Annotated in this window: 46 protein-coding genes, 2 tRNA genes and 2 pseudogenes (2 of these 50 cut by a window edge); 23 read left to right on the forward strand and 27 right to left on the reverse strand. The window is 69.4% G+C overall.

Going from position 1 to position 56,523, the window contains the following annotated elements:
* From putA to D9R14_RS11625, 9 genes and pseudogenes are all read left to right on the forward strand, one after another.
* Nucleotides 1–1,575 carry the end of a trifunctional transcriptional regulator/proline dehydrogenase/L-glutamate gamma-semialdehyde dehydrogenase gene (gene putA / locus D9R14_RS11590; RefSeq protein WP_121623495.1) on the forward strand. Its footprint begins 2,133 nt before the window's first position, so only the last 1,575 of its 3,708 coding nucleotides appear in the window; its start codon lies off the left edge, out of view; its stop codon occupies nt 1,573–1,575.
* A gap of 228 nt (nt 1,576–1,803) precedes the next feature.
* Nucleotides 1,804–2,577: an ABC transporter ATP-binding protein gene (locus D9R14_RS11595; RefSeq protein ID WP_121623496.1), complete on the forward strand. Its 774-nt coding sequence runs from the start codon at nt 1,804–1,806 to the stop codon at nt 2,575–2,577.
* On the forward strand, nt 2,570–3,271 hold the full coding sequence (locus tag D9R14_RS11600; RefSeq protein ID WP_121623497.1) for an ABC transporter ATP-binding protein: 702 nt from the start codon (nt 2,570–2,572) through the stop codon (nt 3,269–3,271). The genes D9R14_RS11595 and D9R14_RS11600 overlap by 8 nt, the downstream gene beginning before the upstream one ends.
* Nucleotides 3,272–3,289: 18 nt before the next feature.
* Nucleotides 3,290–4,165: pseudogene (locus D9R14_RS23545) on the forward strand (branched-chain amino acid ABC transporter permease); the annotation flags it as partial.
* 147 nt (nt 4,166–4,312) lie between these two features.
* Nucleotides 4,313–5,185, forward strand: a pseudogene (locus tag D9R14_RS23550) (branched-chain amino acid ABC transporter permease); the annotation flags it as partial.
* A gap of 93 nt (nt 5,186–5,278) precedes the next feature.
* A complete protein-coding gene (locus D9R14_RS11610; RefSeq protein ID WP_121623499.1) occupies nt 5,279–6,508 on the forward strand; it encodes an ABC transporter substrate-binding protein in 1,230 nt (409 codons plus the stop codon).
* A gap of 52 nt (nt 6,509–6,560) precedes the next feature.
* Nucleotides 6,561–7,235 (forward strand): helix-turn-helix domain-containing protein, encoded by a 675-nt coding sequence (locus D9R14_RS11615; protein WP_245420755.1) that lies wholly within the window; start codon nt 6,561–6,563, stop codon nt 7,233–7,235.
* Between the two features lie 22 nt (nt 7,236–7,257).
* On the forward strand, nt 7,258–8,256 hold the full coding sequence (gene lhpI, locus D9R14_RS11620; protein WP_342634784.1) for a bifunctional Delta(1)-pyrroline-2-carboxylate/Delta(1)-piperideine-2-carboxylate reductase: 999 nt from the start codon (nt 7,258–7,260) through the stop codon (nt 8,254–8,256).
* Between the two features lie 89 nt (nt 8,257–8,345).
* Nucleotides 8,346–11,798: a molybdopterin-dependent oxidoreductase gene (locus D9R14_RS11625; protein WP_121623501.1), complete on the forward strand. Its 3,453-nt coding sequence runs from the start codon at nt 8,346–8,348 to the stop codon at nt 11,796–11,798.
* A 164-nt stretch (nt 11,799–11,962) separates the two neighbouring features.
* On the opposite strand, the gene D9R14_RS11630 is transcribed toward D9R14_RS11625, so the two are convergent.
* Nucleotides 11,963–12,047: transfer RNA gene (locus D9R14_RS11630), tRNA-Leu, on the reverse strand.
* A gap of 232 nt (nt 12,048–12,279) precedes the next feature.
* A complete protein-coding gene (locus D9R14_RS11635; protein ID WP_121623502.1) occupies nt 12,280–12,687 on the reverse strand; it encodes a HesB/IscA family protein in 408 nt (135 codons plus the stop codon).
* Nucleotides 12,688–12,961: 274 nt separating this feature from the next.
* Between D9R14_RS11635 and D9R14_RS11640 the strand changes: the two genes are divergently transcribed.
* Both D9R14_RS11640 and D9R14_RS11645 read left to right on the forward strand, forming a co-directional pair.
* Nucleotides 12,962–16,618, forward strand: coding sequence for a sensor domain-containing protein (locus tag D9R14_RS11640; RefSeq protein WP_121623503.1), 3,657 nt, complete (start codon nt 12,962–12,964; stop codon nt 16,616–16,618).
* Nucleotides 16,619–16,714: 96 nt separating this feature from the next.
* Nucleotides 16,715–17,662, forward strand: coding sequence for a formate/nitrite transporter family protein (locus D9R14_RS11645; RefSeq protein ID WP_170168587.1), 948 nt, complete (start codon nt 16,715–16,717; stop codon nt 17,660–17,662).
* Here the strand turns inward: D9R14_RS11645 and D9R14_RS11650 are convergent.
* From D9R14_RS11650 to D9R14_RS11680, 7 genes are all read right to left on the reverse strand, one after another.
* Nucleotides 17,656–18,090 carry a VOC family protein gene (locus D9R14_RS11650; protein WP_121623505.1) on the reverse strand — a complete coding sequence of 145 codons (435 nt, stop codon included), beginning with the start codon at nt 18,088–18,090 and terminating at the stop codon, nt 17,656–17,658. The genes D9R14_RS11645 and D9R14_RS11650 overlap by 7 nt on opposite strands.
* Nucleotides 18,091–18,097: 7 nt before the next feature.
* The gene (locus D9R14_RS11655) at nt 18,098–18,469 is read right to left on the reverse strand and encodes an SUF system Fe-S cluster assembly protein (protein ID WP_121623506.1); all 372 of its coding nucleotides are present in this window, start codon (nt 18,467–18,469) and stop codon (nt 18,098–18,100) included.
* Nucleotides 18,466–19,719, reverse strand: coding sequence for a cysteine desulfurase (locus D9R14_RS11660; RefSeq protein ID WP_121623507.1), 1,254 nt, complete (start codon nt 19,717–19,719; stop codon nt 18,466–18,468). Before D9R14_RS11660 ends, D9R14_RS11655 begins: the two co-directional genes overlap by 4 nt.
* A gap of 182 nt (nt 19,720–19,901) precedes the next feature.
* Nucleotides 19,902–21,227 (reverse strand): Fe-S cluster assembly protein SufD, encoded by a 1,326-nt coding sequence (gene sufD / locus D9R14_RS11665; RefSeq protein WP_121623588.1) that lies wholly within the window; start codon nt 21,225–21,227, stop codon nt 19,902–19,904.
* 11 nt (nt 21,228–21,238) lie between these two features.
* Entirely contained in the window at nt 21,239–21,985 is a 747-nt protein-coding gene (gene sufC, locus D9R14_RS11670; RefSeq protein ID WP_394096733.1) for a Fe-S cluster assembly ATPase SufC, read from the reverse strand.
* A gap of 212 nt (nt 21,986–22,197) precedes the next feature.
* Complete coding sequence (gene sufB, locus D9R14_RS11675; RefSeq protein ID WP_121623508.1) at nt 22,198–23,676, reverse strand: Fe-S cluster assembly protein SufB; 1,479 nt, start codon at nt 23,674–23,676, stop codon at nt 22,198–22,200.
* Nucleotides 23,677–23,791: 115 nt separating this feature from the next.
* Nucleotides 23,792–24,988 carry a cysteine desulfurase family protein gene (locus D9R14_RS11680; protein ID WP_121623509.1) on the reverse strand — a complete coding sequence of 399 codons (1,197 nt, stop codon included), beginning with the start codon at nt 24,986–24,988 and terminating at the stop codon, nt 23,792–23,794.
* A gap of 423 nt (nt 24,989–25,411) precedes the next feature.
* Between D9R14_RS11680 and D9R14_RS11685 the strand changes: the two genes are divergently transcribed.
* Nucleotides 25,412–26,074, forward strand: a complete 663-nt coding sequence (locus D9R14_RS11685) for an alpha/beta hydrolase (protein ID WP_121623510.1) — start codon at nt 25,412–25,414, stop codon at nt 26,072–26,074.
* Between the two features lie 908 nt (nt 26,075–26,982).
* Here the strand turns inward: D9R14_RS11685 and D9R14_RS11690 are convergent.
* Nucleotides 26,983–28,203 (reverse strand): class I SAM-dependent RNA methyltransferase, encoded by a 1,221-nt coding sequence (locus D9R14_RS11690; RefSeq protein WP_121623511.1) that lies wholly within the window; start codon nt 28,201–28,203, stop codon nt 26,983–26,985.
* Nucleotides 28,203–28,952: a TlyA family RNA methyltransferase gene (locus tag D9R14_RS11695; RefSeq protein ID WP_121623512.1), complete on the reverse strand. Its 750-nt coding sequence runs from the start codon at nt 28,950–28,952 to the stop codon at nt 28,203–28,205. The genes D9R14_RS11690 and D9R14_RS11695 overlap by 1 nt, the downstream gene beginning before the upstream one ends.
* 441 nt (nt 28,953–29,393) lie before the next feature.
* Here D9R14_RS11695 and D9R14_RS11700 point away from each other — a divergent pair, with 441 nt between their 5' ends.
* The gene (locus D9R14_RS11700) at nt 29,394–29,897 is read left to right on the forward strand and encodes a hypothetical protein (protein ID WP_121623513.1); all 504 of its coding nucleotides are present in this window, start codon (nt 29,394–29,396) and stop codon (nt 29,895–29,897) included.
* A gap of 139 nt (nt 29,898–30,036) precedes the next feature.
* Complete coding sequence (locus D9R14_RS11705; RefSeq protein WP_121623514.1) at nt 30,037–30,501, forward strand: hypothetical protein; 465 nt, start codon at nt 30,037–30,039, stop codon at nt 30,499–30,501.
* Between the two features lie 132 nt (nt 30,502–30,633).
* Here D9R14_RS11705 and D9R14_RS11710 read toward each other — a convergent pair whose 3' ends face one another.
* From D9R14_RS11710 to urtA, 6 genes are all read right to left on the reverse strand, one after another.
* The gene (locus tag D9R14_RS11710; protein ID WP_121623515.1) at nt 30,634–31,368 is read right to left on the reverse strand and encodes an urease accessory protein UreE; all 735 of its coding nucleotides are present in this window, start codon (nt 31,366–31,368) and stop codon (nt 30,634–30,636) included.
* A 114-nt stretch (nt 31,369–31,482) separates the two neighbouring features.
* Complete coding sequence (gene urtE / locus D9R14_RS11715) at nt 31,483–32,178, reverse strand: urea ABC transporter ATP-binding subunit UrtE (RefSeq protein WP_121623516.1); 696 nt, start codon at nt 32,176–32,178, stop codon at nt 31,483–31,485.
* 218 nt (nt 32,179–32,396) lie between these two features.
* A complete protein-coding gene (urtD, locus tag D9R14_RS11720) occupies nt 32,397–33,266 on the reverse strand; it encodes an urea ABC transporter ATP-binding protein UrtD (protein WP_121623517.1) in 870 nt (289 codons plus the stop codon).
* A 5-nt stretch (nt 33,267–33,271) separates the two neighbouring features.
* The gene (gene urtC / locus D9R14_RS11725; protein WP_121623518.1) at nt 33,272–34,399 is read right to left on the reverse strand and encodes an urea ABC transporter permease subunit UrtC; all 1,128 of its coding nucleotides are present in this window, start codon (nt 34,397–34,399) and stop codon (nt 33,272–33,274) included.
* A 415-nt stretch (nt 34,400–34,814) separates the two neighbouring features.
* Entirely contained in the window at nt 34,815–36,446 is a 1,632-nt protein-coding gene (urtB, locus tag D9R14_RS11730) for an urea ABC transporter permease subunit UrtB (RefSeq protein WP_170168588.1), read from the reverse strand.
* Between the two features lie 333 nt (nt 36,447–36,779).
* Nucleotides 36,780–38,021, reverse strand: coding sequence for an urea ABC transporter substrate-binding protein (gene urtA / locus D9R14_RS11735; protein ID WP_245420773.1), 1,242 nt, complete (start codon nt 38,019–38,021; stop codon nt 36,780–36,782).
* Nucleotides 38,022–38,882: 861 nt separating this feature from the next.
* Between urtA and D9R14_RS11745 the strand changes: the two genes are divergently transcribed.
* Together D9R14_RS11745 and mgtE are read left to right on the forward strand one after the other, a co-directional pair.
* Nucleotides 38,883–39,494 (forward strand): carbonic anhydrase, encoded by a 612-nt coding sequence (locus D9R14_RS11745; protein WP_121623521.1) that lies wholly within the window; start codon nt 38,883–38,885, stop codon nt 39,492–39,494.
* Between the two features lie 263 nt (nt 39,495–39,757).
* Entirely contained in the window at nt 39,758–41,125 is a 1,368-nt protein-coding gene (mgtE, locus tag D9R14_RS11750) for a magnesium transporter (RefSeq protein WP_121623522.1), read from the forward strand.
* Between the two features lie 29 nt (nt 41,126–41,154).
* On the opposite strand, the gene D9R14_RS11755 is transcribed toward mgtE, so the two are convergent.
* From D9R14_RS11755 to aroC, 4 genes are all read right to left on the reverse strand, one after another.
* Nucleotides 41,155–41,397: a hypothetical protein gene (locus tag D9R14_RS11755; RefSeq protein WP_121623523.1), complete on the reverse strand. Its 243-nt coding sequence runs from the start codon at nt 41,395–41,397 to the stop codon at nt 41,155–41,157.
* A 208-nt stretch (nt 41,398–41,605) separates the two neighbouring features.
* Nucleotides 41,606–42,919, reverse strand: coding sequence for a 3,4-dihydroxy-2-butanone-4-phosphate synthase (gene ribB, locus D9R14_RS11760; RefSeq protein WP_121623524.1), 1,314 nt, complete (start codon nt 42,917–42,919; stop codon nt 41,606–41,608).
* 165 nt (nt 42,920–43,084) lie between these two features.
* A complete protein-coding gene (locus D9R14_RS11765) occupies nt 43,085–43,474 on the reverse strand; it encodes a PRC-barrel domain-containing protein (RefSeq protein ID WP_121623525.1) in 390 nt (129 codons plus the stop codon).
* Between the two features lie 266 nt (nt 43,475–43,740).
* Nucleotides 43,741–44,853 carry a chorismate synthase gene (gene aroC, locus D9R14_RS11770; RefSeq protein ID WP_121623526.1) on the reverse strand — a complete coding sequence of 371 codons (1,113 nt, stop codon included), beginning with the start codon at nt 44,851–44,853 and terminating at the stop codon, nt 43,741–43,743.
* Between the two features lie 196 nt (nt 44,854–45,049).
* Here aroC and D9R14_RS11775 point away from each other — a divergent pair, with 196 nt between their 5' ends.
* Nucleotides 45,050–46,363, forward strand: coding sequence for a hemolysin family protein (locus tag D9R14_RS11775; protein WP_121623527.1), 1,314 nt, complete (start codon nt 45,050–45,052; stop codon nt 46,361–46,363).
* A 34-nt stretch (nt 46,364–46,397) separates the two neighbouring features.
* Here the strand turns inward: D9R14_RS11775 and D9R14_RS11780 are convergent, their stop codons facing one another.
* The 4 genes from D9R14_RS11780 to fabI all read right to left on the reverse strand — a co-directional run bounded on the left by D9R14_RS11780 (nt 46,398) and on the right by fabI (nt 49,397).
* Nucleotides 46,398–47,150, reverse strand: a complete 753-nt coding sequence (locus D9R14_RS11780) for a hypothetical protein (protein WP_121623528.1) — start codon at nt 47,148–47,150, stop codon at nt 46,398–46,400.
* A gap of 181 nt (nt 47,151–47,331) precedes the next feature.
* Nucleotides 47,332–47,961, reverse strand: coding sequence for a histidine phosphatase family protein (locus D9R14_RS11785; protein ID WP_121623529.1), 630 nt, complete (start codon nt 47,959–47,961; stop codon nt 47,332–47,334).
* A 37-nt stretch (nt 47,962–47,998) separates the two neighbouring features.
* Nucleotides 47,999–48,496 (reverse strand): hypothetical protein, encoded by a 498-nt coding sequence (locus D9R14_RS11790; protein WP_121623530.1) that lies wholly within the window; start codon nt 48,494–48,496, stop codon nt 47,999–48,001.
* Nucleotides 48,497–48,569: 73 nt separating this feature from the next.
* On the reverse strand, nt 48,570–49,397 hold the full coding sequence (gene fabI / locus D9R14_RS11795; RefSeq protein ID WP_121623531.1) for an enoyl-ACP reductase FabI: 828 nt from the start codon (nt 49,395–49,397) through the stop codon (nt 48,570–48,572).
* Between the two features lie 152 nt (nt 49,398–49,549).
* Between fabI and D9R14_RS11800 the strand changes: the two genes are divergently transcribed.
* Both D9R14_RS11800 and D9R14_RS11805 read left to right on the forward strand, forming a co-directional pair.
* Nucleotides 49,550–49,626, forward strand: a tRNA-Pro gene (locus D9R14_RS11800).
* A 508-nt stretch (nt 49,627–50,134) separates the two neighbouring features.
* Entirely contained in the window at nt 50,135–50,965 is an 831-nt protein-coding gene (locus D9R14_RS11805; protein WP_245420757.1) for a DUF1194 domain-containing protein, read from the forward strand.
* A 19-nt stretch (nt 50,966–50,984) separates the two neighbouring features.
* Here the strand turns inward: D9R14_RS11805 and fni are convergent, their stop codons facing one another.
* Entirely contained in the window at nt 50,985–52,034 is a 1,050-nt protein-coding gene (gene fni / locus D9R14_RS11810) for a type 2 isopentenyl-diphosphate Delta-isomerase (protein ID WP_121623533.1), read from the reverse strand.
* Nucleotides 52,035–52,269: 235 nt separating this feature from the next.
* Here fni and D9R14_RS11815 point away from each other — a divergent pair, with 235 nt between their 5' ends.
* The 4 genes from D9R14_RS11815 (at nt 52,270) to D9R14_RS11830 (ending at nt 56,028) form a co-directional block, all read left to right on the forward strand.
* Entirely contained in the window at nt 52,270–53,247 is a 978-nt protein-coding gene (locus D9R14_RS11815; RefSeq protein WP_121623534.1) for a polyprenyl synthetase family protein, read from the forward strand.
* On the forward strand, nt 53,244–54,212 hold the full coding sequence (locus D9R14_RS11820) for an ABC transporter ATP-binding protein (protein ID WP_121623535.1): 969 nt from the start codon (nt 53,244–53,246) through the stop codon (nt 54,210–54,212). Before D9R14_RS11815 ends, D9R14_RS11820 begins: the two co-directional genes overlap by 4 nt.
* A gap of 4 nt (nt 54,213–54,216) precedes the next feature.
* On the forward strand, nt 54,217–55,407 hold the full coding sequence (locus tag D9R14_RS11825; RefSeq protein ID WP_121623536.1) for an ABC transporter permease: 1,191 nt from the start codon (nt 54,217–54,219) through the stop codon (nt 55,405–55,407).
* Between the two features lie 111 nt (nt 55,408–55,518).
* Nucleotides 55,519–56,028, forward strand: a complete 510-nt coding sequence (locus tag D9R14_RS11830; protein ID WP_121623537.1) for a sterol desaturase family protein — start codon at nt 55,519–55,521, stop codon at nt 56,026–56,028.
* A 3-nt stretch (nt 56,029–56,031) separates the two neighbouring features.
* Here the strand turns inward: D9R14_RS11830 and D9R14_RS11835 are convergent, their stop codons facing one another.
* Nucleotides 56,032–56,523 carry the 3' portion of a glycosyltransferase gene (locus D9R14_RS11835; RefSeq protein WP_147453011.1) on the reverse strand. It continues 759 nt past the right edge of the window, so 492 of the gene's 1,251 nt are visible here — the last part of the coding sequence; its start codon lies off the right edge, out of view; its stop codon occupies nt 56,032–56,034.

Consider the following 56,523-nt stretch of genomic DNA (forward strand, 5'->3'; position numbering starts at 1 on the left):
CTGGCGATCTTCACCGGCCAGGTGGCGGCCGCGCTGGCCGCGGGCAACAGCGTGATGGCCAAGCCCGCCGGCGTGACGCCGATCATCGCCTTCGAGAGCGTGAAGATCCTGCATGAAGCCGGAATTCCACGCAGCGCGCTCCAGTTCACCCCGGGCGGCGGGGCTCTCGGAGCGGCGATCGTGGGCGCTCCGGAAACGGCGGGCGTCATGTTCACCGGCTCCACCGCCGTCGCCCGCGGCATCCAGACGACGCTTGCCGACCGTCTTTCGGCCCACGGCAGGCCGATCCCGCTGATTGCCGAAACCGGCGGGCAGAACGCCATGATCGTCGATTCTTCGGCGCTGCCTGAGCAGGTCGTGGCCGACGTTCTCGCATCGGCATTCGACAGCGCCGGCCAGCGCTGCTCCGCGCTGCGGGTGCTGTGCCTCCAGGAGGACGTGGCCGAGCGAATGCTCCACATGCTCAAGGGAGCGCTCAGGGAACTGCACATCGGCCGGACCGACCGGCTGAGCGCCGATGTCGGCCCGGTGATCACCGCGGACGCGAAGCGCGAGATCGAGGCGCATATCGCCCGCATGGGCAGCCTCGGCTGCAGGATCACACAGCTGGAGCTGCCCGCACACGCGTCGGGCGGCACGTTCGTGGCCCCCACCCTCATCGAGCTGGACCACCTCTCCCAGCTGGAGCGTGAGGTGTTCGGCCCGGTGCTGCACGTGCTCCGCTATCGGCGCGAAGGCCTTGACCGGCTGATCGACGAGATCAACCGCACCGGCTACGGCCTGACCTTCGGTTTGCACACGCGCCTGGACGAGACCATGGCGCACGTCCTGTCGCGGGTGAAGGCGGGCAACCGCTACGTCAACCGCAATATCATCGGTGCCGTGGTGGGGGTGCAGCCGTTCGGCGGGCGGGGGCTGTCCGGCACCGGGCCGAAGGCCGGCGGCCCGCTTTATATCCGGCGCCTTGTCCAAAGGGCGCCGGAGCATGGCCGCGCGCCCTCACCGTCCGATCCGGCGCTTGGCCATCTCATCGGTTGGCTTGAGGCCCAGGGGCTGCAATCCGACGCCGCCGCCGCCAGGAGGTGCGCCGACCGCTCGGAGCTGGGGCTGGAGCGCACGCTTCAGGGACCTGTCGGCGAACGCAATCTCTACGCGCTGCGTCCGCGCGGCCGGATTCTGGCCGTGCCGCTCACCGCTTCAGGCCTGTACCGCCAGCTTGCGGCGATCCTCGCCACCGGGAACGAGGCGGTGATCGATGCCTCCGTCGACAGCTTGCGCGCGGTCATGAGCACCATTCCGGCGCTGCTCGCCAGCCGCATCTCCTGGAGCACTGACTGGGAGGCGGACGGTCCCTATTCAGGCGCACTCATCGAGGGGGACACCGAGCGTGTGCGCGCAGCCAATCTGCGCATCTCGCAGATGAGCGGGCCGTTGATACCGGTCCAAGCCGCATCGACCTCGGATCTCTTGGCTGATCCTGACACCTACGGCCTGAATTGGCTGCTCGAAGAGGTCTCCACCTCGATCAACACGACCGCCTCGGGCGGCAATGCGAGCCTGATGGCCATCAGCTAGCAGGCGGAGCCACTCGGCCGCCAAGCGCCCCCGAACGGCACGGCGTAGCAATCGACGCGCCGTTCGGGATCGGCCCGCTGCATCCCGAAGAGGGATTTTCGCTCACCGGCGGTGCGCACATTTTCTAGTCATGACCCGTCAGTTTTTTCAGCGATGTTGATCCGAAATTTTGTTGACGATCGGAAACTTTATTCTCACGATGGAGAGGAACAGCAACGGGCATCGGCGATGAACAATGCGGACTACGCGCTGGAAGCAAAGGGCCTGAGCCGCGAGTTCGGTGGATTCTTCGCCGTCAGGAGCGTGGATTTCCGTCTGGCCCGCGGCAGCATCCACGCCGTCATCGGTCCGAACGGGGCCGGCAAGACCACGCTGTTCAATCTTCTGACGAAGTATCTGGCGCCCTCCGCGGGGGCCATCCTCCACGACGGGGAGGACGTAACGCCGCTCGCCATGGCGCAGATGGCGCAGCGCGGCGTCGTGCGCTCGTTCCAGATCTCCGCCGTCTTCTCCGGATTGAGCGTGCGCCAGAACCTGGAGCTTGCCCTGCTGCGCCCCGCCGGCATCGCGTGGAATCTTCTTGGCCTGGTGTCGCGCCGTCCGGAAGTCGCCGAGCGCGCCAATGCGCTGATGCACCAGTTCGGCCTCGTGGAATATGCCGACGCCCTTGCCGGCAACCTGCCCTACGGCCGCAAGCGCGTGCTGGAACTCGCCACCACGCTCTCGCTCGAACCCAAGGTTCTGCTGCTCGACGAGCCGATGGCCGGCCTCGGGCGCGAGGACATCGGCCGCATCACAGATCTGATCCGCGCGGCGGGAAAGGGACGCACCCTGCTTCTGGTCGAGCACAACATGAAGGTGGTGGCGGAACTGGCGGAGCGGATCACGGTCATGGTCCGCGGCGAGATCCTGGCCGAAGGAAGCTACCAGGAGGTCTCTTCAAGGTCCGACGTGATGGCGGCCTATACGGGTCAGACCGGCGCGGGAGCCGCCCATGGCTGAGACGCTCACGGTCGACCGGCTTGAGGCGTGGTACGGCGATTCCAAGGTGCTCCACGGCATGGACTTCAACATCCGCGCCGGAGAGGTTGTCACGCTGCTCGGGCGCAATGGCGCCGGCAAGACCACGACGCTGAAGGCCATCATGGGCCTGATGGAGCGCCGCGCCGGGTCGATCCGGGTCGATGGCGCCGAGATCATCGCCGCCGCCCCCTATGATATCGCCCGCAAGGGCCTCGCACTGTGCCCGGAGGAGCGCGGCATCTTCTCCAGCCTGAGCGTGCGCGAAAACCTCCTGCTGCCGCCCGCGCTGGCCAAGGGCGGGATGACGATCGCCCAGGTTCTCGACCTGTTTCCGAACCTGAAGGAGCGCCTCGACAGCCAGGGCACCAAGCTCTCCGGCGGCGAACAGCAGATGCTGGCGCTCGGCCGCATCCTGCACACCGGCGCACGCATCCTCCTGCTCGACGAGCCGACCGAGGGCCTGGCCCCGGTCATCATCCAGCAGATCGGCCGCACCATCGAGAAGCTCAAGGCGCTCGGCTTCACCATCCTCCTGGTCGAGCAGAACGTGGCGTTCGCCTCCGGCCTCGCGGACCGGCACTACGTCGTCGAGCTTGGCCGGGTCGTCGACGAAATCCCCGGGCCGGAGCTCGATGCCCGGCTCGATACGCTCAAGACCTACCTCGGACTGTGACGGGAAGGCCCGCTCGCGATGACCATGATCTTCGGCGTTCCCGCTGCCGTCCTGTATGGCCAGCTGCTTCTCGGCCTGATCAACGGCTCGTTCTACGCCATGCTCAGCCTCGGGCTGGCGGTGATCTTCGGCATGATGAACATCGTCAACTTCGCCCATGGCGCGCAATACATGCTCGGCGCCATGACCGCGTGGCTGCTTCTTAATTTTCTTGGCATCGGCTACTGGTGGTCCCTGCTGCTGGCCCCGCTGATCGTCGGCGCAAGCGGCCTCGTAATCGAGCGCTTCCTGCTGCGGCGGCTCTACAAGCTCGACCACCTCTACGGCATGCTGCTGACCTTCGGCCTGGCGCTGATGTTCCAGGGCATCTTCACCAATGCCTTCGGCTCGTCCGGCCAGCCGTACAAGATCCCGCCGCTGCTCTCGGGCGGGAGCAATCTCGGCTTCATGTTCCTGCCGAACTATCGTGCCTGGGTCATCGTCGCCTCGCTCACCGTGTGCCTCACGACCTGGTATGTCATCGAGCGCACGAAACTCGGCGCCTATCTGCGCGCGGCCACCGAAAACCCGATGCTGGTCCAGACCTTCGGCATCCGCGTGCCGCGCATGATCATGCTGACATACGGCGCGGGCGTGGCGCTCGCCGCCCTGGCCGGGGTGCTCGCCGCGCCGATCTACCAGGTCGGTCCAACCATGGGCGTCGACCTCATCATCGTCGTCTTCGCGGTGGTGGTGATCGGCGGCATGGGTTCGATCATGGGCTCGATCGTCACCGGCTTCATGGTCGGCCTGATCGAGGGGTTGACCAAGGCATTCTATCCGGAGCTGTCGAGCACGATCGTGTTCGTGCTGATGGCCGTGGTGCTGCTGCTGCGCCCGGCGGGGCTGTTCGGCTCCAAGCCGGAGCCTGCGGGCGCGGCGCATCAGGAGAAGCTGGAGATCGCCGGCCCGAACCCGCGCAGGCAGATGATCGCTTTCGCCGCCATGGCGGCGCTGTTCGCCCTCGCGCCCCTGGTGGTCTATCCCGGCTTCATGATGAAGGCGATGCTGTTCGCCCTGTTCGCCTGCGCGTTCAACCTGCTCGCCGGCTACGGCAAGCTGGTCTCGTTCGGCCACTCGATGTTCCTCGGCACGGCGGGCTATGTTTGCGGCCACGCCGCCAAGGTCTGGGGCTTCACGCCCGAGCTCGCGGTCCTGGCGGGCACCGCGGCGGCGGCCCTGCTCGGCGTCGCGTCCGGGTGGCTCGCCATCCGGCGCAGCGGCATCTATTTCGCGATGGTCACGCTGGCGTTCGCGCAGATGATCTACTTCGTCGCGCTGCAGGCGCCGTTCACCGGCGGCGAGGACGGCCTGCAGGGCGTGCCGCGCGGCCACCTCTTCGGGGTGATCGATCTGGCCGATCCGGTCAATCTCTACGGCTTCGTGCTGGCGATCTTCCTCGGCGGCTTCTTCCTCATCATGCGCCTCGTCGGCTCGCCCTTCGGCCTCGTGCTCAAGGGCCTCAGCGACCACGAGCCGCGCGCCCAGTCGCTCGGCCTCGACACCGCGCGCTACAAGCTCGTCGCCTTCACGCTCTCGGCGGCGCTGGCAGGACTTGCCGGCTCCACCAAGGCGATCACCAGCCAGATCGTGACGCTCTCCGACGTGCACTGGTCCATGTCCGGCGAGGTTCTGCTGATGACCTTCCTCGGCGGGGTCGGAACGCTCTTCGGCCCGGTCGTCGGCGCGTTCGTCGTGGTGGCGATGCAGAACTATCTCGCATCGCTCGGTCAGTGGGTGATCGTCATCCACGGCGCGATCTTCGTCCTGTGCGTGCTCGCCTTCCGGCGCGGCATCGTCGGTGAACTCATCGCCTTCGCCGGCCGGCGCACCAACAGGGGCGGAGCGCCGGCGCACTCCGGGCCGGGGCACTGACCGCGGGCCTCCAGCGCCGCGCGGCTCGGCCGACCGGCCAGCCGTTCTTTTTCAGTCCGGGCCGATGCGCGGCCTCAACACAAGGGGAACACGATGCGTAAGGCAGTTTCCACCCTGAAATACGGGCTCGCGGCAGCGCTCTGCCTCGGCTCGGTCGCCGCCGCCGTGCCGGCGCTGGCCCAGGTCAGCGACGACAAGGTGAAGATCGGCGTGTTGACCGACATGTCGGGTCAGTGGGCCGACATGAACGGGCCGGGCTCGCTCCTCGCCGCGCAGATGGCGGCGGCCGATTTCGGCGGCAAGGTGCTGGGCAAGCCGATCGAGATCATCGGCGCCGACCATCTCCATAAGGCCGATGTGGGCGTCGGCATCGCGCGTCGCTGGATCGAGAACGAGCAGGTCGACGCCATCTCGGACGTCACCAACAGCGCCATCGCGCTCGCGGTGCAGCAGCTGACGCGCGAGAAGGACCGCGTGGCGCTGTTCTCCTCGCCCGGCACGACCGACCTGACCGGCAAGCAGTGCTCGCCGACCGGCGTGCAGTGGGTCTACGACAACTATTCCAACGCGATCGGCCCCATCAAGGCGCTGATCGACAAGGGGAACGATACCTTCTTCATCGTCACCGCCGACTTCGCGTTCGGGCATTCGCTGGAGAAGATCGCTTCCGAGGCCATCAAGGCCAATGGCGGCAAGGTGGTCGGCTCGATCCGCCATCCCTTCGGCGCCAACGATCTTTCCGCCTTCCTCCTGCCGGCCCAGGCCTCCAAGGCCAAGGTGATCGTGCTGGCGACGGCCGGCAAGGACATGACGACCGCGATCAAGCAGGCCAGCGAGTTCGGCATCACGGCCGGTGGCCAGATCCTCACCGCGCCGGTGATGTTCATCTCGGACGTTCACGCGCTCGGGCTCGATACCGCCCAGGGCATTTCCTTCATCGAGGGCTTCTACTGGGACCAGAACGACGAGACCCGCGCCTTCGCCAAGCGCTTCTACGAACAGCGCAAGGCCATGCCGACCGCGCTGCAGGCGGGCGTCTATTCCTCGATCACGCACTACCTCAAGGCGATCGAAGCCGCCGGGACCGACGAGGCCAAGGCGGTCTCGGCCAAGATGCGCGAACTGCCGGTGAACGACTTCTTCGCCAAGAACGGCAAGGTGCGCGAAGATGGCCGCATGGTGCATGACATGCTTCTGGTTCAGGTTAAGAAGCCGAGCGAATCCAAGGGGCCGTGGGACTATTACACCATCGTCGCGACGGTTCCCGGCGATCAGGCTTTCCTTCCGCTCGACAAGAGCGAATGTTCGCTGGTCAAGAAATGAGATTTCGGCGGGCGGCGCGCTGCCGCCGCCCGATCCGGATGGGAGGCCATTGGTGGCGAAGAAGACCCTTTCGCGAACGGAGATGGGTGAGGCAGTCCCCACCCGGACGAGTCTCCTGCCCGCCCATTTCTCCAAGCCGGAACCGCCTGCGCCGGACAGTTCCCTCGATCTGGGGCAGCGGCTGAAGCGCATGCGCCTGGAAAGCGGCTGGACCCTCGAAGATGTCAGCCAGCGCACCGGAGTGGCGCGCTCGACGCTGTCCAAGATCGAGAACGGCCAGATGTCGCCGACCTACGACGTGCTGCAGCGGATCATGCGCGGCGCCGACCTCGACATCGTCGAGCTGTTCGAGGGGCGCCGCCAGAGCGCGCCGTTCGGACGCCGCAGCGTGACGCGCCGCGGCGAAGGCAAGATCCATCCGACGCAGACGTACCGGTACGAGGTCCTCGCGACCGATCTCTCACAGAAGGAGATCCTGCCCTTCAAGGCCCGGGTGGCGGCGCGAAGCCTCGATGATTTTGCGGGCTGGGTGCGTCATCAGGGCGAGGAATTCATTTGCGTCTTGTCCGGCCGCATCAAAGTCTTCACAGAATTCTACGAGCCCGTCGAGCTTTCCGAAGGCGACAGCACCTATTTCGACAGCAACATGGGACATGCCATCATCTCGGTGAGCAAAGAGGACGCGGAAATCCTCTGGGTGTGCACCGGCATCACCATTTTGAAATGACGGGAGCCATGAGATCGTGAGCATGTTGCGCCATTTTACGGCAGAGGAAGTCGAGGGCGGGCTGGACTATCCGCGGCTGATCGATGCGCTCGACGCCGCCTTCCGGTCCAGCGGAGAGGCCATGCCCGTCCGCCAGACCTACGATGTGGGCACCGCCGACACCCCCGGGCACCTTCTGACCATGCCGGCCTGGGACCGCGGCAGAACGCTCGGCGTCAAGCTGGTCACGGTGTTTCCGCGCAACGCCGCGCGCGGCATCGGTGCGGTGTCCTCGCTCTATGTCCTGCTCGACGGCCGCACCGGCCAGCCCACCGCTTTGGTCGACGGCGAGGCACTGACCAACCGCCGCACCGCCGCCGCATCGGCGCTCGCCTCGCGCTATCTGTCCCGGCGCGACAGCCGCACCCTGCTGGTGGTCGGCACCGGGCATGTGGCGAGCCACCTGCCCGAGGCGCACCGCGCCGTCCGTCCGATCGAGACGGTGCTGGTCTGGGGCCGCACCGCGCAACGCGCCGCGGCGCTTGCTGCCCGTCTGCGGGAGAAGGGCTTTTCCGCCACGCCGGTCTCTGACCTGCCGGCGGCGGTTGCCGAGGCCGACATCGTCAGCTGTGCCACCACGTCCGATGCGCCGCTGGTCCACGGCCGCGATCTTCGCCCCGGGACCCATCTCGATCTGGTCGGCGCCTTCACCCCTGCGATGCGCGAGTGCGACGACGCGGCGGTGCTGCGCGCGCGCGTTTTCGTCGATACCCGCGCGGGCGCGCTGGCGGAAGCCGGCGACCTGCTCCAGCCGATCGCGGCGGGCACGTGGAGCGCGGATCAAGTCTGCGGCGAGCTTCACGATCTGGCCGGAGGACAATGCAAAGGGCGTCGCGACGACGACGAGATCACCCTGTTCAAATCGGTCGGCGCGGCGCTGGAAGATCTCACAGCCGCCGCGCTTCTGGCCGGGCAGGCCGCGGCCGCCGGACGGCCCCAGCGCGAGGCCGCCGCGCTCGCGGACCGGTCAGAGGCGGTATAGCCGCCTTCGGCGCGGCCGTTCGCAAGGCGCCGCGCCGGCGCGGCGAAACACCGGGCGTGGCGCACGCCGGACAGGCAGGGAGGACGCTGATGGGCGTGAACATTCCGGGGTACTGCACCCTGTGCCGCTCCCGCTGTGGCACGCTCAATGAAGTCGACGGCGCGCGCTTTATCGCGGTCCGTCCCAACCCGGCGCATCCGACCGGCACGGCGATGTGCATGAAGGGGCGCGCGGCACCCGAGATCGTCCACAGCCCGCACCGCATTCTCTATCCGATGCGCAGGACGGCGCCGAAAGGCGCCGCCGATCCCGGCTGGCGCCGCATTTCCTGGGACGAAGCCCTCTCCGAGGTTGCGGCGAAGCTGGGAGCCATCCGGGATGAGCATGGGCCCGAGGCGGTCGCCTTCCCGGTGACCACGCCGAGCGGAACGGCGCTGTCCGACAGCATCGACTGGATCGAGCGGTTCGTTCGGACCTTCGGCAGCCCGAACATCTGCTACGCCACCGAGATCTGCAACTGGCACAAGGATGTCGCGCATGCGTTCACCTTCGGCTGCGGAATGCCCCCGGCCGACTATGAACATGCGGACACCATCATGCTGTGGGGTCACAACCCCGCAAATACCTGGCTTGCCCAGGCCAATGCCGTGGCGCGCGGCCGGGAAAGGGGCGCGCGCCTTCTCGTCATCGACCCGCGGCCGACCGCCCTTGCGCGCCAGGCCGACGTGTGGCTGCCGGTCCGCCCCGGCGCCGACGCGGCCCTCGCGCTCGGCCTTATGCGCCTGATGCTGGACCAGGGGCGCTTCGACGACCACTTCGTCCGCGCATGGACCAACGCCCCCTTCCTCGTGCGCAGCGATACCGGGCATTTCCTGCGCGAACGCGACCTGTGGCCCGACGCCCCGCAGAACCGCCATGTGGTGTGGAGCACCGGCGCGGGCGCGCCGCGCCCCTATGATGCCGAGACGGCGATGACGGCGGCCGAGGCCGCAGATCTCAAGCTGCAAGGCGCGATCGAGGTCACCGTCACCCACGCGGACGGCGCCCGCCCCCTCCCCTGCACTCCGGCCTTCCAGCTGCTGGCGGACACCTGCGCGCCCTTTGATGGCCCGCGCGTTCAACGCATGACCGGCGTCGCGCCCGATCGCCTGCAGGCGGCGGTCGAGCTCCTTCAGGCCGATCGTCGGATCGCCTATCATGCCTGGACCGGCATCGGCCAGCATGCGAACGCCACCCAGACCGAACGGGCCGTGGCGACGCTCTATGCGCTCACCGGCAGCTTCGACCGCGTCGGCGCAAACAGGGTGCGGCGCGGCCCTTTCCTTCGCGCGGTCAACGCGCTGGACAAGGTGCCGGAAATCCGGTCGAAGGCGCTCGGATTCCCGGAGCGGCCGATCGGGCCGCCGGCCATGGGATGGGTGACGGCGCGCGATACCTATCGCGCGATCCTCGAGGGCGAGCCCTACAAGGTCCGCGCCATGATGGCGTTCGGCTCGAACATGCTGGTCAGCCAGGGAGATTCCGGCATGGCGGCCGAGGCGCTCACGGCGCTCGACTTCCATGTCCACTGCGACCTCTTCGAAACACCCACGGCGCGCTATGCGGACATCTTCCTGCCGGTGAACAGCCCGTGGGAGCACGAGGGACTGCGCTGCGGCTTCGAGATCAATGACGACGCGGCGTCCCTGGTCCAGCTGCGGCAGCGGATCGTGCCGCCCCGCGGCGAAAGCCGCTCCGACTGCGATATCGTCTTCGATCTGGCCGGCCGGCTCGGCATGCAGGATGTCTTCTTCGGCGGCAGCCTGGAGGCCGGCTGGAACCACATGCTGGAGCCGCTCGGCCTGTCCGTGGAGCGGTTGCGGCGGGAGCCCGACGGCGTGCGGTGCGAGATCGACAGCCGCGAGCAAAAATATGCCCGACCGCATCATGACGCGCCCGATCGCATACGCGGCTTCGATACCCCGACCCGGCGCGTCGAGCTCTATTCCGAGCTTCTCGCGCGCCACGGCCAGCCCGCCATCGCCAGTCCCGACCAGCCGCTGGACGAGGCGGCGTTCAGTCAGAGGGGATCGAGGGACTACCCGCTGGTCCTCACCTCGGCCAAGAATGGCTACTACTGCCACAGTCAGCACCGGGCGCTGGTGTCGCTGCGAAAGCGCGCGCCCGACCCGGTGGTCGAAATCGGTCCGGGGCTGGCCGCGGCAAGGAGCATCCTCGACGGCGACTGGGTTCGGGTGACGACCTATGTTGGCGACGCGCGCTTCATCGCCAGGATCACCCCCGAGCTGTCGGACGACGTGGTGGTGGCGGAGTTCGGCTGGTGGCAGGCATGCCCCGAGCTGGACCGTCCCGAAACCGCCGTCCTGAACGGGTCCGGAAGCAGCTTCAACAGCCTGATCTCGGCGGAGGTGGCCGACCCCGTGAGCGGATCCACGCCGATGCGCAGCTTCCGTTGCGACATCATGCTCGATCCGCTCACGCAGGCGCGGCAGCGCAGCTGGAAAGGCTGGCGTTCGTTCCGCATCCTGGAGACGCGCGACGAAGCCGAAGGCTCCAGGAGCTTCGTCTTCACCCCCGAAGACGGCAAGCCTCTGCCCGACTTCCGGCCCGGACAACATGTCGAGGTCCGTGCCGACATCGACGGCACCCCGGTTTCACGCGCCTATTCGCTCACCGGCCCGGCGCGGCTCGACGGCAGGGATCGCTACAGCATCTGCGTGCGCCACCATCAGCTGCGCCCTGTGGAAAGTGCGCCTTCGGATGGGGTGATGTCGGGCCATCTGCACCGGCGCATGAAGCCCGGCGACCGCATCGAATTGCGCGCGCCATCGGGCAGCTTCGTGGTTCCGAGGGCGTCGCCGCAGCCGCTGATCCTTTTGGCGGGCGGGATCGGCATCACGCCCTTCATCGCCCTTCTGGACAGCCTTGCCGATGACGATCCGCTCGACGTCACCCTCTTCTACGCGAACCGAAACGGCAGGACGCACGCCTTCAAGGACCGCATCGCCGCGCACCGCCGACGCCTGCCGAGCCTGAAAGTCGTCAACCATTACCGGCGCCCGCTGCCCGACGACGTGCCGGGGCGCGACTATGACAGCACGGCGGACATAACGGCCGATCTCATCAGCCCCGCTCTGCTGGCCCGACAGCCGCGCGTCTATATGTGCGGCTCCGAGGCGATGATGGACGCCTTCGCCGGCGGTCTCGGCGAACGGGGCGTGCCGGCGTTCGACATCTTTCAGGAGGTGTTCCGCTCCCCTCCAATCGTCCGCCACGGCGCGAAGAGAACCTATGCCGTCACTTTCGCGGCCAGCCAGCGCAGGCCGGAACTGTGGACCACGGCGGAGGGGACGCTGCTGGACTTCGGGGAGCGACTCGGCATCGCGCTGCCCAGCGGGTGCCGGGTTGGCCAGTGCGAGAGCTGCGCGGTCAAGATCGTCTCCGGCAAGGTCGCCCATCTGCACGGGCGGGAGCCAGACGATCCGTCGATGTGCCATACCTGCCAGGCCATCCCGCTCGAAGATCTGGTGCTGGAGGCCTGAGCGCTCCGGCCGGCCGGCGTTCGCGGGGGCCGGTCCGCGACGCGGCCTCCTTCGTCAGGCCACCCCGCCCCTCGCAGCCGCGGCGCAACTTTTGGCGCCAAAGCGGGGCGAGCGATGAGCCGAAGCGGCCTGTGGCCGAAAGGGCTTCGGGCGCGACATTGTATTGGTGCGGACGGCGGGGGTCGAACCCGCATGCCTTGCGGCGCAAGATTTTAAGTCTCGTGCGTCTACCGGTTTCGCCACGTCCGCCCCGCTCCAGCGATGCCTGAGACGGGAGCTCGAATCCGATGAACCATACCGGAGCAGCGCCTGGGATCAATGCGGAACAGTAATAAATTACCGTGCGCCGCAACCAGGACGTGACGCATCGCATTGCGCTGCAATACGTTGCCCACGCCCGCTGTGGCGCGGGAGGGCGCGGGGCGCGCGTAGCCAGGGGCCGAAGCGGTATCGGAAGACGGCAATGAGGATGAGCCGAAGCTCAGATTGTCGCGCCCTCGCCGTCGCGCATGGCTGCCGGCGTGATGGCGACGGATTCCCCGCAGCCGCAGGCGGAGGTCTGGTTCGGATTGTTGAACACGAACTGGGCGGACATCTTGTCCGCCTTGAAGTCCATTTCCGTGCCGAGCAGGAACAGCACCGCCTTCGGATCGACAATGACCTTCACGCCCTTGTCCTCCACCACCTCGTCGCCCGGCGCGATCTCGGCGGCATAGTCCATGGTGTAGGACATGCCTGCGCAGCCGCCGTTCTTCACGCCGACCCGGACGGCGGCGATGGGCTCGCGTGCGCGGGACATGATCTGGCGGATGCGCTCGGCCGCGGCGTCGGTGATGCACATCACCGGGGGGCGGGCTCTCGCCGGCCTGACGCTCGAAACAGCGCTCATATCTGAAAGCCTCCGACGGTTCCGGCCGACGCCGTATGATCCTATCATCCCTTAGATGGATGACGACACGCCCTTCCACAAGGCGTTCCATGTGGCCACTGCGACGCTGTGCCATGCCGAACCGCCGCGGCGACCGGACGATATGGCCATCATTCGTTTACCACCGCCGGCATCATGATGTTACGAACATACTGATTCGAAAGGAAGACTGCGCAACAGCCCACTGCCTCGCCTGCTGATCTCCTGCCAACGCCGCCCACCGAGGGATGCGCCCGTGACCCCCCAGGCCTTCATCATCCGCGCCACGCTCGCTTATGCGACGGGTGCGCTCGCCTGGGTCTATCTTTCCGACTGGCTGATCGCGCATCTGGGCGGCCCGAGCGAACTCGCGGCCTTCTCCACCTTCAAGGGCATCGGCTTCGTCGCCATCACCGCGGCGCTCTTCGCCATGGCCTTGGCGCGCGTCGCAGCGCTGGCGCGGGCCGAGCGGGCGCATGTCCGGCCGATCGGCATTCTGCCCACCGCGGGGATCATCCTCGCCGTGGTCGTGCCCACGCTGGTCATCGGCGCGCTGGTGTTCAACTCCGCATCGCAGGCCCTGATCCGCGAGCGCGAGTCGGACCTCAAGGCCACCATGGACCTGCAGATCGAGGCTCTGACCCGGCACCGGCGGGACAGCCTCGCTTCAGCGCGCACCCTCGCGGGCAGCGCCTTCATCCGCGACATCGTCGGCGAACTTCTCGCACCACAGGACGCGAGCCAAGACGCGCACCTGCGCTCGGCCCTCGGCGATTCCGCCCATGCCCTCGGCTTCAGCGCCGTCGAGCTGTGGACCGGGGCCGGGGTCCGCCTGCTGCGCGTGGGGGACGACTGGCCGCCGCGCAATGCGGTGCGCGCACTGATAACCACGGAGCAGGCCGCGGGGATGGTCAAGGTCGTCGTGCGCGACCGGGACCGCGACCGCTACGGCTATATCGTGGCGGTCGATCCCGCCGGGGCGGATGCCGGCGCGGCGCCCGCCTTCCTCTATTTGGAGATGAACCCGGCCAATTTCCTCTACCCCTATCTGGCGCGCCCGGTGATGATCGGCAGCGCGACCCAATCCTTCCTTGTGCGCAAGGAGGCAGACGGCATCTGGCACTACGGCTCGCCGGTCGCGGGCGCCACCGAACCCGTCATGACGCGGCCGCTGCCACCCGACCTCGCCGCCCTCGCGGAGGCCGCAGACCGCGCGCCCCGGATGGCGGTGGCGACCGGCGCGTCCGGCCAGGACGTGCTGGCGGTGGCCCGGACGATCCCCCTCTGGCACAGCGTCTTCATCACCACGATGAAGTACCGGGAGGTCCTCAGCGGCGCGCGCGGACTGATGCTGTTCGCCGGCCTGACCACGGCCGCCGTCATGGTGGTGGCGATGGCCATCGGCCTGCTGTTCGCGGAGCGCCAGAAGCTCAAGGCCGCGCTGCGCGAGGTGGATCAGGCGCACGCGCTCGCCGCGGCGGAAGAGCGCTTCCGCGCCACCTTCGAGCAGGCTGCGGTGGGCATCGTCCATTTCGGGCTCGACGGCCGCATCACGCGCGTGAACCTCACCTTCTGCACGCTGGTGGGCTACGGCCGCGAGGACCTGCTCGGCCAGCACTATTCCATCCTGACCTATCCCGAGGACCAGGCGAAAGACGAAGCGGACATTGCGGATCTGCGCGCGGGCCTGAGCGTGGACATCAAGGACCAGGAAAAGCGCATCCGCCGCAAGGAAGGGTCCGACATCTGGCTCGACGTCACCGTCTCCCTCGCCCGCACCGACGACGGCGCGCCGAGCTACATCATCGCGGTGTGCCTGGACGCCACGGAGCGCCGCGCCGCCTTGCGCGCCCTCAAGGAGAGCGAGGAGCGCTTCGAGCTCGCCGTCCGCGCCACCGAGCAGGGCGTCTGGGACATCGACCTCGTCACCGGCCGGAGCTACGTGTCGCCGCGCTGGCGCGACATGCTCGGGCTCGCGGCGGACGTGCCGGTGGACCTTGAGGCCATCTGGCGGGAGCGGACCCACCCGGCCGAAGCAAGCCGCGTGCAGGCTCTCTGGGAGGGCGCGCGGGCCGGCAGCGGCGACGCCTTCGACATCGAGTGCCGCCTACGCCACGAGGACGGCTCCTATCACGACTTCATCTCCCAGGGCTTCGCCATCCGTGGGCCCTCCGGGCAGGCCGTCCGCATCGTCGGCCTCACCGAGGACATCACCGAGCGGCGCCAGACGGAGCGCCGCATCCGGCTTGCCGGCGCCGTGTTCTCGGGCACCGACGAGGGCATCGTCGTCACCGACGAGGCGGGCTTCATCTCCGCCATCAATCCCGCCTTCACCGCCATCACCGGCTATGAGGAGGCGGAGGTGCTCGGCAAGAGCATGCGCCTGCTCCATTCGGGCCGCCATGATCGCGCCTTCTTCCACCAGATGTGGGAGGAGCTGCGCGCCTCCGGCTCCTGGCGCGGCGAAATCTGGAATCGCCGCAAGGACGGGGAGGTGTACCTCCAGCACCTCATCATCAGCACCGTGCCGAGCGTCAACGGCGACGCGCCCCGCTATGTGGGCGTGTTCCACGACATCACCCAGGCGCGGCGCTCGCAGTCGGAGCTGGACCGGCTGACCCACTATGACGTCCTCACCAACCTGCCGAACCGCTCGCTGCTCTTCTCCCTCATCGATCACGCGGTGAGCCGCGCGAAGGCGCGCTGCGCCGTCCTGTTCGTGGACCTCGACCACTTCAAGACCGTCAACGAGAGCCTCGGCCTGATCGCCGGCGATACGATGCTGCAGGCGGTCGGGCAGCGCCTGCGCTCGCGGCTCTCCGCGGACGCCACCATCGGGCGCTTCGGCGGCGACGAATTCGTGGTCCTGCTCGAGGCCATCAACGGCGCGGACGATGCCGCCGCCGAGGCGCTGCGCATCATCGAGGCGTTCGCCGATCCGTTCGCGGAGCCGGGCGGCGAGGAAATCTATCTCGGCGCCAGCGTCGGCATCAGCCTCTATCCGGACGACGACCCGAGCGGGCGGCTGCTGCTCCAGCACGCCGGCTCCGCGCTGTTCCAGGCCAAGGCCAACGGCCGCGGCGTCTACAGCTTCTATACCGGCGCCATGACGGCGGCGGCGAAGGCCAGGGTGGGACTGGAGGCGGAGCTGCGCCGCGCCTTGGCGCGCGAGGAGCTGACGGTCTTCTTCCAGCCCATCGTCGCGCTCACCACCGGCCGCCTGATCGGTGCCGAGGCCCTGGTGCGCTGGATGAGCCCGCGCGGCCTCATCACGCCCGACCAGTTCATCCCGCTCGCCGAGGAGACGGGGCTCATCGTCCCGCTCGGCGAGTATGTCGCCCAGCGCGCCTGCCGCCAACTGGTGCAATGGGACGCCGAGGGGGTCACCTGCGGCATGATCTCGGTCAATCTCTCGCCGCGCCAGTTCAGCCAGGCGGACCTCTGCGCGCGCTATGCGCAGATCCTCAAGGACAGCGGACTTTCGCCGGAACGCCTGGAGGTGGAGATCACCGAGAGCCTCCTCATCAGCGAAGGAGTCGCGGCGCGGAGCAAGCTCAACGAGCTTTCCGCCATGGGCGTGAAGGTGGCGGTGGACGATTTCGGCACGGGCTATTCCTCGCTCTCCTACCTGAAACGGTTCCCGATCGGAAAGCTGAAGATCGACAAGAGCTTCGTGCGCGACCTGCCGGGCTCGGCGGTGGACGGGGAGATCGTGCGGGCCGTCATCGCCATCGGCCGTGCGCTCAACCTCGCCATCCTCGCCGAGGGCGTCGAGACCGAGGCGCAGCGCGATTTCCTCAAGGAAAATGGCTGCGCATTCGGCCAGGGCTTCCTCTGGAGCCGCCCGGTGCCGGCGGACGACTTCGCCGCGCTGGTGCGCGCCTGGCCGCGCGGGGACGAAGCCGCACACTGACGCGGCCCGGCCGGGCGAAGGCCGCGCCGCATGCAACCGGAGCCCGCCCTGCGGCGTTCAAGCTGGAACGCAAGCACACGGGCGGAGCCGAGGATCATGCCGCAACGACGGAAGAACGACCTCGGCCTGGCCGAGGAGAGCGCGGACGTGCTGTCGCCCGACGAGAAGCTGGCGGTGGAGGAGCACGCTCCGCTCCGCCCGCTCGCGGTCCACGAGGTGATCCGTCGCGAGGGCGTCGAGGAGCTGTCGCGCCCCATGTCGAGCCTGTGGTGGTCCGGCCTCACCGCCGGGCTCTCCATCGGCTTCTCGGTGGTGGCGCAGGGCACGCTCTACGCCTTCCTGCCCGATGAGGAGTGGCGGCCGCTCGCCGCGAGCCCCGGCTATGCGGTGGGGTTCCTGATCGTGATCCTCGGGCGCTACCAGCTTTTCACCGAGATCACGCTGACCGCCGTTCTGCCGGTGCTGGCGGAGCCGTCGCGGCAGGCGCTGGCGGCGCTCGGCCGGCTGTGGGCGACGGTGCTCCTCGCCAATCTCGCCGGCACCTTCCTGTTCGCCGGCGCGCTCGCCACCCACGCGGTGCTGCCCGAGGCCCAGACCCGCGGCATCGCGGAAGTGGCGCAGCACATCGCGACATTCCCGGCCGGGGCTGCCTTCGTGCGCGGCATCGTCGCCGGCTGGCTGGTGGCGACCGTGGTGTGGCTGCTGCCCTCGGCCGAATCCGCCCGCATCTGGATCATCGCCCTGCTCACGGCGATGATGCCGGCGCTCGACCTCTCGCATGTGATCTCGGGATCGGTGGAGGTGTTCTACCTGCAACTGCGCGGCGAGCTGGGCATCATCGACGGCGTGGTGCGGCTGCTCCTGCCGCTGCTCGCGGGCAATGTCATCGGCGGCGCCGCCTTGTTCGCGCTGCTCGCCCACGGCCAGGTCCATGACGAGATGGAGCCCGATGCGCCGCCGCGCGGGCAGGCCGCATCACCCGAGGCCGCACCGCCGCCCGCGCGCCCGGCTCGGCGTCCGGCGAAGCGGCGCGCCGCTCAGTAGTTGGCCCAGAGGCCGGGGCTCGCGATCTCGGCGAGGTTGCCATCGGGGTCGCGGAAATAGAGGCTGGTGCCGCCTTTCGGCCAGCGGGCCTCGCTTTCGACGGCGACATTGTGAGCGGCAAGGTGCGCGCGCCAGCGCGGGATGTCCGCCTCCGCCGCAGCGAAGGCGAAGTGCAGCCGCCCCGCCCCGTCATGGGGCGGAATGCTGCCGAACGGCATGGTGACGGTCTGAAGCGTGCTGCCGCGCTTGAACAGCAGCAGCACGGTGCCACCCAGCGGATAGGCGATGAAGCGCTCGTCCGAAAGCATGGGCCTGAGGCCCATCACCCCTTCGTAGAAGGCGGCGGCGCGGGCGAGGTCGTCCACATAGAGGCCGGTTTCCAGCACGCCGCCGAGCGGCGGCGCGGCATCCGGTGCCGTCCCGCTCACCGGCCGCTCACCACAGATTGAGGGTGGCGCGCGCCTCTTCCGACATGCGGCCCTGGTCCCACGGGGGATCGAAGGTGATGTCCACCTTCACGTCGGCGATGCCGGGAACGGCGGCCACCGCGCTCTCCACCATGCCGGGAAGCTCGGCGGCGGCGGGGCAGTTGGGGGTGGTCAGCGTCATCTCGACCGCGACGGTGCGGTCGTCGGCGATGTCCACCTTGTAGATCAGGCCGAGCTCGTAGATGTCCACCGGGATCTCGGGATCGTAGACGCTCTTCAGCGCGCCGACGATCTCGTCGGTCAGGCGGGTGAGCTCCGCGTCCGGGATGGCGGAGGAGATCTTCGGCAAATGCGCCGTATCGGTCGCGTTATCGGTCATGCAAATAAATCCTGCGCCTTGACGAGGGCGTCGGCAAGCCGGTCCACCTCGGCGCGCGTGTTGTAGAGCGCGAACGAGGCGCGGCAGGTGGCCGTTGCTCCATATCGTGCCAAAAGCGGCTGGGCGCAATGGGTTCCCGCGCGAACCGCGACGCCCCAGCGGTCCAGGACCGTGGCGACATCGTGCGGATGCGCGCCCTTCATCTCGAACGAGACGATGGCGCCCTTGCCCGGCGCGCGCCCGACGATGCGCAGGGAATTGAGCGCTCCCAGGCGTTCCTGGGCATAGGCCAGCAGGTCATGCTCGTAGGCGGCGATGGCCTCGCGGCCGACGGAGGCGACATAGTCCATCGCCGCGCCGAGGCCGATGGCCTGCACGATTGGAGGCGTTCCAGCCTCGAACCGGTGCGGCGGAACGCCGTAGGTGACGCCTTCCTCCGTCACCTCGCGGATCATCTCCCCGCCCCCCTCATAAGGCGGCATCTCGGCGAGCAGGTGGTGCTTGCCGTAGAGCAGGCCGATGCCGGTGGGACCGTAGAGCTTGTGGCCGGTGACGGCGTAGAAGTCGACGTCGAGGTCGCGCACGTCCACCGGCATGTGCACCACCGCCTGGCAGCCGTCCACCAGCACCTTGGCACCCACGGCGTGGGCGGCCGCGACGATCTCCTTCACCGGCGTCACCGTGCCGAGCACGTTGGACATGTGGGTGATGGCGACGATCTTGGTGCGCTCCGTGAGCAGCGCCTTGAAGGCGTCGAGGTCGAAGCTGTCGTCCTCCTTCAGCGGCGCCCACTTGATGACCGCCCCCTTGCGCTCGCGCAGGAAATGCCAGGGCACGATGTTGGAATGGTGCTCCATGATGGAGAGCACGATCTCGTCGCCCGCCTCGATCGACTGGCCGAGCGAATTGGCGACGAGGTTGATCGAGCCGGTGCCCGAGCGGGTGAAGATGATCTCGTCCACCGAGCCGGCGTTCAGGAAGGCGCGGGCGGTCTCGCGGGCGTGCTCGAACGCCTCGGTGGCGGCGTTGGCGAGATAGTGCAGGCCGCGGTGGACGTTGGAATATTCGCTTTCATAGGCGCGCGTCATGCGCTCCAGCACCTGGCGCGGCTTCTGCGCCGAGGCGGCGTTGTCGAGATAGGAGAGCGGGTGGCCGTTCACGGTCATGGCGAGGGCGGGAAAATCCGCGCGCACCGCCGCGACGTCGAAGCCGCCGGCGGCGGGAGGGAAGGCGATGCGGGTGGCGGTCATGGGTGTTCCTCGGTCAGCGCTCGTCATCAATGCCCACCCCCCGCTTGGGAGAGTATCCAGAGGGCACACTTCTCACTCCGTCGCCCTCCGGCCTGCCCGGAGGAACCATGGCCAAGAGGCCCTCCCGGCTGCCGCGGACGCTCCGGCCAAGCCGGAGCATGACGGGCGTCGGGGATGAGCGCTCAGCCCGCCTTGCCCAGCCGCTCCACGATGCGCGCCATCAGCGCCTCGCGCAGGTCCTCCTGCTCCACATATTCCACCGCCTCGCCCACGAAGGCCTGCACCAGCAGCACCTCGGCGTCCGGGCGCGGGATGCCGCGGGAGAGCAGATAGAACAGCAGGTCGTCGTCGAGCGCGCCCGCAGTGGCGCCGTGGCCGCACTGGACGTCGTCGGCGAAGATTTCCAGCTCCGGCTTGTTGTCCATCTGCGCGAATTCGCCGAGAAGCAGCGACTGGCTCATCATGCGCCCGTCGGTCTTCTGCGCGTCGGGGCGCACGATGATCTTGCCCTGGAACACGCCGTGGCTCTCGTCCTTGAGCACGGTCTTGAACAGCTCGCGGCTTTCGCAGTGGGGCACCGCGTGGTCCAGCACCATGGTCACGTCGCCGTGCTGGCGCGCGGCGAGCAGGTTCACGCCGCGGATGCCCGCATGGCTGCCCGAGCCGGAGAAGCGGCCATAGAGGCTGAGACGGGCGGTGGCGGCGCCGGTGGCGAGCTGGAAGGCGTGAAACGCCACGTCGCGGCCCATGTCCACCACCAGGGTTGCGAGATGGAGCGCCCTGTCGCCCTCCTCCTGCACCCGGATCAGGTCCACATGGGCGCCGTCGCCCACATAGAATTCGGTCGCCGCATTGGCCTGGTAGGCGATGCCGTCCGGCCCCTGGTGGCTCTCGATGAAGGCCACCTGCGCCCCCTCCTCCACCACCACCAGCATGCGGGTGAAGGTGGAGAGCGGCGCGTCGGCGGTGAAGACGTGGGCGATGTGGATCGGCGTCTCCACCCTGGCGCCGGCGGACACGTGGATCACCAGCCCCTCGCGCAGCATGGCGGTGTTGAGCGCCAGCGCCGCGTCGTAGCGCTGCGGCGCGAGGCCGCCGATGCGGTCCAGCAGCGGACTGCCGGAGGCGAGCGCGGCGGCGAGCGGCACGGCGGAAACCCCGGCCGGCAGCCTGCCGAGATGGGAGGCGCCGCGCCCATAGGCGCCGTTCACGAATAGCACGCGCTCGGTGCCGGGAAAGGCGATGGCCCGAAGGCCCGCCTCGGCCTCGGCCGATGCGGTGACCTCGCCGGCGAGCGGCGGCGCCTCACGCACGGCGGCGCGCAGGTCGGTGTACTTCCATTCCTCCACCCGGCGGGTGGGAAGGCCGTGCTCGGCAAAGGCGGAGGCGGCGGCGCGGCGCAGCTCGCCGATGCGGCCCTGGGTGGGCTCGGCTGCGAGGCGCGCCTCGGCCGCCTGGGCGAAGGCCTCCTCGCCGGACGTGCGCAGGGTGCGGATATCGGTGGTCATGTCGCCCGCCTTCACGCCGCGTCGCCGTAGGCGGCGTAGCCGGAGGCTTCCAGCTCCAGCGCCAGCTCCTTGCCGCCCGAACGCACGATGCGGCCCTGGTGCATCACATGCACCACGTCCGGCACGATATGGTCGAGCAGGCGCTGGTAGTGGGTGATGACCAGCATGGCGCGCTTGGGCGAGCGCAGCGCGTTCACGCCCTGGGCGACGATCTTGAGCGCGTCGATATCGAGGCCGGAATCGGTCTCGTCCAGGATGCAGAGCTTGGGCTCCAGGATGGACATCTGGAGGATCTCGTTGCGCTTCTTCTCGCCGCCGGAGAAGCCCACGTTCACGCCGCGCCGGAGCATCTCCTGGGAGATGCCGAGGTCGGAGGCCTTCTCCTTCACGAGGCGCAGGAAGTCGGGCGTGGAGATTTCCGCTTCGCCGCGCGCCTTGCGCTGGGCGTTCAGCGCGGTGCGCAGGAACGTCATGTTGGCGACGCCGGGAATCTCGATCGGGTACTGGAAGGCGAGGAACAGGCCGGCGGCCGCGCGCGCGTCGGGCTCCATCTCCAGGAGGTCCTCGCCGTCGAGCGTCGCGGTGCCCTCCGTCACCTCGTAGTCGTCCTTGCCGGCGAGGACATAAGAGAGCGTGGACTTGCCGGAGCCGTTCGGCCCCATGATGGCGTGAACCTCGCCGGCATTGAGGGTGAGGTCGAGGCCCTTGAGGATCTCGCGGTCGTCGATGCGGGCGTGCAGGTTGCGGATGTCGAGCATGGTCATGGTGTCCATCGGTGCGCCGGCGGGGCCGGGCGGAAAATCAACGCGGCTGGGGTCCAAAGACGCCTCCACCGCCTGGCACTCCCGTCATGCCCGGCCTTGTGCCGGGCATCCACGCCCATCCGCTCGCGCAACGCTCTTGAGGTCGCTTCGAGCCGCGGGCCGCGGATGGCCGGGTCGAGCCCGGCCATGACGGCTTCGCAGAGTGGTCAGCCCACGCTGCCCTCAAGGCTGACGGCGATGAGCTTCTGCGCCTCCACGGCGAACTCCATGGGCAGTTGCTGGAGCACGTCCTTGACGAAGCCATTGACGATGAGGGCCACCGCCTCTTCCTCGGACAGGCCGCGCTGGAGGCAGTAGAACTTCTGGTCGTCGGAGATCTTCGAGGTGGTGGCCTCGTGCTCGAACATGGCCGAGGAATTGTTCGCCTCGATGTAGGGCACGGTGTGGGCGCCGCACTTGTCGCCGATCAGCAGCGAATCGCAGTTCGTGAAGTTGCGCGCGCCGGTCGCCCGCCGGTGGGCGGAGACGAGGCCGCGATAGGTGTTCTCCGAATGGCCGGCGGCGATGCCCTTGGAGATGATGCGGCTCGACGTGTTCTTGCCGAGATGGATCATCTTGGTGCCCGAATCCACCTGCTGGTAGCCGTTCGAGATGGCGATCGAATAGAACTCGCCCTGGGAATTGTCGCCGCGCAGGATGCAGCTCGGATACTTCCAGGTGATGGCCGAGCCGGTCTCGACCTGGGTCCAGGCGATCTTGGAATTGTCGCCGCGGCAATCGCCCCGCTTGGTGACGAAATTGTAGATGCCGCCCTTGCCCTCGGCATCGCCGGGATACCAGTTCTGGACCGTGGAATACTTGATTTCCGCGTCCTTGAGCGCAACCAGCTCCACCACCGCGGCGTGCAGCTGGTTCTCGTCGCGCTGCGGCGCGGTGCAGCCTTCGAGATAGCTCACATAGGCGCCCTCGTCGGCGATGATGAGCGTGCGCTCGAACTGGCCGGTGTTCTTCTCGTTGATGCGGAAATAGGTGGAAAGCTCCATCGGGCAGCGCACGCCCTTGGGCACGTAGACGAAGGAGCCGTCGGAGAACACCGCGCTGTTGAGCGTGGCGTAGAAGTTGTCCGACACCGGGACCACCGAGCCGAGATACTGCTTCACCAGTTCGGGATGCTCGCGGATGGCCTCGGAGATCGAGCAGAAGATCACGCCCGCCTTCGCCAGCTCGGCCTTGAAGGTGGTGGCCACCGAGACCGAATCGAACACCGCGTCCACGGCAACCTTGGAGCCGCCTGAGCTCTCGATGCCGAGCAGCGCGTCGCGCTCGCGCAGCGGGATGCCGAGCTTCTCGTAGGTCTTGAGGATTTCCGGATCGATCTCGTCGATGGACTTCGGCCCCGCCTTGGCCTTGGGCGCGGCGTAGTAATAGAGGTCCTGGAAGTCGATCTTCGGGTAGCTCACCCGCGCCCAGGTGGGCTCGCGCATGGTGAGCCAGCGCCGGAAGGCGTCAAGGCGCCATTCCAGCATCCATTCCGGCTCGTTCTTCTTGGCGGAGATGAACCGCACCGTGCTCTCGTCCAGGCCCTTGGGGGCGAGTTCGGACTCGATGTCGGTGGTGAACCCATACTTGTACTGATCAACGTCGATCGCGCGGACGCGCTCGACGGTCTCCTGGACCGCAGGCATCTTCTCGTCTCCTCTCCCGCGCGGGGTCAAGGCCCGCGGGTCAAGTTCCAGTCCGCCCTGCTGGGGCGGCAATTGCGAACCGCCCTTGAAGGGCGGCAAACTCTCGTCCCGCGCCTCAGGCGGCTCGCACCGGGCGCCCCCCGGTCTGCGGAACGGCCTTGGCGAGGGCGTCCACGGCGCGCGCCACATCCTCTTCGGTGGAGGACCAGCCGAGGGAGAGGCGCACCGTTCCGGACGCCAGATCCCCGTCGACGCCCATGGCGGTCAGAACGTGGGAGGCGCCCACCTTCCCCGAGGCGCAGGCCGATCCGGCGCTGACACTTACGTAGGCAAGGTCGAGGGCGATCACCAGGGTTTCGGCCCTCGCGCCGGAAAAAGCAACAAGGCTGGTGTTGGGAATGCGCGGGGAACCGGAGCCGATCACCACGGCGCCGGGGACGCGGGCACAGATCTCCGCCTCCATCCGGTCGCGCAGGCCGGCGAGGCGCTCGCGCTCGCCGCCGGTCTCGTAGCCCGCACGCGCTGCGGATGCCGCCGCGCCGAAGCCGGCGATGAGGCCGACCGCCTCGGTGCCGCCGCGCTGGCCGCGCTCCTGGCCGCCACCCGTCATGAGCGGCGTGATGCGGCTGTCCGCGTGCCCGGCGATGAGCGCGCCGATGCCCTGCGGGCCGCCCAGCTTGTGGGCGGACAGGGCGAGGAAGTCCACCGCCAGCGTGCCCATATGGAACGGCATGCGGCCCGCCACCTGCACCGCGTCGCAGACCAGCACGCCGTCATGGGTGTGGACGAGGCGCGCGGCCTCGGTCACGGGCTGGAGCACCCCGGTCTCGTTGTTCGCCGCCATCAGCGCCACCATGGCGCGCCGGCCGGCCGCCGCGTGGCGCAGCAGAGCGGCATCGAGCGCGCCGAGGTCGATGCGCCCGTCGCGATCCACGGCAATGGTCTCCAGCGCGCCGGACGGGAAGCGGTGGCCGCGTGTGACGGCCGGGTGCTCGACGCCGCTCACCAGCAGCACGTCGCAGGGCTTCGGCCGGCCCGCCACCTCGACATGCGGATGGAGCACCGCGGCGAGCGCCTCGGTGGCGCCGGACGTGAAGGTCACCTGCCGCCCAAGGGCGCCCGCAAGGGCCGCCACTTCGCCCCGCGCCCGCTCGACCCGCGCGCGGGCCGCGCGCCCCGGGCCATGGACGGAGGAGGCGTTGCCGCCGGCGTCCAGCGCCTCGATGATGGCGGCGCGCGCCTCGGGCCGCAGGGGGCTCGACGCATTGTGATCGAGATAGGCGCGCGCCGTCCCGGCGCCGCCCGCGCTCATTGCGGCAGCCCTGCGTTTCCAGGCCTCGCGCACCCAGGCCCCGCGCACCAGGGCGCGCGAGGGCGCCGAGGGTTGCAATTGCCGGCGATCTCGGTCATAGCTCAAACTCCACCCGTTCCCGCAATGCAGCGCCCTTCGGTTTGCGCAGCCGGCGGGAATAGATTAGAATTATTCTAAATAGTTAAGGCGCGTCGAGCCCTAAGTCAAGTCATTGCCGCTGCTTCGTCAAGCCTCGGAGCGCTTTGTGACAGGACTTTCGGGCGCGTGGCCTGCTGGTTCATTCGCGGGGAGAGCGATCCGTGGCCCAAGCCGCCCCTGCATCCGCGCGTCAAGGGAAAGTCCCTGCGGGCCGCGGCGTCCGCCGGCCTGTCCGCATCGCGCCCTCCGCCTGCGCGCGCCACCCTCAAGAGGTTGCCCAGACCCATGCCTGAAGTGATCTTCCCCGGTGAGAAGGGGCGGCTCGAAGGCCGCTATCAGCCCGCCAAGAGCCGCAACGCGCCCATCGCGGTGATCCTGCATCCGCACCCGCAGTTCGGCGGGACGATGAACAATCCGGTGGTCTACAACCTCTATTACCAGTTCGTGAACCGCGGCTTCTCGGTGCTGCGCTTCAACTTCCGTGGCGTCGGCCGCTCCCAGGGCTCGTTCGACCATGGCCAGGGCGAGCTGTCGGACGCCGCCGCGGCGCTCGACTGGGCGCAGTCGGTGAACCCGGATGCCCGCGCCTGCTGGATCGCCGGCTTCTCGTTCGGCGCCTGGATCGGCATGCAGCTGCTCATGCGCCGGCCGGAGGTGGAGGGCTTCATCTCCGTGGCGGCGCCGGCGAACCTCTACGACTTCTCCTTCCTCGCCCCCTGCCCGTCCTCCGGCCTGTTCGTGCACGGCGACAAGGACGCGGTGGTTCCCACCACGGCGGTGGCGACTCTGGTGGAGAAGCTGAAGACCCAGAAGGGCATCGTCATCGAGCAGCAGGTGGTGCCGGGCGCCAACCACTTCTTCGACGCCAAGACCGACGAGCTGATGGAAGTGGTCGGCACCTACCTGGACAAGCGCCTCCCCGGCGCCCGCACCGACAGCGCCGCCTGAGGCTCCGCTCCCGCCGTCGGGGGCGGTTCGATGCCCTGCCGTCCCTCGCCTTTCCCGCCGTCGCCCTCCGGCTTGACCGGAGGGCCGAGGGACGCTGCCCGCTGTCCCGGACGTGACGCAGGGAAGCTCCGGGCAAGCCGGGGCATGACGCCGGCTTTTTGGGTGCCTCGGCCTGTCTCTCCTTGGACTGCCGTCATCCCCCGGCTTGTCCGGGGGATCCACGCCGCGGCCTTGCTGGCGTCGGGATTGAGGCCTGGTGCAAAGGGCAAAGTGGATGCCCCGGACGAGCCGGGGCATGACGGCGGTGAGAGGTTTCCCCGCCGTTTTCTCTGTCCCCGTCGCCCTCCGGCTTGATCGCGGGGTCCAGGCACGCCGCCCGCTGTCCCGGACGTGACGCGAGGAAGCTCCGGGCAAGCCGGGGCATGACGCCGGCTTTTTGGGTGCCTCGGCCTGTCTCTCGTTGGACTGCCGTCATCCCCTGGCTTGTCCGGGGGATCCACGCCGCGGCCTTGCTGGCGTCGGGATTGAGGCCTGGCGCAATTGCAAAGTGGATGCCCCGGACAAGCCGGGGCATGACGGCGGTGAGAAGTTTCCCCGCCGTTTTCCCTGCCCCCGTCGCCCTCCGGCTTGATCGCGGGGTCCAGCCACGCTGCCCGCTGTCCCGGACGTGACGCAGGGAAGCTCCGGGCAAGCCGGGACATGACGCCGGCTTATTGGGTGCTCGGCCTGTCTCCCCTTGAACTGCCGGTCATCCCCCGGCTTGTCCGGGGGATCCACGCCGCGGCCTTGCTGGCGTCGGGATTGAGGCCTGGCGCAAAGGGCAAAGTGGATGCCCCGGACAAGCCGGGGCATGACGGCGGTTTGGCGCATGACGGCGGTCAGCGCCGCGCGGCACCCGACCGTGGCGCCTACCGTTGGAACACGCCCACCAATTCCACGTGCGGACTGAAGCGGAACTGGTCGAACGGCGTGACCCGGCCGAGCCGGAAGCCGCCGTCGATCAGCACCCGCGCGTCGCGCGCGAAGCTCGTGGCGCTGCACGACACATAGACCACACGCCCCACCTTCGCCGATGCAAGCTGGCGCGCCTGCGCCTCGGCGCCCTGGCGCGGCGGGTCGATGACCACGGCGTCGAAGGCGGACAGCTCCTCGGGCAGCAGCGGGCGGCGGAACAGGTCGCGCGCCTCCCCGTCCACGCCCTTCAGCCCGGCAGTGGCGCGCGCGGCCTTGAGCAGCGCCGCCACCGCCGGCGCGTTCCCCTCCACCGCATGCACCCGCGCGCTTTCGGCAAGCCGCAGGGCGAAGGTGCCGATGCCGGCGAACAGGTCCGCCACCCGCTTCGCGCCGGCGACCCCTTCGGCGACGGCCGCGGCAAGGCGCGCCTCGCCCTCGGCCGTGGCCTGGAGGAAGGCGGCCGGCGGCAGTTCCACCCGCGCCCGGCCCATCATCAGCACCGGCGCGGTGCGCTGGAGCACAAGCTCCCCATGCCGCGTCACGCGGGCGAGGGAGAAGCGCTCGGCGAGCTGCGCGAGGTCCATGAGCAAAGCCGGCGGCAGCGGCCCCGAGCCGCGCACATCGAGGTCAAGCCCCGTGGCGCTGGCAATGACCTGGATGTCGAGCGGCTTGTTGCGCGGCGCCAGTGCCTGCGCCACCGCCCTTGCGGCCGGCAGGGCCTGGTCGAGGTCCGGCGCCAGCACCGGGCATTCGGCGAGGTCCACCATGGCGTGGGACTTGCGCTCGGCGAAGCCCACCACGGTCTTGGCGCCATGGTGCCGGGCGTGGAAGATGACGCGCCTCCGGCCCGCCCCGTGGGCATCCACCACCGGCGCCACCTCCGCGGCGATGCGCTCGCGCGACAGGGCCTCCGTGACGAGGCTGCGCTTCCAGGCGAGATAGGGCGAAAGCTCCCAGTGCTGGAGCAGGCAGCCGCCGCAGCGGCCGAAATGGCGGCAGGCGGGCGCGACACGCTCCGGGCTCGCGTCCAGCACCGCCTCAAGCCGCGCCCGCTCGCCCGCGACGCTTGCTGCGACGCGCTCGCCCGGCAGCGCATAGGGCACGAAGAGCGGCCCGTCCGGCCCCTCGGCGACCGCGTCGCCCTGCGCGCCCATGCGGGTGACGAGAAGCTCCATCAGGCGCGCTCCGCCCCGAGCAGGAATTCGCGGTTGCCGTCGCCGCCGGCGATGGGCGAGGGCACAAGGCCGATCACCTGCCAGTTCAGGCCCTCCACCAGCGCCCGTGCCTTGGCGCAGACCTCTTCGTGGACCGCGGCGTCGCGCACCACGCCCTTCTTGAGCGCGGCGCGGCCGGCCTCGAACTGCGGCTTCACCAGCGCCACGAGGCGCGCCTTGGGCGCGGCGAAGGCGAGCGCGGGCGGCAGCACCAGGCCGAGCGAGATGAAGCTCACGTCCACCACCACCAGCCCGATCGGCGGCAGCGCGCCGGGCGCGAGCGCGCGGATGTCGGTTCCCTCCAGGGAAGTGACACGGGGATGCCCCTTAAGGCGGGCGTGGAGCTGCTCGCGCCCCACATCCACCGCGAACACATGGGCCGCGCCGCGCCGCAGCATCAGCTCGGTGAAACCGCCGGTGGAGGCGCCCACATCGAGCGCCGCGAGGCCGGCGGGGTCGATGGCGAAGGCGTCGAGGGCGGCTTCCAGCTTCAGCGCCCCGCGCGAGACGAAGTCGTGCGTCGCCTCGGCCGCGATCTCCGCGTCCGGCGCCACCTCGGCGGCAGGCTTGGTGACGATCGTGCCCGACACCCGCACCAGCCCCTCGGCGATGGCGGCCTGGGCGCGGGCGCGGCTCTCGAACAGGCCGCGCGCCACCAGGAGCCGGTCAAGCCGCAGCCGGGCGGCCGGCGCCGCCTCCGGGCCGCTCATGCGGGTGCATCCGGTGCCGCGCCGGGCGCGCCCGGCCGCGCGGGCGTCTGGATGGGACAGGGAAAAACGCGCCTCATCGCCTGGAGATGCCACGCCTGGGCCGCCTCGGCAAATCCCGGCCGGCCTCGGGCCGCACGCGCGGGGGCCGGCCGACGCGGAAGGGCGTCGCGAGGCCGACCGCGGCGTGATATGCGAAGCGGGCGGCGGCCGAAGCGGCTGCCGATTCCCGTCCGGGCATCGGCGTGCTACCACCCCCGCATGCGGACCGCCGGCTCCCGTGGGGAGGATGCCCTGGTCCGTGCCTGCGCCGCCTGCGTATTCAAACCAGGGCCGCACCAGGACCGGTCGCGTTGACCGAGCCGGCGCGCGCTTTGGCATCCAGCGGGTCCTCCGATGGAACCGGATGCGGCCAGAACCCGTTCGTCTTCGGCTGGAGACCCCATGCGCCCCGCCTTTCTTCTCGGCCTGATCCTTCTTTCGGCCTCGCTCGCCCCCGCCGCCGCAGCCCCCGCCAAGCCGGCGGGAAAGCCCCCTGCTGCCGATGCGCGCACCTGGGCCATCGTCAAGGCGGACGATTCGTTCGTGCTGCGCTACGGCCTGTCGCGCGCGCCCGATCCGCAGTTCGCGGTCGCCTGCCAGCCGGCGGCGGCCCTGCTCCAGTTCACCGTCGACGTGCCGCCGGGCCGGGTCCGGGCCGGCGACGGCGTCGCGGTCTCGCTCGCCGCCGGCAAGCGCCGCATGCAGCTTGCCGCCACGGCCTTCCGCGGCACCGGCGACCGGCTGGTGGTGGAGGCGGCGGTGACGCTGGAAGGCAACGTCCTTGACCTGTTCGCCTCGGGCGATCAGCTCACCGTGTCCATGGACGGCACAAGGGAAGCGATCCCGCTCGCCGGTGCCAAGGCCAAGCTTGCCGACTTCCGGCGCGCCTGCCTCGGCGGCTCCTGAGGCGGCGATCGCCTGTGGAGGCGTGCCCGGTCGGCACTGGTCCCGCGCGCCGCGCGCCTTAATATGCGCCTCAATGCCATTTAGACGCCGCGCGCCGGGCGCTCGCCCGCGCTGCCGTGTGCATCAGAGGAAGACACAAATGCCCCGCCTGCTTTTCCCGCTCCTCGCTCTGCTCGCCTTCACGCTGCCGGCGGCGGCCCAGCAGAAGATGACCTGGCACGCCTCGGAGACCGACCAGGGCGGCGCGCTGGTGTTCGGCGTGCCGGACACCGAGGAGGTCGCCATCTTCTTCCTGTGCGACAAGGGCTCGGAGGAGATCATCGTCCAGCCCATGATCGGCACCAAGGGCCTCGCCAAGGACGCCGCCGCCCGCGCCATCCTCACCGCCGGCTCGGTGAGCCGCACCTTCGCCGGCAAGGCGGTGGCGGACGAGGACGGCGGCGCGGTCAATGTGGAGGCCAAGGGCAAGATGGCTGACCTCAAGGCCCTGGCGAAGGGCGGCAAGCAGCTCACCATCGAGACCAAGGGCGCCAAGCGCCAGGTCACGCTCGACGGCGCCGCCGCCGCGGTGGCCCAGTTCGAGACCGCCTGCAAGGCCAAGTAGGCCGGCGGGAGTAGGCCGGCGGAGTAGCCGGCGCGAGCAGGCCGGCGGAGTAGCCGGCGCGAGCAGGCCGCCCCTTGGGCAGCTCTGCCGAAGGCGGCCGGGGCACGAACGTCGGGCGACCGGACGCTCCGCTCAGTCGTGCTTGTGCCCATGGCCGTGCCCGCCGCCGTGGGACTCATGCTTGTGATCATGGGCGTGCTCGTGGGCGTGAGCGTGTGCGGTATGGCCCTTGTCTTCTGAGTGATGCGCATGGGGGGCGTGCCCATGCTCATGGTCGTGCGCATGCCCGCACCCGCAGCCGTCGCCATGGGCGTGATGGCCATGGTCGTGGTGGTCGTGATCGTGGTGGGCGTGGCCATGGTCGTGGTGACCGTGATCGTGGTGACCATGCGCGTGATCGCCATGGTCGTGGTGCCCGTGGGCATGCGCCTCGGCCGCTTCGAAGGCGCCCTTCTCCGGGCGGAACGGGCGCCGCACCTCCCGAAGCGCCACGCCGAGACCGCGCGCCAGCTCGGCGACGGCGCCAGTGCGCGCCACATAAAGCGCGCCATCGGCGATCTCCACCGGAACATGGCTGCCGCCCAGGTGCCATGACACCTTCAGGAGACGCGCCAGGCTCGGCGACGTCACCTCCAGGAGGTCTTCCACCGCCGCCTTGACGCGCACCAGGCGGCCGTCCTCCAGCTTCACCGCATCGCCCTCGTCCAGCAGCGCCGCCTTGTCGAGGTCGAGCGCGACGGCGAGTCCGCCGGTCGTGGTGAACGCAAAGCTGCGGCCGTAGCGGGCGCGATGATCGAGGACGACCTCGTCCGCGACCCGCTCGTCCTTGACGGCGGGGCGGCGGACGACGGCGATGGCGCGGTTCATGGCATTGTCCTTCGGCAGTTCCTGGCCGGCGCGGCCGGCGGTTCGGCTTAAGGACTAGAACAGGACGCGGCGTTGCGCCATGGGCGCCCGGCCAGGCGGCTTTGCGCCGCCGCCTCAGATCGCCATCAGGCGGCGCACCTCGTCGCCGTCGAGGCCGCTCTTGTCGCCCTTCGCCACCACCTCGCCGCGCTCCATCAGGATGAAGCTGTCGGCCAGTTCCCGGGCGAACTCGAAATACTGCTCCACCAGCACGATGGCCATGTCGCCCCGGTCGCGCAGATAGGCGATGGCGCGGCCGATGTCCTTGATGATGGAGGGCTGGATGCCCTCGGTCGGCTCGTCCAGCACCAGGAGGCGCGGCCGGGTGGTCAGCGCTCGGCCGATGGCGAGCTGCTGCTGCTGGCCGCCGGAGAGGTCGCCGCCGCGCCGCTTCAGCATGGAATTGAGGACCGGGAAGAGCTGGAACACCTCCTCCGGCACGTATTTCTCCTTGGACGGCAGGCGGGCGAAGCCGGTCTCCAGGTTCTCCTTCACCGTCAGGAGCGGGAACACCTCGCGCCCCTGCGGCACGAAGCCGATGCCGAGCGCGGCGCGGTCCACCGTGGGCAGGCGGGAGATGTCCTTGCCGTCCAGCACGATCGAGCCGCCGGCGATGGGCCGCTGGCCGACGATGGCGCGCAGCAGCGAGGTCTTGCCGACGCCGTTGCGCCCGAGCACGCAGGTCACCTCGCCGGTCTTCGCCTCCACCGACACCTTCTTCAGGATCTGGGCGGCGCCGTAATAGAGGTCGAGGTTCTCGACTTTCAGCATGGCGCGCTCTCCTCGCCGCAGTGCCCGCGTGCCCCGGCCGACTGGAGCGGCAGCGCAAGGAGAGCCGGGGCCCAGCGCAAGACGTCGCCGAAGGCGGCATGACCGGAGGCTGCAGACGATCTTGCCGGCTGCGCCGCATTTTCTCCTGGACCCCGGATCGGCGCTCCGGCTGCGCCGTCGCTTGTCCGGGGAACGGCGACATGGGGACAGGCCATCCCTCACCTCCCGAGATAGACTTCGATGACGCGCTCGTTGGCGCTCACCTGGTCGAGCGAGCCTTCGGCCAGCACCGAGCCCTCGTGCAGCACCGTGACCTTCACGTCGAGGTCGCGCACGAACTGCATGTCGTGCTCCACCACCACCACGGCGCGGGTCTTGGCGATCTCCCTGAGCAGCACCGCGGTGTCCGCAGTCTCCTGGTCGGTCATGCCGGCGGCCGGCTCGTCGACCAGAAGCAGGCGCGGCTCCTGGGCCAGCAGCATGCCGATCTCCAGCCACTGCTTCTGGCCGTGGGACAGCTCGGAAGCGCTGCGCTTCCTCTGGTCGGTCATGCGGATGCGCTCCAGAAGCTCGTCCGTGCGCTCGCGCTCGAAGGGGGTGCGCTGCCAGTAGAAGTTGGAGAACGGCGCGCGGCTCTCCTTGATGGCGAGCAGCAGATTGTCCTCCACCGTGTGCATGTCGAACACGGTGGGGGTCTGGAACTTGCGGCCGATGCCGAGCTGGGCGATGGCCGCCTCGTCGAGCCGGGTGAGATCGTTGACGCCCGCGAACAAGGCGACCCCCTCATTGGGGCGCGTCTTGCCGGTGATGACGTCCATCATGGTGGTCTTGCCGGCGCCGTTGGGGCCGATGATGGCGCGCATCTCCGCCTCGTCGATGGCGAGCGACAGGGCGTTCAGCGCCCGGAAGCCGTCGAACGAGACCGTGATGTTGTCGAGATAGAGCAGCGCCGACGTGACTGCGAGCGGGTCGCGCACGCGGTTCTGCGCGCGCGCCACGTCGGCCAGCTCCGCCTCCAGCGAATAGACGCCGGGCGACTTCACCGCATAGGGGTCGGCGGAGGAGATGGGCAGATGAGGGGACGCCATGGCGCTCACTCCGCCGGCTCGGGACGGGGGACGGGCGGGGCGGCGGCGGCCTTGCGGCGCGCCCAGATGCTCGACCACAGGCCGAGCACGCCCTTGGGCAGGAACAGCGTCACCACCACGAACAGCGCGCCGAGCGCATAGAGCCAGGCCTCCGGCAGGGCGCCGGTGAACCAGGTCTTGCCGGCGTTCACGATCACCGCGCCGAGCGCCGCGCCCACCAGCGTGCCGCGCCCGCCCACCGCCACCCAGATCACCATCTCGATGGACTGGGCCGGGGCGAACTCGGAGGGGTTGATGATGCCCACCTGCGGCACGTAGAGCGCGCCGGCGACACCCGCCAGCATGGCCGACAGCACCCAGGCGACGAGCTTGTAGTTCTCCACCCGGTAGCCGAGGAACCGCGTGCGGCTCTCCGCGTCGCGCACGGCAACCAGCACCTTGCCGTATTTGGAGGTGACCACCGCCCGGCACAGCAGGTAGCCGCCGGCGAGCGCCGCCACGGTGGCGAGGAACAGCGCCATGCGGGTGGAGGCCGCCTGCACCGGGAAGCCGAGGATGTCCTTGAAGTCGGTGAGGCCGTTATTGCCGCCGAAGCCCATGTCGTTTCGGAAGAAGGCGAGCATCAGGGCGAACGTCATGGCCTGGGTGATGATGGAGAGGTAGACGCCCGTCACCCGCGAGCGGAAGGCGAACCAGCCGAACACGAAGGCGAGCGCGCCGGGCACCAGCAGCACCATGAGCATGGCGAACGGGAACATGTCGAAGCCGTGCCAGAACCAGGGCAGCTCCTTGTAGTTCAGGAACACCATGAAGTCGGGCAGCACCGGATTGCCGTAGACGCCGCGCGTGCCGATTTGGCGCATCAAATACATGCCCATGGCGTAGCCGCCGAGCGCGAAGAAGGCGCCGTGGCCGAGCGAGAGCACGCCGCAATAGCCCCACACCAGGTCCACCGACACCGCGAGCAGCGCGAAGGCGAGATACTTGCCGAGCAGCGGGATCATGTAGTCCGGCACATGGAAGGGGCTGCCGGGCGGAACCAGCAGGTTCAGCACCGGCACCAGCACCGCCACGGCGAGCAGCACCACGAGGAACACCGCCCCGGTGCGGTCGATGATGCGCACGCCGGTCATATGCGAACTCCCCTGACGGCGCGGAGAATGGCCTGCTCGACCGCGCGCGTCCCGGCCGACGGGAGCGGAGCGAAAGCGGAGCGGGAGGAGAGCCGGGACCCAGCGCAAAAGTGCGCCGAAGGCGGCTCCTTCCCGGCGACCCGATAAGATGAAGCCGCTCCGCGGGAGTCTTGCGCTGGACCCCGGCTCGGCGCTCCAGCTTCGCTGTCGCTGGTCCGGGGAACAACCGCTGCGCCCCTCGCGGTTCCGCCGCCCGGCCCCCGCGCCCCCTCACCCCCAACCCCTGTCCCACGAGGGGAGAGGGGAGAAGCAAAAGCGGCATAACCGGCGCCGGCCGAGACGTTCGCATCCCCTCTCCCCTTGTGGGAGAGGGTCAGCGTGAGGGGTGCCGCGCGGCGGGAAGGAAGCGCCGCCCTCACGATTCCACCGCCCGGCCCTTGAGCGCGAACAGGCCGCGCGGGCGCTTCTGGATGAACAGAATGATGAAGACCAAAAGCAGGATCTTGCCCAGCACCGCGCCGGCCACCGGCTCCAAGAGCTTGTTGGCGACGCCGAGGGTGAAGGCGCCCACCAGCGTGCCCCAGAGGTTCCCCACCCCACCGAACACCACCACCATGAAGCTGTCGATGATGTAGCCCTGGCCGAGGTTCGGGCTCACATTGTCGATCTGCGAGAGCGCCACCCCGGCGATGCCGGCGATGCCCGAGCCGAGGCCGAAGGTGAGCGCATCGATGCGCCCGGTGCGGATGCCCATGGCCGCCGCCATGCGCCGGTTCTGCGTCACCGCCCGCACATAGAGGCCGAGCGAGGTGCGCTTCAGGATCATCAGCAGCGCAAAGAACACCATGAGCGAGAAGACGATGATCCACAGGCGGTTGTAGGTGATGGACATCTGCCCCACCTGGAAAGCGCCGCTCATCCAGGAGGGCGCGCCCACCTCCTGGTTGGTGGGGCCGAACACGGTGCGCACCGCCTGCTGGAGGATCAGCGAGACACCCCAGGTGGCGAGCAGCGTCTCCAGCGGCCGGCCGTAGAGGAAGCGGATCACCGTGCGCTCGATGAGGATGCCCACCAGCCCGGTGAAGACGAACGCCAGCGGCAGGGCGATGGTGAGCGACCAGTCGAACAGAAAGGGCGCCGAATTGCGGATGATCTCCTGCACCACGAAGGTGGTGTAGGCGCCGAGCATGACCATCTCGCCATGGGCCATGTTGATGACGCCCATGACGCCGAATGTGATGGCGAGGCCGATGGCGGCGAGCAGCAGCACGGAGCCGAGCGAGAGGCCGTACCAGACGTTCTGAGCCGCGTTCCAGAAGGCGAGGTTGCGCTCGACCGCGGCGATGCCGGCGGTGGCCGCCGCCTTGACGGCCGCCGGCGCATCCGCCGGCACCGCGCGCAGCATGCCGAGCGATTCCTGGTCGCCGCGGGCGGCGATGCGCTTCACCGCGGCGAGGCGGTCGGCCTCCGAGGCCGCGGGCGCATTGATGAGGATGGCGGCGCGGGCGTCCTCCAAGGCCGCCTTCACGTCCGGCACCTGTTCCCTGGCGATGGCGGTGTCGAGGGTCTCCAGCGCCGCGGCATCGCGCGACTTGAACACCGCGGCGGCGGCGGCGCGGCGCTTGCCGGCGTCCGGATTGAGCAGCGAGAGCGCGCCGGAGGCCGCCTCGATGGCGCGGCGCACGCGGTTGTTGGCGCGCACCGCGGTGAGGCCGGCGGGCGGGCTGGCGACGGCGGCTCCGGTGGCCGCATCCGTCACCGCGCCGGAGGGCGCGCGGATGTACACCGCCTTGGTGGCGGGATCGAACACCAGCCGTCCCTCGCCGAGCGCCGCGACGATGGCGCCCGCCTGGTCGGAGCCGGTGGCCGAGAGCGCCGCGAGCGCGTCCGCTGTGTCGCCATAGCTGTCATTGGCGAACTTCGCGACGATGGGCGCCAGATCGGTGCCCTGCGCGCGGGCGGGGGGCACGCCGAGCGATGCCAGGGCAAGGAGCAGAACGGGGAGGACGAACGCAAGCGGGAACAGGCGGCGAAGCTGCGAAGGCATCGTCATGGGCAGCATCTTCATGGGATCTCGGGCGTCCTTGATCGCGGCGGGAGAGCTGCCGCCGGAGCGGCGGAGGGACGCGGACCTGCCGAACGGGCGCGCCCTTCCGGGGACCGAGCCCTGCCGCGCAGTGCGCGCGGCAGGGTTTCGCATCGCGCCGGCCGTGCCGGGCCCTGGATGAGCCCGGCGGCGGGCGGCCGCCGGGTGCGCCGGGCGCCGGGCGAGGCCGCGACCGGTCAGGCCGCGGCCGTCACCTGGTAACGCCACTTGGCAACGTCACCTGGCAACGTCACTGGCCGACGTCACCGGCTTGCGGCGGTCACTTGGCCGCGGTCACTTGGCCGCGGCGGCGGCGCCCAGGCACTTCTTCTGGACGGTGTCGTAGTTGCCGCAATTGTACTTCACCCAGTCGGCTTCCAGGGTCTTGGAGCCGTCGAGGAAGTCCGACCAGGCGTCGCCCGGCACCAGGTCCTTGGTCTTCCACACCACGTCGAACTGGCCGTCGCCCTTGATCTCGCCGATGAACACCGGCTTGGTGATGTGGTGGTTCGCCAGCATCTCGGAGATGCCGCCGGTGAGGTTCGCCTGCTTGATGCCGGGCAGCGCCGCGATCACCTTGTCCGGATCGGTCGTGCCGGCCTTCTCCACCGCCTTCACCCACATGTTGAAGCCGATGTAATGGGCCTCCATGGGATCGTTGGTGACGCGCTTCTTGTCCTTGGTGAAGGCGTGCCACTTCTCGATGAAGGCCTTGTTCTCGGGCGTGTCGATGGACATGAAGTAGTTCCACGCCGCGAGGTGGCCCATCAGCGGCTTGGTGTCGATGCCGGCCAGCTCTTCCTCGCCCACCGAGAACGCCACCACCGGGATGTCCGTGGCCTTCACGCCCTGGTTGGCCAGCTCCTTGTAGAACGGCACGTTGGCGTCACCGTTGATGGTGGAGACCACGGCGGTCTTCTTGCCGGCAGAGCCGAACTTCTTGATGTCGGAGACGATGGTCTGCCAGTCGGAATGGCCGAACGGCGTGTAGTTGATCATGATGTCCTCGGCCTTCACGCCGCGGGACTTCAGGTAGGCTTCGAGGATCTTGTTGGTGGTGCGCGGATAGACGTAGTCGGTGCCCGCGAGGACCCAGCGCTCGACCTTCTCGTCATTGGCGAGGTAGTCCACCGCCGGGATCGCCTGCTGGTTGGGCGCGGCGCCGGTGTAGAACACGTTGCGCTCGCTCTCCTCGCCCTCGTACTGCACCGGGTAGAAGAGGATGTTGTTCAGTTCCTTGAACACCGGCAGCACGGACTTGCGCGACACCGAGGTCCAGCAGCCGAACACCGCGGCTACCTTGTCCTTGGTGATCAGCTCGCGCGCCTTCTCGGCGAACAGCGGCCAGTTGGAGGCCGGGTCCACCACCACCGCCTCAAGCTTCTTGCCGAGGAGGCCGCCCTTCTTGTTCTGCTCTTCGATCAGCATGAGCATCGCGTCCTTCAGCGTGGTCTCGCTGATGGCCATGGTGCCCGACAACGAATGCAGGATGCCGACCTTGATGGTCTCCTGCGCCTTCGCCGCGCCGATCCCCATCGTCCCTGCGATGACGGCGGCGGCGGCCAGCGCCCCCACTCCCTTGGTCGCCTGTCCCAGCAAACCGAGCATGCGCTCTCTCCCTGTTGCGCGGCCGGGTGGAACCCAGCCCGCGGCAGAGGTGAGCAAGCCGCGTGCCAGAGGCGTGCGGCAGCGCAGCGAAACCTCCCGGCCCGCGCGCAATGCAGGCGCGGCGCGGTTGCGTCCGCCGGCTTGACGCTGCGCAAACACCATGCAGGCGCACCGGCCACGGCGGCCGAGCGCTCGGACATGCATAATTTTTCATCATTTTAGGAAGGATTGCGGCGCGTGCGTGGGTTTCTTGGGCAAACGTAAGCGCTGAATTGTGTGCAATCGCCCTCGATCTAGTCGGGCCGCACGCACTTCAGCCACCATTGCACCGTCTCCCGCACCGCGTGACGGTTGCACCTACAGGGGTGAGCAGGCCGGGACATCCGGCACTGCACCCCTGGCGGCTTGCCTATAATTAAGGCACGCGAGCGCAGAAGCGGCGCTGCGCGCCACCCTCTCCCGCCCGCGGCCTCCGACTCACAGCACGTTGAACAGATAGAGCAGAACGATCACGGAAAGAGGAACGCCCATGATCCACAAGAGCAGTCCGCGCATGTGTCTTCCTCCTGAAACATGATGCTGTCTGAACGCTCCGACTTTTCCGGCCGTTCCGGCCCAGAAGAGAAAGAAATAGGCGCGCCGTGGGGAACCACTTCGCGACGTGCCCGCCGGCGCGCGCCCTATGGTACGGCGCCTTCTGGCGGCCCGCCGGGGCCGGGGCCCCCTTCCCGCTTGACGCCGGCAAAAAACTCGCCTTTCCCTGCTGCGCCGCAAAACGAGGGGACGCCCGTGGACGATCTGATCTCCGGCTACAGACGGTTTCGCGAACTGGCCTGGCCCGAGCGCAAGCAGACGTTCGAGCGCCTCGCCGCACGCGGGCAGAACCCGCAGACTATGGTGATCGCCTGCTCCGACAGCCGCGTCGATCCGCAGATGATCTTCGATGCCGGCCCCGGCGAGATGTTCATCGTGCGCAATGTCGCGAACCTCGTGCCGCCCTATCTGCCGGACGCCAACTATCACGGCACCTCGGCGGCCATCGAGTTCGCGGTCCGGGTGCTCAAGGTGAACCACCTCGTGGTGCTCGGCCACGCGCAGTGCGGCGGCGTGACCGCGCTGCTCGACGGCGCGCCTCCCGGGGCCGAGGACTTCGTCGCCGACTGGATGAAGATCGCCGAGCCGGCGCGGCGGCTGGCGCAGGAGGCGAACCTGCCGCCGCAGGAGCGCCAGCGCTTCTGCGAGCACTGTTGCGTCAAGCTCTCGCTCCACAATCTCGGCAGCTTCCCCTGGGTCGCCGAGCGCGTGGACGAGGGCTCGCTGGTGCTGCACGGCGCCTATTTCGGCGTCGCCACCGGACGGCTCGAACTGCTCGGGCCGGATGGCGAATTCAGCGCGGTTTGAGCGCGACGCCGTCGCCCGACCGGTGTAAGGGAGCCCGGTCGGCCTCCCGCGCCGGCCGCCGCGGCCGCTTCCCCCCCGGGGGAGCGGCCCGGACCGGCTGCGGGTCGCTGCGTTAATCCTGTCATGACCTTGGGACATATCAACCTGGACCTTCACCATCCCGAATGCCGGGAGGGAAGCGTCAGGGGCTGAGACGCAACCGGCCGCGCGGATCGCGCCCGGCCGGCCGAACGCGGCCGTACAGGCGACGAGGGAGAGCCGAGATGAACGTCGACCGGATCCTCCAGGGCACCGAGCCTTCCGCCCTTGTGTCCCGCCTCGGCCGCGAGCACGTCGCCGACATCGTCGAATTCCTCAACAGCAAGAGCGTCGAGGAAGCGACCGAGATCATCGCCCACATGCCGCTGGCCTGGGGCGTCGAGGTGCTGGACCAGCCGCCCTTCCGCAACGCCTGCGAGGTGATCGAGGCGCTGCCGGAAGACAAGGCCGCGGCCTTCCTCGAAGGCATGTCGTCCGACCGTGTGGCGGACGTGCTGCGCTGGATCGAGGAGCCGAAGAAGTCCGCCCTGCGCGAAGCGCTGCCGCAGGATGTCCGCGCGGCCATCGATCACCTGCTCACCTATCCGGAAAACACCGCCGGCGCACTCATGACCACCGAGTTCGTCTCGGTGCCTTCGGACTGGAGCGTGAAGCAGACCCTCGACCATATCCGCGAGGTGGAGCGCACCCGCGAGACCGTCTACGCCATCTTCGTGCTCCACCCGGCCAGCCGGCGCCTGACCAACGTGGTCACGCTGCGCCGCCTGATCTTCGGCGGCCCGGACGACGGCATCCTGACCGTGGCGCAGCCCTACGCCCCGATCACGGTCGCCCCCAACGCCGACAGCGAGGACGTGGCGCGCACCATCCGCAAGTACGATCTCCTGGCCGTTCCCGTGGTGGACACCACCGGCCACATCCTGGGAATCGTGACCGTGGACGACGTGATCGATTCCATCATCACGGAGCAGACCGAAGAAGTGCAGCGCATGGGCGGCATGGAGGCCATCGACGCGCCCTACCTCGACATCGGCTTCTTCCAGATGATCAAGAAGCGCGCCGGCTGGCTGTGCGTTCTGTTCCTGTCCGAAATGCTCACCACCTCGGCCATGCAGGTGTTCTCGGACGAACTGGAGAAGGCGATCGTGCTCGCCCTCTTCATCCCCCTCGTCATGAGCTCGGGCGGAAATTCGGGCTCGCAGGCCACCTCGCTCATCATCCGCGCGCTGGCGCTGCAGGAGGTGCGGCTTCGCGACTGGTGGCGCGTGGCGGTGCGCGAACTGCCCACCGGAATCGTGCTCGGCGCGATCCTCGGCGTCATCGGCGTCATCCGCATCGCCGTGTGGCAGGAGGCAGGCATCTTCGACTATGGCGAATACTGGAAGCTGCTCGCCGTCACCATCGGCGCGGCGCTGATCGGCATCGTGACCTTCGGCTCAATGGCCGGCTCGCTGCTGCCGTTCGCGCTGAAGCGGCTCGGCTTCGATCCCGCCACCGCCTCGGCGCCGTTCATCGCCACCCTGGTCGACGTCACCGGGATCGTCATCTACTTCTCGGTGGCGTGGCTGTTCCTTCACGGCACCATCCTGTGAGGCGGCCGATCCTGTGACGCCGGGGCGCCTCAGGCGAGCCGGCGCTCGGCGATGAAGCGCATCAGCGCGCCATAGCCTCCCTCCCCTTCCGCCGGCGCATCGCGGGCCTCGCTCGCGAGGTCCTCCGGCGGGATGTGGAAGCCGCGCGCGGCGAGGAAGTCGAGCGCCTCGCGCGGATCGGCAAACCCGTCCACCGCCTGTTCCAGCACCTCGGAGAGGCCGGTATTGCCGGAGGCATCCGCCTTCAGGCGGTCGAGGTCCGATTGGCTCATCCTGCGTCTCCCTGCTTGGGCCAGCCTCAAGGGAAACGGTGGCGCGGCCGGGAGGGTTCCCACGCCGCCGCGACGCCGCATTATTCCTCCGTCCGGGGCGGAGCGGACGCGGCGATGGCTTCACCGGTTGTCCGAGGCCGGGAACACGGCGCGGTTTCCCGCAGCCGGCTCACAGGGGCCTCGGTCGGCAGGTTTCCCCGCGAAGGCGTCAGGCCTCCAGCGTCTCGGTCTCGATGATCTCGATGCCGAAGCCGGCGAGGCCCACATAGGTGCGCGCCTTGGAGGCGAGCAGGCGGATGGACTGGATGCCGAGGTCGCGCAGTATCTGCGCGCCGAGCCCCACCTCGCGCCACTGGCGATCGCGCGCCACCTCGCTGGCGCTTTTCTCGCCCGCGCCCATCGCCGTGACCGGGACGCCGCTGGTGCCGTCGCGCAGATAGACCAGCACGCCGCGGCCCTCCTCGCGGATGCGCTCCAGCGACTTCTGGATCACCTTGCCGCCGGTGAACACGTCGGTGATGGGGTCGGCGCGGTGCAGGCGCACCAGCACCTTCTCGCCGTCGCCGATGCGCCCGTGCACCAGAGCGAGGTGGTTCACCGCGTCGAACGGGGTGACGTAGGAGAAGCCGTGCAGCTCGCCGATGGAGGTGGGCACCGGGAAGTCGGCAGCGCGCGTCACCAGCTTCTCGCGCGCCTGGCGGTAGGCGATGAGATCGGCCACAGAGATGCGCAGCAGGTTGTGCTTCTCGGCGAAGGCGGCTACCTGCGGCCCGCGCTGGACCGTGCCGTCGTCGTTCACGAGTTCGGCGATCACGCCCACCGGCGGCACGCCGGAGAGCCGGCACAGGTCCACCGCCGCCTCGGTGTGGCCGGAGCGGATCAGCACCCCGCCCTCCTTGGCGATGAGCGGGAAGACGTGGCCCGGCCGCACGAAGTCGGCGGCGCCCATGTTGGGATTGGCGAGCGCACGCACGGTGTTGGTGCGCTCCTCGGCGGAGATGCCGGTGGTGGTGCCGTGCCTGAGGTCCACCGAGATGGTGAAGGCGGTGCCCATGGGCGCGTCGTTGTTCGACACCATGGGGTCGAGCCGCAGGCGCCGCGCCTCGGAGGGCGGCAGCGGCGTGCAGACGATGCCCGAGGTGTTGCGGATGATGAAGGCCATCTTCTCCGGCGTCGCCAGCGAGGCGGCGACGATGAGGTCGCCCTCGTTCTCCCGGTCGTCGTCGTCGGTGACGACGATGATCTCGCCGCGGGCGAAGGCTTCGATGGCGGACTGGACGCGGGCCTGGGTGGTGTCGGTCACGGGCAAACCTCGGATGAGCGGCGGCACGGATACGCCGAGGAAGTCGTTGGGCGTCACCTGGTGGCCGGTGGCCTCGGCGATCTTCTCGGCGGTCTCGCGGGAGATCCAGGCGCGGTCGTCGTTGCACAGCGCCGTGACGGAGGCAGGCGAAAGCCCCACCTGCCGCGCAAAGGCGCTGCGCTTGGTGCCGGTCGCCGTGAGCCAGTCCGCGAGCTTCATGCCGGCACCATAACCGGGCCGATTTTCAGTGACAATGAAATTTCAAATGCGTTCGGTATGAATAAAATTCATTGGAAGGCGTTGAAAAGAAAGGCCCACGCAAAAAAAGGCGGAGCCGGGCCAAGGCCCGCTCCGCCCTTGCGATCCCACCGTGGCGGGTCGCACTCACATCACGGAGCGCCAGTAGGGCGGCACGCCGTAATAATCGTGGATGCGCTGGCCGTTCTCGGCCGACCAGTCATACTCCTCGTCGGCGCGATACTTGGGCGCGTTCTCCACCTGCTCCTTGCTGATGGAGACGCGGAAGCCGCCGAGGCCCTCGTCATAGGTGAGCATGGACCACGGCACGGGATAGTAATCGGTGCCGATGCCCAGGAAGCCGCCGAAGCTCAGCACGGCATAGGAGACGCGGCCGCTCTCCTTCTCCAGGATCAGGCGCTCCACCGAGCCGATATGCTCGCCGCGCGGGTCATAGACCGAGGTGCCCACCACCATGTCGCTGGCGACGAGGGTATGGGTCTCCTTGATGTTCGGGTCGCGCACGTCGGTATGCATGAAGATGTCTCCTCCGTGAATGATTGCCATGCGGAGAAAACGGGAAGGAGGCGTCCGCGTTCCCATCGTGGAGCGAAATGTTGCGGCCGCGCCGGAGCTTGCGGTTGATAAAAGGAACAGGCGGCCTGAGTGCATGATCTCTTCACCGCCTTCGTCCTCGGCTATCATGGCTGCCATCAAGCTGTGGCCGAGGCATTGCTTGCGATCCGATCAAATTGAATCAATTTGATCGGTGAATCGCCCTCTAACTCAATGTTAGAGCGCGCTCAGCCCTCGAACGGCCACCGCACGAAGCCGCCCACCTGGCCGCGATGGCGCAGCAGGTGGTCGGCGAGGACGCACCACATCATCGCCTCGCCCACCGGCACCGCCCGGATGCCGACGCACGGGTCGTGGCGGCCCTTGGTGGCGATCTCGGTCTCATGGCCCAGCCGGTCCACCGTGCGGCGCGGCGTGAGGATGGAGGAGGTGGGCTTCACGGCGAAGCGCACCACCACCGGCGCGCCGGTGGAGATGCCGCCGAGGATGCCGCCCGCATGGTTGGAGAGGAAATGCGGGCGCCCCTCATTGCCGAGGCGCATCTCGTCGGCATTGGCCTCGCCGGTGAGCCGGGCGGTGGCGAAGCCGTCGCCGATCTCCACGCCCTTCACAGCGTTGATGCTCATCATGGCGCTCGCGAGGTCCGCATCGAGCTTGCCGTAGACCGGGGCGCCGAGGCCGGCGGGCACGTCTTCGGCCACCACCTCCACCACCGCGCCGATGGACGAGCCGGCCTTGCGGATGCGGTCGAGCTCGGCCTCCCACAGCGGCACCGTGCCGGCATCGGGGCAGAAGAAGGGATTGTTCGGCACCTCGTCCCAGTCCCAGCGCGCGCGGTCCACCGCGATGTCGCCGATCTGCACCAGCGCACCGCGCACCGTGGCACCGGGCAGCACCTTGGCCGCCACCGCGCCGGCCGCGACCCGCGCCGCGGTCTCGCGCGCCGAGGAGCGGCCGCCGCCGCGATGGTCCCTCAGGCCGTATTTGATGTCGTAGGCGAAATCCGCATGGCCCGGCCGGTAGGCGCCGGCGATGGCGGCATAGTCCTTCGAGCGCTGGTCCACGTTCTCGATCAAGAGCGCGATCGGCGTGCCGGTGGAGACGAGGCCGCCCTCCGGGTGGTCGACGACGCCCGAAAGCACCTTCACCTCATCCGGCTCGCGGCGCTGGGTGGTGAAGCGCGACTGTCCCGGCCGGCGCCTGTCGAGCGCCCCCTGGATGTCCTCGCGGGTGAAGCGCACGCCGGGCGGGCAGCCGTCCACCACGCAGCCGAGGGCCACCCCGTGGCTCTCGCCGAAGGTGGTGAAGCGGAACATCTGGCCGAAGGTGTTGAACGACATGGCGGACCCGATCCCGTGACGCTGGCTCAATAGGACGTGGCGCGCGCCCATGCAAACCGGCGGGGCGGCAGGCTTGTCCGGCCGGCCGCCGATCGCCCGCCGCCGTGCCTCCGCTACCATTCGTCTATCCGGCCCATCGCGCGGAAGCCTCGGTCTGTGCTATGGAGAGCGCTGACGGAGACCAATTTCCCCCGCCATGCCTTTTCTCGAAATCCTCATCGTTCTCGTCCTGGTGTTGCTGAACGCCGTCCTCGCCGCCGCGGAACTGTCCATCGTCTCATCCCGGCCGGCCCGCCTGAAGTCCATGGCGGAGAAGGGGAAGAAAGGCGCGCGCGCAGCCCTACAGCTGGCCGCCGACCCGGGCCGGTTCCTGTCCACGGTGCAGATCGGCATCACCCTCATCGGCATCCTGGCCGGCGCCTTCTCGGGCGCGAGCCTCGGCGCCCAGCTCGGCGATGCGCTGCGCGATGCCGGCATGCCCGCCGGCTTTGCCGCGCCGGTGGGCTATGCCGTGGTGGTGGCCGCCATCACCTATGTCTCGCTGATCGTCGGCGAGCTGGTGCCCAAGCGCATGGCACTGCAGAATCCCGAGCCGCTCGCCTGCATGGTCGCGCCGCTGATGGTGACGCTCTCCAAGGTATCGGCGCCCGCGGTCTGGCTGCTCGACGCCTCGACGCGCCTGTCGCTGCGCCTGCTGGGCGCCGGCAGCCATCGCTCCAGCGGCGTCACCGACGAGGAGATCCGCGCCATCATCACCGAGGCGGAGTCGGCCGGCGTGATCGACCCCGCCGAGCGGCGCATGATCTCGGGCGTGATGCGCCTCGCCGACCGGCCCGTGACCGCGATCATGACCCCGCGCCCGGACGTGGAGTGGGTGGACATCTCCCGGCCCGCCGACGAGGTGCGCGCCGAGCTGCTGGAGACGCCGCACAGCCGCCTGCCCGCCTGCGAGGGCTCGCCGGAGGAGACCATCGGCGTGATCCAGGCCAAGCGCCTGCTCAATGCCTATCTGAAGGGCGAGACGCCGGATCCGCGCAATTTCGTCGAGACCGTGCCGTTCCTGGTGGAGGGGATGGGCGCGCTGGAGGCCATGCGCGTGCTGCGCGGCGCCGAGGTGCCCATGGGCATCGTAGTGGACGAGTATGGCGACATGGCCGGCATCGTCACCGGCTACGACCTTCTGGCCGCCATAACCGGCTCGGTCGCCAGCGAGACCCATGTGGCGCGCAACATCGTCGAGCGGCAGGACGGCTCGTTCCTGGTGGCGGGCGACACGCCCATCGACGAACTGCGCGAACTGCTCGACGTGGACCTGCCGCTGGAAGAGGGCTTCCACACCGTCGCCGGCTTCGCGCTCTCGCGCATGAAGGAGCTGCCGGAGGAGGGCGCGGTGTTCGACGCGCTCGGCTGGCGCTTCGAGATCGTCGACATGGACGGGCGGCGCATCGACAAGGTGCTGGTGGCGCGCCCGCGCATCCTGCACCGGCTGAAGGTGACCGGGGACGCCTGAGGCCGCCTTCCCCTGGCCCCAGCTTGCGCGGCCCTCAGTTGCGCCGCGACAGCGAGCGCAGGAAGCCCTGATATTCGTCGGTAAGCTCCATGTCGACGCCGGGCGCCATGCGCAGCAGGAGGTTGGCGACGAAGGGCTCGTCGTTGCGGGTGTCGGCGAGCACCTCGCGCAGCACCGGCAGGTTGTCCTCGATATGGGCGAGGAAGGAGACGCCCTTCTCCTCCGTCTCGCTCCAGCGCGCGCGGGTCCACAGCGCCAGCGGGTACATGACCTCGTGCACGAAGTTGGACTTGCGCGCCTTCTCGAAGAAGCGCAGGCCCGTGCTCCAATTCTCGCGCGCGCGCATGGGCGGCGGAGGAATGTCGCCGGAGAGCATCTTCCGGCCGGCCTGGCCGACGAAGTCGTCGAGCGTGGTCGGGGCCTCGATCGCGGCGCGGAAGTGCCAGAGGCCGAAGGCGCCGGGGAAGTCCGGACCGAAGCGGTCCTTCAGCACCTCTTCCACCTGGTCCACCGCCGCGCTCTCGCCCTTCAGCGCCGCGGTCATGCAGAAGGCGAACACCGCATCGTTGCCCACGTCGTGGACGATGCCGCCCTTCATCTGCGCTGGCGTGAGGGCGGGCGTCCGCCCGTCCGCCGGCATCTCGGCGTCACCCGCGCGCAGCGCCGAGATGAAGGCGGTGATCTCCAGCCAGCCCATGTAGTGGGAGAGAAACGCGCCGGGGTCCACATGGACGATGGCGAGGTTGAGGGGAACCTTGCGGTTCCGAAGTTCCGTCATGTCGGTCATGGCGTGTCCCGAAGCCCACGAATCTGCCGCCGCGGGCGCCGGAAGCGTCGCCTTCGCGACAACGCCGGCGCCCTTGGGGGACACGGAGCAAGAGGAGTGCCAGCGGCGCCCGCCCGTCGCCCTGCGGCTTGACCGGAGGGCCCATGGCCCGGGCCGCACGGCAGGGATCAGGGTCGAACGTTCAATCCGCGACCTTGAACACGCCGCCGGCCACCACATAGACCGCGCCCTGGCGCACCGGCAGCAGGGCCGCCTCGCCCTCGGGCATGCCGGCGAGCACGTGGAGCGCGGCGCGCACCACGCCGCCATGGGTGACGATCACAGCATCGCCCGGCAAATCGGCGATGGCCTTCTCGACCCGGGCGCACAGATCGAGGTAGCTCTCCCCGCCCGGCGGCTGGAAGCGCCAGGGATCGAGGTCGCGCCGGCGCACGCCGTCATGATCGCGGCGGCGCAGCTCCGGCCAGGTCTGGCCCTCCCAGCGGCCGAAGGAGATTTCCGCGAGACGGATGTCGCTGGCGAAGGTGCTGGCCGGCAGATCGAGGGTGGTGCGCAGGATGCGCATGGTCTCCGCCGCGCGCGAAAGCGGGCTCGACACATAGTGGACGCCCGCGACGTCGCCCACCAGCTGGTTCAGCACCCGCCCCACCTGCGCCGCCTGGATGCGGCCGAGCGCATTCAGCGGCACGTCGCGCCGGCCCTGGAGGCGGCCGGCCACGTTCCAGTCGGTCTCGCCGTGGCGCACGAAGAAGAGGCGGCGGCCCGGGCCGGTGTCGGGAGCGCCGGCAGGCGCGGAGGGGGCCGCGCTCATGACGCGTCTGCCGCAGGCAAGGCGCGCCGCCCGGCCGTCACCGGCCGGAGACCGGAACCACGTGGTCGTACCACGCGCCCATGGTGGGATAGGTGACGCGCAGGACCACCTTGTCGCCCGGCGCGGCCGGCCCCTTGTAGCGCACGACCACGCCCTTCATCGCGCGCCCCATGCAGGGGTTCATGGCGCCGCCGTCGCGGCCGGTGGCCACGAAGGCCCCGTAGCCCATGGTGACGCGCCCGCGCGCGGGAGCCGAGAGCACCTGGATGGTGGGCACCTGGGTCTGCTGGCAATTGTAGTCGGTGGTGCCGGCGGCGAAGATGGCGCCCTTGGTGCCGGCACCGTTGCCGGTCACGTAGGTGATGCCGGAATAGCTCGGCGTCACATAGTCCGGGAAGAAGGCGCCGCCCGGGCCGAACACGCGCTCGCGCAGGGGATATTCCTGCAGCGTCGGCAGGCTCTGGGCCGCCGCACCGGTGGCGGAGGCGGCGCAGAGCGCGAGAATGGCGAAGGCTCGGCGGCAGGCTACCAGCATGATCGATCTCCTCATCGCACACCCTGCAACAGGGGCGCCCGGCGGCGGGGTCCGGCCGTCGCGCGGCGGCCGATCAGTCGCGCACCAGAGCGAGGTCCGGCGCGTCGGGGTGCTTCATGCCGACGATATGGTATCCGGCGTCCACATGGTGCACCTCTCCGGTCACACCGCGTGACAAATCGGACAGGAGATAGACGCCCGTGTCGCCCACCTCGTCGGTGGTGACGGTGCGGCGCAGCGGCGTGTTCAGCTCGTTCCACTTCAGGATGTAGCGGAAATCGCCGATGCCGGAGGCGGCCAGCGTCTTGATGGGGCCGGCGGAGATGGCGTTGACGCGGATCGCCTTGGGGCCGAGGTCGGCGGCGAGATAGCGCACCGACGATTCCAGGGCGGACTTGGCGACGCCCATCACGTTGTAGTGGGGCATCCACTTCTCGGCGCCGTAATAGGTCAGCGTCAGAAGCGAGCCGCCGTTCGGCATCAGCTTCTCCGCCCGCTGGGCGATGGCGGTGAACGAGAAGCAGGAAATCAGCATGGTCTTGGAGAAATTGTCGGCGGTCGTGTCCACGTAGCGCCCGTCCAGCTCGTCCTTGTTGGAGAAGGCTATGCAGTGGACGACGAAGTCGAGGGTGCCGAACAGCTTCTCCGTCTCGGCGAAGACCGCGTCCATGGTCTCCGGCTCGGTCACGTCGCAATGGCCGACCAGCGCCCCGCCGAGCTCGGCGGCCAGCGGCTCGACCCGCTTCTTCAGCGCCTCGCCCTGGTAGGTGAGGGCGATGTCGGCGCCGTGCGCGCGCACCTGCCTGGCGATGCCGTAGGCGATGGACCGGTTATTGGCGACGCCCAGAATCAGCCCGCGCTTGCCCTTCATGAGACCGCTCGCGAAACCGTCCGTCGCCATGTGCCTGCACTCCGAAATCCCAAGGCATTGACGCCGCGCGGCGGGCCGGCGGCGGGCTTCCTATGGCATGGGGCCATCCACCGTTCAAGCGAAGCTGCGTCAGAAGCCCTTGCTTCGGTGAAGGGGCGCGTGCTAGAGGCAGCCGCCTGGATCGGAGTGTAGCGCAGTCTGGTAGCGCACCACGTTCGGGACGTGGGGGTCGCAGGTTCAAATCCTGCCACTCCGACCAATCTGGCTTTTGAGCCATCGGCTCTTGGAGAGCCGCCTACCCCACAATGTCCCCCCTTAGTTGCCGCGCCCGCGGCGGCGCGTTCCGCCGAAAGGCGCCGCTTTGCGATGCCGGGGCACGATCATCGAGATCGGCCGCGCTCCGGGCGGCGGCCCCGAATCGCCGGCGCGAATCGCCGGATGCCTGACCGCGCCCTGTCGCTCAGACGGCGAATCGTGTCCGGCGACCTCAGGTTTAGCCGCAGCGCCGGATCGCCTTACGCGGGCACCGTCAGGGGCGACGGTCACGATTTTCTGCACTGCTTTATTTTTGTGCAGCGCCGCATCTCCCAACGTCTTGTGACGAAACGACGACACGCCGCGGCGGCGCGGGCCGGCGCAGCGATGCCGCGCCGCCACGCTGGGGCTGAAAACAAAAGAGGCGGCTAACCGCTTTGTCGGCCCCCCGGTTGGTGAGACCATCTTCGCGACGCGATGTCGCGCCTTTCCGGAATGGAAGGGAGAAAGGAATGTCTCAGGCCAACACACTCATGGGCGCCCTCGCGGCCGGCGCATGTCTGGCGGGCGCCCTGCTCCAGGGTCCGGCGCAGGCGGCCTCGCCCCGAGACATGGAGGTGGACGTCGAACTGGTCCTCGCCGTGGACGTCTCCTACTCGATGGACGTGGAGGAGCAGGCGCTCCAGCGCGAGGGCTATGCCAGCGCCCTCACCTCCCGCGAATTCCTCGACGCCCTGCGCCAGGGCCTCAACGGGCGCATCGCCGTCGCCTACATCGAATGGGCCGGCGAGAACGAGCAGCAGATCGTCGTCAACTGGCGGGTGATCGATGGGCCCGACACCGCCCGGACCTATGCGGAGGCGATCCGTGCCGCGCCGCTGCGGCGGGTCTACCGGACCTCCATTTCCGGCGCCTTGCTCTACAGCGCCGACCAGTTCGACCTCAACGGCTATGCCGGCGTGCGCCGGGTGATCGACGTGTCGGGCGACGGTGTGAACAACCAGGGGCCGCCGGTCGCCATGGCGCGCGATGCGGTGGTGCAGCGCGGCATCACGGTAAACGGGCTGCCGCTGCTGCTGAAGCGTTCGGCCTCCTCCGCCATCGATATTCCCGAGCTCGACCTCTACTACGAGGACTGCGTCATCGGCGGCCCGGGGGCGTTCGTCATTCCGGTGCAGCACCGGGAGGAGTTCGCCCGCGCCATCAAGACCAAGCTGGTTCTGGAGGTGGCGGGCGTCCAGGTTCCCGACGCGGCGGGACCGATCCGGCGGGTGGCGGACAAGGCCCCGCGCATCTCCTGCACCATCGGCGAGAAGATCTGGCTGGAGCACTGGAGCAACTGAGCCGGCCGGCGGCGCCCGTTCAGGGTTCCGCCCGCTCCAGCGGCACGTGCCGCAGTGCCGCGAGATCGCGCGCGCCGGTGGCGAAGCAGGCGACCTTGAGCTGGCGGATGACGATGTCGAAATGATCCACCACCGCCTCGGTGGAGGTCAGCGCCGCCTCCAGGGTGCCGGCCGCCTGCGCCGCGAGGTCCGCGCCGAGGCGGATGGCCTTGGCCATGTCGACGCCGTGGCGCACGCCGCCGGAGGCGATCAGCGGAATATCCGGGCAGGCGCCGCGCACCGCCGTGAGCGAGGCCACGGTGGGGATGCCCCAGTCGGCGAACGCCTCCGCCACGCGCTTCGAGGCGCCGATGCCGCGCTCGCCTTCCACCAGCGCCCAGTTGGTGCCACCGGCCCCGGCCACGTCGAGCGCCGCGACGCCGGCATCGGCGAGCGCCCGCGCCACTGCGCCGGACAGGCCGAATCCCACCTCCTTGGCGATCACCGGCACCGCCAGCGCCCGCGTCAGCGCGGCGATGGCCTTGAGCGCGCCGCGCCAGTCGCGGTCGCCCTCCGGCTGGATCGCCTCCTGGAGCGGGTTGAGGTGCAGGATCAGCCCATCGGCGCCGATCATCTCCACCGCCCGCCGCGCCTCGTCGACCCCGTAGCCCTTGACGAACTGGGCGACGCCGAGATTGGCGTAGAGCGCCGCGTCCGGCGCCCGCCGCCTGAGGTCGCGCGTCAGCCCCGCCGCCCCCTGGCGCTCGATGGCGATGCGCTGCGAGCCGACGCCGAGCGCGAGGCCGAGCGCCTGCGCCGCCTCGGCAAGGTGGATGTTGATCCGCTCGGACTGGGCCGGCCCGCCGGTCATGGACGAGATCAGCACTGGCGCCTTCAGCCTGCGGCCGAGGAAGGTGGCGCAGAGGTCCACCTCGTCCAGCGCGATTTCCGGCAGCGCGCAATGGGCGAGCCGCACCGCGTCGAACCCGGCCGGAACGCGTGAGCGGGCGCGGGCGCCGTCGAGCACGATGTCGATATGGTCCTGCTTGCGCTTCTGCGCGTCCGCGCCCTCCTCGTTCCGATTGCTCATGGCAGGTGGCGATCTCCGAAGGCTTGCAGAGGCATGGCGGCGGCGTTCCGGATCGATTTGATATCTCTGGCGACGGCCCGCCATGCGGCACGGGCTGTGCCCGGAAGGCCACGCTGCGACATCCGCGTGCGCCCGCCCCTAGCATCAATGTCTAGGGGGTGATCTAAAGGCATTCAAGACAACGTATTGTTCGGACATCTGACTTCGGCCGGGCGCCAAAGAGGGGCGAGCGTTCATGAGCCATAATGGAAGCCGGGATGCGCTGCCTGCACACCCGGTGGAGGAGACGCCGGCTGCGGAGCAGGCCGAGGGCCTCGTCCTGCGCTCGCGGGACCTGTCCTATCTGCGCGCGGTGATCGAGCGCCGGCTGGGCCTGCTCGTGCCCACCGGCGCGGCCCATCCCGCGGTGCTGCACGCCGCCATGCGCCACATATTGCTGGCGCCCGGCAAGCGCCTGCGCCCGCTGCTGGCGATCGCCGGCGTGCTCCAGCTCGACGGATCCGAGCAGCAGGTGCTCGATTTCGGCTGCGCGCTGGAAATGGTGCATGCCTCGTCCCTCATCATGGACGACCTGCCGTGCATGGACGACGCGGCGGTGCGCCGCTCGCAGCCCACCACCCATGTGCAGTACGGCGAGGACGTGGCCATGCTCGCCGCCGTCGCTTTGCTCTCGCGCGCCTTCGGGGTCGCGGGCGCGGCGCCGGGCGTGCCGGACCGCGTGCGGCTCGACGCGGTGGCGGTGCTGTCGCTGTCGGTGGGCTCGCTCGGCCTGTGCGGCGGCCAGTTCGACGACCTCCACCCCACCCCCGGCCGCACCGTCGCCGCCACCGAGGACGTGAACCGCCGCAAGACCGGCGTCCTGTTCACCGCCGCGGCCGAGATCGCCGGCCACGTGGCGGGCGCGGACGAGGCGCAGGCCGGGCACCTGCGCGCCTTCGCCTCCCATGTGGGGCGCGCCTACCAGATCCTCGACGACATCCTCGATGCCTCCGCCTCCGCCGCGGCGCTGGGCAAGGACGTGGGCAAGGACGCCCACAAGGTCACCGTCATCGCCTCCCTCGGCGCCCCGCGGGCGCGCAAGCTGCTCGGCGAGCACTTGGCGGGGGCGCTCCAAGCCTCTAAAGACCTCGGACCCAACCGGGAGGGCCAGGAGCCTCTGCGCGATTTCATGGATGCCGCCTTCGGTGAACTGATGGGGCCGCTGGCGCCGTGAGCGCCGGGCTCCTTGACGAGACCCGCCGAACCGAACGTACCGAAGCCCCGCCCCTCCTGATCGAGGGCCTCAGCGCGGGCTTCGGCGCGCGCATGGTGCTGTCCGGCGTGAGCCTCGCCCTGGCGGCCGGGTCCGCCACCGTGCTGCTCGGCCCCAACGGCGCCGGCAAGACCACGCTGCTGCGCGCCGTGTGCGGCCGCCTCGCGGCACGCGCGGGCGCGGTGCGCATCTGCGGCATCCCGGCCGAGGACCCCGCCGCCCGCCGCCTGATCGGCCTCGCGCCGCAGGAGATCGCGCTCTACCGGCCGCTGACCATCCGCGAGAACCTGGAGACCTTCGGCCGCCTCGCCGGCGTGCCGTGGCGCGGCCTCTCCGCCCGCGTCAACGAGGTGATGGCGCGCGCCGGCATCGACGCACGCGCCGGCGAGCGCATCGACCGGCTCTCCGGCGGCTGGCAGCGGCGCGTCAATGTGGCCGCCGCCTTGGTGGGCGCGCCGCGCCTGCTGGTGCTGGACGAGCCGACGGTCGGCATCGACGCCCACGCCCGCGAGGACCTCGCCGGCCTGGTGCAGCGCCTTGCCGCCGACGGGCTCGCCATCCTGCTCGTCACCCACGACTTCGCCTTCGCCGAGCGGGTGGCGAACCGCGCCGCGATCCTCAAGGCGGGCCGCATCGTGCTGGAAGGCCCGCTGGGCGACCTTCTCGCCGAACGGTTCCGGGGCCGGCGCGTGGCCGAAGTCACCTTCGCCGCCGCGCCCGATGCCACCCGCGCCGCGGCGCTCGCCGGGCTCGGGTTGGCGCCAGGCGAGGAGCCGACCGCCTTTTCCGGCCTGATCGCCGACGACCCGCATGCGGTGGCCGCCCTGATCGCGGCGCTGGAGGCGCTCGGCGCGGCGCCCCGCACCCTCGCGCTCAAGGCGGCGGGGCTCGACGCGCTCTACGCCCACGCCGTGCGGGAGGACTGAGGCCATGGTGCTCGCCATCATGCGCGCCCAGGCGCTCACAACCTTGCGCGACCGCGGCGCGCTGGCCATGACCTTCGTGCTGCCGCCGCTGCTGTTCCTGCTGTTCGCGGCGATCTTCGCCGGTGCGGGCGGCGATACGGCGCGCGTCACGGTGGCGGTGGCGCAGACCTCCGACGCGCCCGCCGCCGCCGCTTTGATCGCCGCGCTCGCCGAGGCGCCGGACCTCGACGTCACCCGCGTGCCGGAGGCGGACGTTGAGGCGCGGGTGGCCAGCGGCGCGGCCGACGTGGGCCTCGTGGTGCGCGGCGACCCCGCCGCCGCCACCGACAAGCCGCCGCTGCTGATCCTCGCCGATCCCGGCCGCCAGGTGGCGGGGGCGATCCTCATGGCGCGGCTCCAGCGCGTCTTGGGCTACCAGCTTCCCGGCATCGCCATGCGCCGGGTGGCGGCGCAGCTCCAGGTGCTGGTGGGCGAGTTCACGCCGGAGCAGAAGGACCGCCTGGAGCAGTCGGTGGCGAGGGCTCCGGAACTGGTGGCGGACGGCGCCGTGGACCTGGTGGAGCGCCGGCCGGTGGCGCGCCTGAAGGACGAGCCGGCCGTGACCTATTATGCCGGCGCCATCGCCATGCTGTTCCTGCTGTTCTCCGCCGTGCTGGGCGCCGCGAGCCTGGTGGACGAGCGCCGCTCGGGGGTGTTCGACCGGGTGGTGATGGCGAAGGGCGGCCTTGTCGCCCTGGTCACCGGCAAGATGGCGTTCCTGGTGATCCAGGGCCTCGCGCTGTCCGCCGTGCTGATGGCGGTGGCGGGCCTGGTCTACGGCGTGCCGGTGCTCGCCAATCTCGGGCCGCTCATTGTGGTGTCGCTGGCGGCGGCGGCCTCCGCCGCCGGCATCGCCCTGCCGCTCGCCGCCGCCTCGCGCACGCGCCACCAGGCGCAGACGCTTTCCACCTTCGCGGTGCTGCTGGTTTCGGCCGTGGGCGGAAGCATGGTGCCGCGCTTCCTGATGCCGCACTGGCTGCAGGAGGCCGGCACCCTCACGCCGACCGCCTGGGGCATCGAAGCGTTCCAAGGTGCGCTCTGGCGCGGGGATTCGCTCGCCGCGCTTTTGCCTTCGCTCGCCGTGCTCCTTATATTCGCAGGTGCGGGATGGGCGCTGTCGGTGCTCCTGGTGCATCGTTCCGTGCGGCTCGGCTGAGGCGGAGCCGGATTGATCTGGAGCAGCGCGGCGTCCGCTGGTGCCGCTAGACTACCCGCACTGCCGCGTGCCTGAGGCCGGCCGAAAGGCCTGGGCCATGAGAAGAAGGCCATGACCATTCTCGTCAACGTCCTGATCGTCGTCGCCACCGTCGCCGCCATGGAAGGCGTCGCCTGGGCGGCGCACAAATACGTCATGCACGGCTGGGGCTGGGGCTGGCACAAGTCGCACCACGAGCCGCGCCATGGCGCGTTCGAGCGCAACGACCTCTATGCGGTGCTGTTCGCGGCGCTCGCCATCATCCTGATCTATGTCGGCCGCAATGACGGTGGCACGCTCCTGTGGATCGGCGTGGGGATGACGGTCTACGGCTTCCTCTATTTCTTCGTGCACGACGGGCTGACCCACCAGAGGTGGCCGTTCCGCTACGTGCCGCGCCAGGGCTACCTGAAGCGCCTCGTGCAGGCGCACCGGCTGCACCACGCGGTGGAGGGCAAGGAGGGCTGCGTCTCCTTCGGCTTCCTCTACGCCCCTTCGGTGCCGGCGCTGAAGGCGAAGCTCAAGAAGCTGCACGGCGGCAGCCTGAAGAATTCCGACATCAATTCGGAAGCGGCGGAATAAGCCTCACCGGGGGACCGCGCCCTCGATCAGGTCCGCCGCCCGCACAACCCCGCCCCCGTCCGCCATGGCCGCTGCGACGCGCCGCGCCGCCGCTGCGAAACCCGGCTCGCCGAGCACCGCGCCGAGCGCGTCCTTCAGGCGGCGCCGGCTGAGCTTGCCGGCGGGAACCACCTTCGCCACGCCGTGATAATCGAGCCTCGACGCGGTCGCCGGCTGCTCGAAGGCGATGGGCACCGCCACCAGCGGCACGCCGGACGCCATGGCGTCCAGCACCGTGTTCATGCCGCAATGGAGCACAGCGGCCCGGCAGCGCGCCAGCACCTCTGCCTGGGGCACGAACGCGCGCACCTCGCAGAGCGCCTCAAGCCGGCTGACCTCGTGCGGCGCCAAGAGCCCGCCATGGGCGATCAGCAGCCGCACGCCGAGATCGCGCGCCCCTTCCGCCACCTTCAGGAAGATGTCCGCCCGCGCCCCCTGGAGCGTGCCGAGCGAGCA

Source organism: Xanthobacter tagetidis (assembly GCF_003667445.1).
GTDB classification, from domain to species: domain Bacteria; phylum Pseudomonadota; class Alphaproteobacteria; order Rhizobiales; family Xanthobacteraceae; genus Xanthobacter; species Xanthobacter tagetidis.

What these genes read in the sequence shown, in the direction of transcription:
- urtB (WP_170168588.1), bottom strand. Translation starts at nt 36,446, where the DNA reads ATGCCTTCGCAGCTTCGCCGCCTGTTCCCGCTTGCGTTCGTCCTCCCC.
- D9R14_RS11690 (WP_121623511.1), bottom strand. Translation starts at nt 28,203, where the DNA reads ATGGAGCTTCTCGTCACCCGCATGGGCGCGCAGGGCGACGCGGTCGCC.
- sufC (WP_394096733.1), bottom strand. Translation starts at nt 21,985, where the DNA reads ATGCTCGACATCCGCAACCTGCACGCCCGCATCGACGACCGCGAGATC.
- urtC (WP_121623518.1), bottom strand. Translation starts at nt 34,399, where the DNA reads ATGACCGGCGTGCGCATCATCGACCGCACCGGGGCGGTGTTCCTCGTG.
- urtE (WP_121623516.1), bottom strand. Translation starts at nt 32,178, where the DNA reads ATGCTGAAAGTCGAGAACCTCGACCTCTATTACGGCGCCGCCCAGATC.
- D9R14_RS11655 (WP_121623506.1), bottom strand. Translation starts at nt 18,469, where the DNA reads ATGACCGATAACGCGACCGATACGGCGCATTTGCCGAAGATCTCCTCC.
- urtA (WP_245420773.1), bottom strand. Translation starts at nt 38,021, where the DNA reads ATGGGGATCGGCGCGGCGAAGGCGCAGGAGACCATCAAGGTCGGCATC.
- D9R14_RS11830 (WP_121623537.1), top strand. Translation starts at nt 55,519, where the DNA reads ATGACCATTCTCGTCAACGTCCTGATCGTCGTCGCCACCGTCGCCGCC.
- D9R14_RS11685 (WP_121623510.1), top strand. Translation starts at nt 25,412, where the DNA reads ATGCCTGAAGTGATCTTCCCCGGTGAGAAGGGGCGGCTCGAAGGCCGC.
- D9R14_RS11825 (WP_121623536.1), top strand. Translation starts at nt 54,217, where the DNA reads ATGGTGCTCGCCATCATGCGCGCCCAGGCGCTCACAACCTTGCGCGAC.
- D9R14_RS11815 (WP_121623534.1), top strand. Translation starts at nt 52,270, where the DNA reads ATGAGCCATAATGGAAGCCGGGATGCGCTGCCTGCACACCCGGTGGAG.
- lhpI (WP_342634784.1), top strand. Translation starts at nt 7,258, where the DNA reads ATGTTGCGCCATTTTACGGCAGAGGAAGTCGAGGGCGGGCTGGACTAT.
- D9R14_RS11625 (WP_121623501.1), top strand. Translation starts at nt 8,346, where the DNA reads ATGGGCGTGAACATTCCGGGGTACTGCACCCTGTGCCGCTCCCGCTGT.
- D9R14_RS11595 (WP_121623496.1), top strand. Translation starts at nt 1,804, where the DNA reads ATGAACAATGCGGACTACGCGCTGGAAGCAAAGGGCCTGAGCCGCGAG.
- D9R14_RS11805 (WP_245420757.1), top strand. Translation starts at nt 50,135, where the DNA reads ATGTCTCAGGCCAACACACTCATGGGCGCCCTCGCGGCCGGCGCATGT.
- D9R14_RS11780 (WP_121623528.1), bottom strand. Translation starts at nt 47,150, where the DNA reads ATGACCGACATGACGGAACTTCGGAACCGCAAGGTTCCCCTCAACCTC.
- urtD (WP_121623517.1), bottom strand. Translation starts at nt 33,266, where the DNA reads ATGGCGTCCCCTCATCTGCCCATCTCCTCCGCCGACCCCTATGCGGTG.
- D9R14_RS11700 (WP_121623513.1), top strand. Translation starts at nt 29,394, where the DNA reads ATGCGCCCCGCCTTTCTTCTCGGCCTGATCCTTCTTTCGGCCTCGCTC.
- D9R14_RS11785 (WP_121623529.1), bottom strand. Translation starts at nt 47,961, where the DNA reads ATGAGCGCGGCCCCCTCCGCGCCTGCCGGCGCTCCCGACACCGGCCCG.
- D9R14_RS11635 (WP_121623502.1), bottom strand. Translation starts at nt 12,687, where the DNA reads ATGAGCGCTGTTTCGAGCGTCAGGCCGGCGAGAGCCCGCCCCCCGGTG.
- D9R14_RS11600 (WP_121623497.1), top strand. Translation starts at nt 2,570, where the DNA reads ATGGCTGAGACGCTCACGGTCGACCGGCTTGAGGCGTGGTACGGCGAT.
- D9R14_RS11775 (WP_121623527.1), top strand. Translation starts at nt 45,050, where the DNA reads ATGCCTTTTCTCGAAATCCTCATCGTTCTCGTCCTGGTGTTGCTGAAC.
- D9R14_RS11705 (WP_121623514.1), top strand. Translation starts at nt 30,037, where the DNA reads ATGCCCCGCCTGCTTTTCCCGCTCCTCGCTCTGCTCGCCTTCACGCTG.
- aroC (WP_121623526.1), bottom strand. Translation starts at nt 44,853, where the DNA reads ATGTCGTTCAACACCTTCGGCCAGATGTTCCGCTTCACCACCTTCGGC.
- D9R14_RS11790 (WP_121623530.1), bottom strand. Translation starts at nt 48,496, where the DNA reads ATGCTGGTAGCCTGCCGCCGAGCCTTCGCCATTCTCGCGCTCTGCGCC.
- D9R14_RS11765 (WP_121623525.1), bottom strand. Translation starts at nt 43,474, where the DNA reads ATGCATACCGACGTGCGCGACCCGAACATCAAGGAGACCCATACCCTC.
- D9R14_RS11680 (WP_121623509.1), bottom strand. Translation starts at nt 24,988, where the DNA reads ATGAGCGCGGGCGGCGCCGGGACGGCGCGCGCCTATCTCGATCACAAT.
- mgtE (WP_121623522.1), top strand. Translation starts at nt 39,758, where the DNA reads ATGAACGTCGACCGGATCCTCCAGGGCACCGAGCCTTCCGCCCTTGTG.
- sufB (WP_121623508.1), bottom strand. Translation starts at nt 23,676, where the DNA reads ATGCCTGCGGTCCAGGAGACCGTCGAGCGCGTCCGCGCGATCGACGTT.
- fni (WP_121623533.1), bottom strand. Translation starts at nt 52,034, where the DNA reads ATGAGCAATCGGAACGAGGAGGGCGCGGACGCGCAGAAGCGCAAGCAG.
- sufD (WP_121623588.1), bottom strand. Translation starts at nt 21,227, where the DNA reads ATGACCACCGATATCCGCACCCTGCGCACGTCCGGCGAGGAGGCCTTC.
- D9R14_RS11755 (WP_121623523.1), bottom strand. Translation starts at nt 41,397, where the DNA reads ATGAGCCAATCGGACCTCGACCGCCTGAAGGCGGATGCCTCCGGCAAT.
- D9R14_RS11695 (WP_121623512.1), bottom strand. Translation starts at nt 28,952, where the DNA reads ATGAGCGGCCCGGAGGCGGCGCCGGCCGCCCGGCTGCGGCTTGACCGG.
- D9R14_RS11645 (WP_170168587.1), top strand. Translation starts at nt 16,715, where the DNA reads ATGCCGCAACGACGGAAGAACGACCTCGGCCTGGCCGAGGAGAGCGCG.
- D9R14_RS11610 (WP_121623499.1), top strand. Translation starts at nt 5,279, where the DNA reads ATGCGTAAGGCAGTTTCCACCCTGAAATACGGGCTCGCGGCAGCGCTC.
- ribB (WP_121623524.1), bottom strand. Translation starts at nt 42,919, where the DNA reads ATGAAGCTCGCGGACTGGCTCACGGCGACCGGCACCAAGCGCAGCGCC.
- D9R14_RS11710 (WP_121623515.1), bottom strand. Translation starts at nt 31,368, where the DNA reads ATGAACCGCGCCATCGCCGTCGTCCGCCGCCCCGCCGTCAAGGACGAG.
- D9R14_RS11660 (WP_121623507.1), bottom strand. Translation starts at nt 19,719, where the DNA reads ATGACCGCCACCCGCATCGCCTTCCCTCCCGCCGCCGGCGGCTTCGAC.
- fabI (WP_121623531.1), bottom strand. Translation starts at nt 49,397, where the DNA reads ATGGCGACGGACGGTTTCGCGAGCGGTCTCATGAAGGGCAAGCGCGGG.